The organism is Corynebacterium sp. S5S1 (assembly GCF_001913985.1).
GTDB classification, from domain to species: domain Bacteria; phylum Actinomycetota; class Actinomycetes; order Mycobacteriales; family Mycobacteriaceae; genus Corynebacterium; species Corynebacterium marquesiae.
Genome location: NZ_MKXT01000002.1, coordinates 56,736 through 114,266, shown reverse-complemented (window position 1 = coordinate 114,266; position 57,531 = coordinate 56,736). Strand labels below are relative to the sequence as shown.

General features: G+C 58.9%; 54 protein-coding genes (2 of these 54 running past the window's edge). 39 read left to right on the top strand and 15 right to left on the bottom strand.

The features are described from left to right. The 3 genes from pyrH to BKN05_RS01335 form a co-directional block, all read left to right on the top strand. Positions 1-98 carry the final stretch of a UMP kinase gene (gene pyrH, locus BKN05_RS01345; RefSeq protein WP_023027755.1) on the top strand. 589 nt of this gene lie to the left of the window's left edge, so only the last 98 of its 687 coding nucleotides appear in the window; its start codon lies beyond the left edge, outside the window; the stop codon is at positions 96-98. Positions 99-169: 71 nt separating this feature from the next. After that, positions 170-727: a ribosome recycling factor gene (gene frr, locus BKN05_RS01340; RefSeq protein WP_005325221.1), complete on the top strand. Its 558-nt coding sequence runs from the start codon at positions 170-172 to the stop codon at positions 725-727. A gap of 150 nt (positions 728-877) precedes the next feature. Next, a complete protein-coding gene (locus tag BKN05_RS01335) occupies positions 878-1,756 on the top strand; it encodes a phosphatidate cytidylyltransferase (protein WP_193393087.1) in 879 nt (292 codons plus the stop codon). Positions 1,757-1,839: 83 nt separating this feature from the next. On the opposite strand, the gene BKN05_RS01330 is transcribed toward BKN05_RS01335, so the two are convergent. Beyond that, a complete protein-coding gene (locus BKN05_RS01330) occupies positions 1,840-2,247 on the bottom strand; it encodes a LapA family protein (protein ID WP_225746794.1) in 408 nt (135 codons plus the stop codon). A gap of 94 nt (positions 2,248-2,341) precedes the next feature. Between BKN05_RS01330 and rlmN the strand changes: the two genes are divergently transcribed. From rlmN to BKN05_RS01315, 3 genes are read left to right on the top strand one after another with little or no spacing between them, the layout of a single operon-like run. Beyond that, positions 2,342-3,454, top strand: a complete 1,113-nt coding sequence (rlmN, locus tag BKN05_RS01325; protein WP_408923807.1) for a dual-specificity RNA methyltransferase RlmN — start codon at positions 2,342-2,344, stop codon at positions 3,452-3,454. Positions 3,455-3,472: 18 nt separating this feature from the next. After that, complete coding sequence (locus BKN05_RS01320; protein WP_286687744.1) at positions 3,473-4,303, top strand: ABC transporter ATP-binding protein; 831 nt, start codon at positions 3,473-3,475, stop codon at positions 4,301-4,303. A 44-nt stretch (positions 4,304-4,347) separates the two neighbouring features. After that, complete coding sequence (locus tag BKN05_RS01315) at positions 4,348-5,901, top strand: hypothetical protein (RefSeq protein ID WP_286687743.1); 1,554 nt, start codon at positions 4,348-4,350, stop codon at positions 5,899-5,901. 185 nt (positions 5,902-6,086) lie between these two features. On the opposite strand, the gene BKN05_RS01310 is transcribed toward BKN05_RS01315, so the two are convergent. Then, positions 6,087-6,593 (bottom strand): DUF2631 domain-containing protein, encoded by a 507-nt coding sequence (locus BKN05_RS01310; RefSeq protein ID WP_193393089.1) that lies wholly within the window; start codon positions 6,591-6,593, stop codon positions 6,087-6,089. Between the two features lie 132 nt (positions 6,594-6,725). On the opposite strand from BKN05_RS01310, the gene dxr reads away from it, so the two are divergent. The 5 genes from dxr (at position 6,726) to map (ending at position 13,270) form a co-directional block, all read left to right on the top strand. Continuing rightward, positions 6,726-7,886 (top strand): 1-deoxy-D-xylulose-5-phosphate reductoisomerase, encoded by a 1,161-nt coding sequence (gene dxr / locus BKN05_RS01305; RefSeq protein WP_286687742.1) that lies wholly within the window; start codon positions 6,726-6,728, stop codon positions 7,884-7,886. Between the two features lie 14 nt (positions 7,887-7,900). After that, complete coding sequence (locus tag BKN05_RS01300; RefSeq protein WP_286687741.1) at positions 7,901-9,109, top strand: M50 family metallopeptidase; 1,209 nt, start codon at positions 7,901-7,903, stop codon at positions 9,107-9,109. 108 nt (positions 9,110-9,217) lie between these two features. Beyond that, a complete protein-coding gene (ispG, locus tag BKN05_RS01295; protein WP_023021310.1) occupies positions 9,218-10,381 on the top strand; it encodes a flavodoxin-dependent (E)-4-hydroxy-3-methylbut-2-enyl-diphosphate synthase in 1,164 nt (387 codons plus the stop codon). A gap of 81 nt (positions 10,382-10,462) precedes the next feature. Next, entirely contained in the window at positions 10,463-12,316 is a 1,854-nt protein-coding gene (locus BKN05_RS01290; protein WP_286687740.1) for a penicillin-binding transpeptidase domain-containing protein, read from the top strand. 84 nt (positions 12,317-12,400) lie between these two features. Continuing rightward, positions 12,401-13,270: a type I methionyl aminopeptidase gene (map, locus tag BKN05_RS01285; RefSeq protein WP_286687739.1), complete on the top strand. Its 870-nt coding sequence runs from the start codon at positions 12,401-12,403 to the stop codon at positions 13,268-13,270. Between the two features lie 187 nt (positions 13,271-13,457). On the opposite strand, the gene BKN05_RS01280 is transcribed toward map, so the two are convergent. From BKN05_RS01280 to BKN05_RS01265, 4 genes are all read right to left on the bottom strand, one after another. Continuing rightward, a complete protein-coding gene (locus tag BKN05_RS01280; RefSeq protein ID WP_286687738.1) occupies positions 13,458-13,853 on the bottom strand; it encodes a hypothetical protein in 396 nt (131 codons plus the stop codon). Between the two features lie 48 nt (positions 13,854-13,901). Further along, a complete protein-coding gene (locus BKN05_RS01275; protein ID WP_286687737.1) occupies positions 13,902-14,276 on the bottom strand; it encodes a hypothetical protein in 375 nt (124 codons plus the stop codon). A gap of 322 nt (positions 14,277-14,598) precedes the next feature. Continuing rightward, a complete protein-coding gene (gene mtr, locus BKN05_RS01270; protein ID WP_286687736.1) occupies positions 14,599-15,996 on the bottom strand; it encodes a mycothione reductase in 1,398 nt (465 codons plus the stop codon). A gap of 27 nt (positions 15,997-16,023) precedes the next feature. Next, a complete protein-coding gene (locus BKN05_RS01265) occupies positions 16,024-17,052 on the bottom strand; it encodes an alpha/beta hydrolase (RefSeq protein WP_286687735.1) in 1,029 nt (342 codons plus the stop codon). A gap of 265 nt (positions 17,053-17,317) precedes the next feature. Here BKN05_RS01265 and mqo point away from each other — a divergent pair, with 265 nt between their 5' ends. Beyond that, entirely contained in the window at positions 17,318-18,814 is a 1,497-nt protein-coding gene (mqo, locus tag BKN05_RS01260) for a malate dehydrogenase (quinone) (protein ID WP_286687734.1), read from the top strand. 85 nt (positions 18,815-18,899) lie between these two features. Here mqo and BKN05_RS01255 read toward each other — a convergent pair whose 3' ends face one another. Together BKN05_RS01255 and BKN05_RS01250 are read right to left on the bottom strand one after the other, a co-directional pair. Beyond that, a complete protein-coding gene (locus BKN05_RS01255) occupies positions 18,900-20,255 on the bottom strand; it encodes a protein adenylyltransferase SelO (RefSeq protein ID WP_286687733.1) in 1,356 nt (451 codons plus the stop codon). Beyond that, entirely contained in the window at positions 20,256-21,077 is an 822-nt protein-coding gene (locus BKN05_RS01250; RefSeq protein ID WP_286687732.1) for a PhzF family phenazine biosynthesis protein, read from the bottom strand. A 67-nt stretch (positions 21,078-21,144) separates the two neighbouring features. Between BKN05_RS01250 and BKN05_RS01245 the strand changes: the two genes are divergently transcribed. The 5 genes from BKN05_RS01245 to BKN05_RS01225 all read left to right on the top strand — a co-directional run bounded on the left by BKN05_RS01245 (position 21,145) and on the right by BKN05_RS01225 (position 26,173). After that, positions 21,145-22,332 (top strand): sensor histidine kinase, encoded by a 1,188-nt coding sequence (locus BKN05_RS01245; protein WP_286687731.1) that lies wholly within the window; start codon positions 21,145-21,147, stop codon positions 22,330-22,332. Continuing rightward, positions 22,325-23,068, top strand: coding sequence for a response regulator (locus tag BKN05_RS01240; RefSeq protein ID WP_286687730.1), 744 nt, complete (start codon positions 22,325-22,327; stop codon positions 23,066-23,068). The genes BKN05_RS01245 and BKN05_RS01240 overlap by 8 nt, the downstream gene beginning before the upstream one ends. Before the next feature lie 66 nt (positions 23,069-23,134). Beyond that, complete coding sequence (locus BKN05_RS01235) at positions 23,135-24,034, top strand: ABC transporter ATP-binding protein (protein ID WP_049377493.1); 900 nt, start codon at positions 23,135-23,137, stop codon at positions 24,032-24,034. 45 nt (positions 24,035-24,079) lie between these two features. After that, the gene (locus BKN05_RS01230; protein ID WP_049377456.1) at positions 24,080-24,832 is read left to right on the top strand and encodes an ABC transporter permease; all 753 of its coding nucleotides are present in this window, start codon (positions 24,080-24,082) and stop codon (positions 24,830-24,832) included. A gap of 27 nt (positions 24,833-24,859) precedes the next feature. After that, on the top strand, positions 24,860-26,173 hold the full coding sequence (locus tag BKN05_RS01225; protein ID WP_286687729.1) for a DUF4921 family protein: 1,314 nt from the start codon (positions 24,860-24,862) through the stop codon (positions 26,171-26,173). A 30-nt stretch (positions 26,174-26,203) separates the two neighbouring features. Here the strand turns inward: BKN05_RS01225 and yaaA are convergent, their stop codons facing one another. Continuing rightward, complete coding sequence (yaaA, locus tag BKN05_RS01220; protein WP_286687728.1) at positions 26,204-26,926, bottom strand: peroxide stress protein YaaA; 723 nt, start codon at positions 26,924-26,926, stop codon at positions 26,204-26,206. Between the two features lie 31 nt (positions 26,927-26,957). Between yaaA and BKN05_RS01215 the strand changes: the two genes are divergently transcribed. Next, entirely contained in the window at positions 26,958-28,727 is a 1,770-nt protein-coding gene (locus BKN05_RS01215) for a proline--tRNA ligase (protein WP_286687727.1), read from the top strand. Between the two features lie 39 nt (positions 28,728-28,766). Further along, on the top strand, positions 28,767-29,129 hold the full coding sequence (locus BKN05_RS01210; protein WP_198491610.1) for a DoxX family protein: 363 nt from the start codon (positions 28,767-28,769) through the stop codon (positions 29,127-29,129). A 123-nt stretch (positions 29,130-29,252) separates the two neighbouring features. On the opposite strand, the gene BKN05_RS01205 is transcribed toward BKN05_RS01210, so the two are convergent. After that, positions 29,253-29,582: a transglycosylase family protein gene (locus BKN05_RS01205; protein WP_286687726.1), complete on the bottom strand. Its 330-nt coding sequence runs from the start codon at positions 29,580-29,582 to the stop codon at positions 29,253-29,255. A gap of 181 nt (positions 29,583-29,763) precedes the next feature. Then, on the bottom strand, positions 29,764-30,615 hold the full coding sequence (locus BKN05_RS01200) for a DUF4439 domain-containing protein (RefSeq protein WP_286687725.1): 852 nt from the start codon (positions 30,613-30,615) through the stop codon (positions 29,764-29,766). 38 nt (positions 30,616-30,653) lie between these two features. On the opposite strand from BKN05_RS01200, the gene rimP reads away from it, so the two are divergent. From rimP to BKN05_RS01155, 9 genes are all read left to right on the top strand, one after another. Then, on the top strand, positions 30,654-31,193 hold the full coding sequence (rimP, locus tag BKN05_RS01195) for a ribosome maturation factor RimP (RefSeq protein WP_005325182.1): 540 nt from the start codon (positions 30,654-30,656) through the stop codon (positions 31,191-31,193). A gap of 23 nt (positions 31,194-31,216) precedes the next feature. Further along, complete coding sequence (gene nusA, locus BKN05_RS01190) at positions 31,217-32,233, top strand: transcription termination factor NusA (protein ID WP_005328685.1); 1,017 nt, start codon at positions 31,217-31,219, stop codon at positions 32,231-32,233. Between the two features lie 84 nt (positions 32,234-32,317). Further along, positions 32,318-32,665, top strand: coding sequence for a YlxR family protein (locus tag BKN05_RS01185; RefSeq protein WP_005328683.1), 348 nt, complete (start codon positions 32,318-32,320; stop codon positions 32,663-32,665). Between the two features lie 106 nt (positions 32,666-32,771). Next, on the top strand, positions 32,772-35,603 hold the full coding sequence (gene infB / locus BKN05_RS01180) for a translation initiation factor IF-2 (protein ID WP_286687724.1): 2,832 nt from the start codon (positions 32,772-32,774) through the stop codon (positions 35,601-35,603). A gap of 263 nt (positions 35,604-35,866) precedes the next feature. Further along, positions 35,867-36,310 (top strand): 30S ribosome-binding factor RbfA, encoded by a 444-nt coding sequence (gene rbfA / locus BKN05_RS01175; RefSeq protein ID WP_239194447.1) that lies wholly within the window; start codon positions 35,867-35,869, stop codon positions 36,308-36,310. Next, entirely contained in the window at positions 36,311-37,273 is a 963-nt protein-coding gene (locus BKN05_RS01170) for a DHH family phosphoesterase (protein WP_286687723.1), read from the top strand. It begins immediately after the preceding gene. Positions 37,274-37,293: 20 nt separating this feature from the next. Beyond that, a complete protein-coding gene (locus BKN05_RS01165; protein ID WP_049377446.1) occupies positions 37,294-38,610 on the top strand; it encodes an MATE family efflux transporter in 1,317 nt (438 codons plus the stop codon). Positions 38,611-38,696: 86 nt separating this feature from the next. Further along, positions 38,697-39,509, top strand: coding sequence for a metallophosphoesterase family protein (locus BKN05_RS01160; RefSeq protein WP_286687722.1), 813 nt, complete (start codon positions 38,697-38,699; stop codon positions 39,507-39,509). After that, on the top strand, positions 39,506-40,180 hold the full coding sequence (locus BKN05_RS01155; RefSeq protein WP_286687721.1) for a 4'-phosphopantetheinyl transferase family protein: 675 nt from the start codon (positions 39,506-39,508) through the stop codon (positions 40,178-40,180). The genes BKN05_RS01160 and BKN05_RS01155 overlap by 4 nt, the downstream gene beginning before the upstream one ends. Here the strand turns inward: BKN05_RS01155 and truB are convergent. Then, entirely contained in the window at positions 40,177-41,070 is an 894-nt protein-coding gene (gene truB, locus BKN05_RS01150) for a tRNA pseudouridine(55) synthase TruB (RefSeq protein ID WP_286687720.1), read from the bottom strand. The two genes, BKN05_RS01155 and truB, sit on opposite strands and share 4 nt — an antisense overlap. A 23-nt stretch (positions 41,071-41,093) precedes the next feature. On the opposite strand from truB, the gene BKN05_RS01145 reads away from it, so the two are divergent. From BKN05_RS01145 to BKN05_RS01130, 4 genes are all read left to right on the top strand, one after another. Next, positions 41,094-42,116 (top strand): bifunctional riboflavin kinase/FAD synthetase, encoded by a 1,023-nt coding sequence (locus BKN05_RS01145; protein WP_286687719.1) that lies wholly within the window; start codon positions 41,094-41,096, stop codon positions 42,114-42,116. Then, positions 42,117-43,049, top strand: a complete 933-nt coding sequence (locus tag BKN05_RS01140; RefSeq protein WP_286687718.1) for a nucleoside hydrolase — start codon at positions 42,117-42,119, stop codon at positions 43,047-43,049. 169 nt (positions 43,050-43,218) lie between these two features. After that, the gene (gene rpsO, locus BKN05_RS01135) at positions 43,219-43,488 is read left to right on the top strand and encodes a 30S ribosomal protein S15 (RefSeq protein ID WP_005278802.1); all 270 of its coding nucleotides are present in this window, start codon (positions 43,219-43,221) and stop codon (positions 43,486-43,488) included. A 143-nt stretch (positions 43,489-43,631) separates the two neighbouring features. Beyond that, positions 43,632-45,878 carry a polyribonucleotide nucleotidyltransferase gene (locus BKN05_RS01130; protein ID WP_286687717.1) on the top strand — a complete coding sequence of 749 codons (2,247 nt, stop codon included), beginning with the start codon at positions 43,632-43,634 and terminating at the stop codon, positions 45,876-45,878. A gap of 96 nt (positions 45,879-45,974) precedes the next feature. On the opposite strand, the gene BKN05_RS01125 is transcribed toward BKN05_RS01130, so the two are convergent. Next, the gene (locus tag BKN05_RS01125; RefSeq protein WP_286687716.1) at positions 45,975-46,673 is read right to left on the bottom strand and encodes an AMIN-like domain-containing (lipo)protein; all 699 of its coding nucleotides are present in this window, start codon (positions 46,671-46,673) and stop codon (positions 45,975-45,977) included. A 113-nt stretch (positions 46,674-46,786) separates the two neighbouring features. Continuing rightward, positions 46,787-47,176 (bottom strand): VOC family protein, encoded by a 390-nt coding sequence (locus BKN05_RS01120; RefSeq protein ID WP_286687715.1) that lies wholly within the window; start codon positions 47,174-47,176, stop codon positions 46,787-46,789. Between the two features lie 141 nt (positions 47,177-47,317). Between BKN05_RS01120 and dapB the strand changes: the two genes are divergently transcribed. The 7 genes from dapB (at position 47,318) to BKN05_RS01085 (ending at position 57,461) form a co-directional block, all read left to right on the top strand. Next, on the top strand, positions 47,318-48,064 hold the full coding sequence (gene dapB, locus BKN05_RS01115; RefSeq protein WP_286687714.1) for a 4-hydroxy-tetrahydrodipicolinate reductase: 747 nt from the start codon (positions 47,318-47,320) through the stop codon (positions 48,062-48,064). Positions 48,065-48,067: 3 nt separating this feature from the next. Next, on the top strand, positions 48,068-48,814 hold the full coding sequence (gene thyX / locus BKN05_RS01110) for an FAD-dependent thymidylate synthase (RefSeq protein WP_284843842.1): 747 nt from the start codon (positions 48,068-48,070) through the stop codon (positions 48,812-48,814). 56 nt (positions 48,815-48,870) lie between these two features. Continuing rightward, complete coding sequence (gene dapA / locus BKN05_RS01105) at positions 48,871-49,779, top strand: 4-hydroxy-tetrahydrodipicolinate synthase (protein WP_286687713.1); 909 nt, start codon at positions 48,871-48,873, stop codon at positions 49,777-49,779. A 2-nt stretch (positions 49,780-49,781) separates the two neighbouring features. Further along, positions 49,782-51,932, top strand: coding sequence for a ribonuclease J (locus BKN05_RS01100; protein ID WP_239228341.1), 2,151 nt, complete (start codon positions 49,782-49,784; stop codon positions 51,930-51,932). A 58-nt stretch (positions 51,933-51,990) separates the two neighbouring features. Continuing rightward, entirely contained in the window at positions 51,991-52,626 is a 636-nt protein-coding gene (locus tag BKN05_RS01095) for a TIGR03085 family metal-binding protein (protein ID WP_286687712.1), read from the top strand. Positions 52,627-52,843: 217 nt separating this feature from the next. After that, positions 52,844-56,170, top strand: coding sequence for an FtsK/SpoIIIE family DNA translocase (locus BKN05_RS01090; RefSeq protein WP_396334655.1), 3,327 nt, complete (start codon positions 52,844-52,846; stop codon positions 56,168-56,170). A gap of 169 nt (positions 56,171-56,339) precedes the next feature. After that, a complete protein-coding gene (locus BKN05_RS01085) occupies positions 56,340-57,461 on the top strand; it encodes a TerC family protein (RefSeq protein WP_286687710.1) in 1,122 nt (373 codons plus the stop codon). Here the strand turns inward: BKN05_RS01085 and BKN05_RS01080 are convergent. Continuing rightward, on the bottom strand, positions 57,458-57,531 hold the 3' portion of the coding sequence (locus BKN05_RS01080) for a YciI family protein (protein WP_284820316.1). It continues 214 nt past the right edge of the window; the window shows 74 of its 288 coding nt (coding positions 215-288); its start codon lies off the right edge, out of view; its stop codon occupies positions 57,458-57,460. The two genes, BKN05_RS01085 and BKN05_RS01080, sit on opposite strands and share 4 nt — an antisense overlap.

Below are 57,531 nucleotides of genomic sequence, written 5' to 3'. Positions count from 1 at the left end.
ACAATGATATGCCAATTTTGGTCTTTAACCTGCTGGAAGAAGGTAATATCGCCCGCGCCGCCGGCGGTGAAGTTATCGGCACGCTGGTGCAGTCCTAATACTGTAAGGGCTGCGAACCTGCTACCTTTTTATACAGCCACCCCTATTCGTTTAAGGATGATTTAACCTCATGATCGATGAGATTCAGCTCGAAGCAGAAGAGCACATGACCGCTTCCGTCGAGCACACCCGCGAGCAGCTAGTGACCATTCGTACCGGCCGCGCGAATCCCACTATGTTCAACGGCTTGGTAGCCGAATACTACGGTGTACCTACCCCGATTACCCAGATGGCTACCATTTCCGTACCGGAACCGCGCATGCTGCTCATCAAGCCTTATGAGCAGTCCATGATTCATGAGATTGAAAACTCCATCCGCAACTCGGATTTGGGCGTGAATCCCACCAACGATGGTCAGGTTCTGCGCGTGACCGTTCCACAGCTGACGGAGGAGCGTCGTAAGGAAATGGTGAAGCTGGCCAAGAGCAAGGGCGAGGACGGCAAGATTGCTATCCGTAATATTCGCCGCAAGGCCATGGAGCAGTTGAAGAAGCTGCAGAAGGACGGCGACGCCGGCGAGGACGAGGTCATCGCAGCGGAAAAGGAAATGGAAAAGATTACTTCCGGCTACATCGAGCAGGTGGACAAGCTGGTAGAAAATAAGGAAAACGAGCTGATGGAGGTCTAAGACCTCCCGTCATTGCCGCCGTGCCCGTCCCCGGCCGGCGGCGCTTTTTCTGTTCCGCAGCCTACAGCTCTGAAGTTTGGAGTAGGGGAGGTCGAGCAGTGGAAAGTTAGCGAGGGAGCGCGAAAGAAGCAGCGAAAGGAGCCGGTCATCGTGAGTGACGCCATTAACCGCCGATTGCCTCAGCCGAAGAATGGCGCAGGCCGCGATTTGCCGGCCGCTATCGGCGTCGGCGTAGGTCTCGGCGCACTCGTCGTGCTCGCCGTATGGGCCGGCCCACTCGCGTGGTACGCGTTTGTGGCCCTTGCAGTTGGCGTTGCTATGTGGGAGGTGCTCAGCCGCCTGCGGGAGCATTCCTACTATATCCCGCGCACGTTGCTCATTATTTTGGGCCAAGCTATGGTGTGGGTCTCGTGGCCACTGGGCGCGCCCGGCCTTGTTGCGGTCTATGTCACCGCTGTGCTGGCGCTTATGTTTGGTCGCCTCTTCCATAATGGTCGCCATCGCCCACCAATTAACTACCTGCGGGATATGTCCGTCGGCATTTTTGTGCTGACATGGATTCCGCTTTTTGCCACCTTCGCAGCAATGCTGTCCCTGGTGTCGACCCCATTTGCCAGTGGCGCCGCCTCCATCGTGGTCTTCATGTTGTGCGTGGTGGCCTCCGATACTGGTGGCTATATCGCTGGCGTGATGTTTGGCTCGCATCCCATGGCCCCTGCAGTAAGCCCAAAGAAATCGTGGGAGGGCTTTGCCGGGTCCATCCTCTTTGGCGTGGTCACCGGCGCGCTTACCGTTAAGTTCCTGCTCCATCACGATGCCTGGGTGGGCGGCCTGATGGGGCTTGGCCTTGTCATTTGCGCCACCTTGGGCGACTTAGTGGAATCACAGTTTAAGCGTGAGCTGGGAATCAAAGACATGTCGGCCCTGCTGCCAGGCCATGGGGGCCTGATGGACCGCCTAGATGGCATGCTGCCTTCCGCCATGGTCACCTGGGTGGCCATTAGCTTCCTGGCAACGTTCACGCCATAGAAGCAGCGGGTACGCAAAAGCCGCCTCTCCCCAATAGTCCGTCCTAAGAAGGCAGGACAGGGGGAGAGGCGGCTTTTTAAGACCTATACCTGCTGAGCCTGCTTGCGCAGTTGGCGGCGCAACTCAAACATGCGCCAGCCACCCACTAGCGCCATGATGAGTGCTCCGCCAATGGCGAAGATGAGGAAAGCGATTCCAGCAGGGAACTCACCGGACCAGCCTAGGAAATTCATGGGAACCGCGTGCTGGTTTTGCATGATGAAAACAATGAGAACAATCAGTAGCAGGAAACCTACGATGAGCGCGATCCATGTGCTGGCTGCGAAAGATCCCTTCGCCTTGCCGGAAGGCTGGGTGGAGTGAGAAGTAGAGTCAGAGACCGTCGGCTCTAGGCTAGAACCGGTCTCCGGTGCAGAAGCGTTCATCTCCGTCGAGGAGAGGTCTGCGTCGGAAGAAGAAAAGTCATCTGCGGGGTAATTCGGATTTGTCATGTATCCATTATTTCTTTAAACCTGTCGATTATGCCACTTGGCACGGCTTTCAATTGGAAAAACCCACGCAGACCGTGGAAAGATGGGCAACACTATGGCTCAACCAGTGAAACTTAATTTCTCCGCCCCGCGCCGCGGACTTCCCCCTAAGCACTTCGCCGACCTGACCGAAACCGAGCGCATTGATAAGCTCGCAGAAATTGGCCTACCTAAATTCCGTGCAAAGCAGCTGGCTAAGCACTATTACGAGCACTATACCGACAATGTGGAGGATATGACCGATATCCCTGCCGGCAAGCGCGAAGCAGTTAAGGAAGCCTTCTTCCCTGAGCTCATGAAGCCTATCCGGACTACTTCCACGGATGACGGCGAGACCACTAAGTCCCTGTGGCGTTTGCATGATGGCACGCTGCTGGAGTCGGTTCTGATGCGCTACCCAGGACGCGCTACGTTGTGTATTTCTTCCCAGGCCGGCTGCGGTATGGCCTGCCCGTTCTGCGCTACCGGCCAGGGCGGTCTGGACCGTAACTTGTCTACGGGCGAGATCGTTGAGCAGTTCCGCCATGCTGCAGCCGCAATGGCGGCAGAAGGTGGCCGCCTGTCCAACGTGGTCTTCATGGGGATGGGGGAGCCGCTGGCTAACTATAAGCGTGTGGTGCAGGCCGTGCGGCAGATTACCGGCCAGGATGGTGCCGGCTTTGGTCTTTCCCAGCGCAACGTGACTGTGTCTACCGTGGGCTTGGCTCCGGCAATCCGTAAGCTGGCGGACGAGGATTTGGCCTGCACGCTCGCCGTTTCCTTGCACACTCCGGATGATGAGCTGCGCGATGGCCTCGTGCCGGTCAATAACCGTTGGTCCGTCGATGAGGTGCTCGATGCTGCGCGTTATTACGCGGATAAGTCTGCCCGCCGCGTGTCTATTGAGTATGCCCTGATTCGCGATAAGAATGATCAAGATTTCCGCGCGGATATGCTGGGCCGCAAGCTGCATCAGAAGCTGGGCTCCAAGGTTCACGTCAATGTCATTCCGCTCAATCCCACGCCGGGCTCGGAGTGGGATGCGGCCCCGCAGGACCGCCAAGACGAGTTCGTGCGCCGCGTACAGGCCCAAGGCGTTCCTTGCACGGTGCGCGATACCAAGGGTGATGAGATTGCGGCAGCTTGTGGTCAGCTCGCAGCGGATGAACGGGAAGATAAGTCCGCCTAACTGATAAGATTGGCGGATATGATTACTCCGAATTATCCGCCGCTTGCAGATGACCCCACCTCGCAGGCCTTGGCCGTGCGCGGTCTGAATAAATCTTTCGCTGGACGCCCCGCGGTGTCGAATTTGAGCCTCGACATCCCGCGGGGCTCTATTTATGGCATCGTCGGACCGAATGGCGCTGGCAAGACGACCATGCTCACCATGGCTTGCGGCTTACTGCGGCCAGATAGCGGCGAGGCCTTTATCGCCGGGCACAATACCTGGCAGGACCCGCTCGCAGCGAAGGCGGCAATGGGCCTTCTTATCGATGGTGCTCCAGTTTTCGACCGCTTGTCAGGACCGGAATTCCTTTTCTACCTCGGGGCATTGCGCCGTATGAATCAAATGGAGGCGGAACACCGCAGCGCGCAACTCTTGGATGCCTTGCAGCTTGCCGACGCCGCCGATAAGCCCATCGCAGACTACTCCGCTGGCATGACCAAAAAGATCCTCCTAGCTGGTGCACTATTGCACAACCCAGAAGTTGTGATTCTTGATGAGCCTTTGGAGGCCGTGGATCCTGTATCAGGCAAACTCATTCAGGAACTACTGCGTGCCTACGTTGACCGCGGTGGCACGGTTATCTTGTCCTCCCATGTCATGCAATTGGTGGAGGGGCTGTGCGACCACGTAGCCATTATTGCCGGTGGCCAAGTGCTATCTGCTGGACACGTAGAGGAGGTGCGCCAAGAAGGCAGCCTCACGGATGCCTTTATCCACTTCGCCGGCGGCGGTGAATTTGATGCCGGCTCCTTTGATTGGCTGCGGCGCGATAGCGACGAGCCGCAACGTAGGGGAGGGGAGTTTTAGTCCTTATGACCTCTACGCTGCTAAAACTTCATCGCACATTGTGGGTGCGGAACCTAAAGTCGAATGCCTCAGCGGTCTTGATTCCAATCTGCCTGTTGCTCTACGGACTCATAGGCCTTGCGTCGCTAGGAGCTCTTGCTGCGGCAGATATCTCCATCGGAACTGGAAAAATGCAAGCGCTGGCCGTGGCCCCCGCTGTAGGCACACTTGCCTTTATCGTTATCACCCTCATCATGCCCAGCGGGGAGAATCAGCTTTCTGCCCGTGAACTTTCCGCGTTGCCGGTGCGCTTAAAAGACATCACACCGGCACTGGCTATTGCCTCAATACTCAATCTGCGCGCTCCGGTATCTGTCTTGCTCTCCATCGCCTATGCGGTGGCGGGAAGTGTGATCTTGGCGGCCAATGGCAAGGCATTGTTCATCGTGTCCTTCTGCCTGGGTATGCTCTTTGCCCTAGTGCTGACGCTGGTTTTAGTGGACCTTGCGGTCTATGTCGGGGCTACTGTCGCGGAGCTAAGCTCGACCTCCCTTAAAGTTTTGGGTGCGCTGGCGGTGTTCTTGCTCATCTTTGGTTCTAATCGGCTTGCTTCCCTTGCTGGCTCTGACTTCCCATTGGGAACTGTCGGCGAGGGGCTGGCATGGACGCCCGTAGGCGCACCAGTGGGCTGGGCGCTCGCGCTCGCCCAAGGCCAACTGGCGGTGGCACTTGCACAGGTCCTCATCGCCGCGGCGTCGTTGGGCGCAGCCGTGTGGGCGTGGCACCGGTTGCTGCGCCTGCAATTCGAGCGCCGCACACTCTTCTCTCCGGCGCACCAACGCCGCGAAAAGGTCAAAGGGGTAAGCCGCTTTTCCTTGGGCACCTTTTCCTATCGCGGTCCGGCTGCCATGGAATTTACGCGCTCGTTGCGCTACATCTTCCGTGACTCTCGCCTTATCGGCACCGTCATCATGCAGCCGATTTTGGCAATCGTCTTTATCATTCAGGGCTTTACTACTGATTCCGACTTGCCGTCTATAGGAATGCTATTTCTGGGACTCTTCGGCGGAATGGTAGCCACTAATGATTTTGGCTACGACGGTCCAAGCCTGTGGGTAAAGATGGTCGCCCCAGTCCGTCCGCGCACCTTGCTCTACGCGCGGCACTGGGCGCACTTGGCGCCCACAGCCATAATCTTCGTCCTCTCGGCGGCGGTGCTTTTCACGGTGAGCGCCGACAAAGCGCTCACCGGGTGCTTGATGGTGGTAGCACTGGGAATTTTCATTTCTTCTGCGGGATTGTCATTGCTGCTTTCCACCTTTAATCCCTTTGCCACCGCGCGGCCCGGTGGCAGTATGTGGGCAGATAAATCTGGCTACTCGGCCAGCGCCTTCTTAAGCGCAATCTTGAACCTGTTTATTGGCTGGACGCCGATTATTCCCGGCGTCATTCCAATGGCCATCGGCTACGGATCGAATATGGTTCTGGTTGCGCTGGGGTTTATCCTCGTCATTGCGGTTCCCGTTGCGTGCTATATCGTTGCCCTCCGGGTAAGCGGCAAACGCGTGGACAACTCCTTGCCTGAGATATACGCCAAGGTGGGGCACTGGGTGTCTTAATCCTCTGGTCCCCGAGACAGTGGCCGCATCGCAGCCCTCGCAGGCGCGGTTGGGTTCGTCGGGCTGGGAGTGGGGCCTAAACGACAGAATGTGTTGGTGAGTAGGGGGGCGTCGCCAAGCGGAGGCATAAAGAAACCGCCGGCCTTCGCGGGGAAGGGCGGCGGTAGCTAAAGCGTACTAAAAGCTTAGAGCGCGTGCTTGCCGGAAGTAACCGGGGTGGCGTTGTTGGTGCCTGGCTCAACGCGCAGGTGAGAAACGCGGGAAGGCTCAATGTTGAGCGCGCGCAGCTGGGAATCGGTCAGCTCGGCGTATACGCCGGTGTTGGTCTTCTGGTCGTAGACCCAGTCCGGCTCCTGGTGGCCCACCGGCTGGTTGCGGGCGGTTACGGTGCGAACCTGGTGCAGCTTAGGCTGGAAAGCGTGGATGAGCAGGCCAACGACGAGCAAGATAGCCAAGGCAATGAGCCAGATGGTCTCAACGTGGCCCTTGTGGTTACCAAAGTTGTAGGCAAGCAGGAACAGGACAGAAATCCAACCGGCGATCTGTACGCCAGAGCGGCTGATGCGGGACCAACCGAATCCTGCGGATGGAACGTCCTCAGTAGAAACACCGTCAAATACCTGCGGTACCGGCTTGTGGGAAGACACTTGCTCTCCTTCGCTTCTGCGTGTGTCCGTCTGTGCGATGGGCATGCGGGCACACCAATGCCATTTGTCTGTTACACATTCTAAAACATCGCACCTTAGATGGCGATTAAACACCCCCGTCGCAGTGTGGCGTACCTGCCGCAACCGCCCAATGGTGGTGGGCGCTAGGGTGGAAGCGTGACTACTCAGCGAATACTCATTCTTGGTTCCACCGGTTCAATCGGCACGCAGGCTCTGGAAGTCATTGCGGATAATCCCGATAAATTCGACGTCGTGGGAATCGCTGCGGGTGGCTCCAACCCGCAGCTCATCATCGAACAAGCCCGTAGCCTCAACCTTTCGTTTGACCACGTTGCCGTGGCCAACGAGGGCGCCGCGGCCGAGGTGTCGGCCGCTTTAGGCGGTTCGGTTTTGAGTGGCGCCGACGCTGCAGAGCACCTAGTGCGCTCGACTCCGGCCGATACGGTCCTCAATGCCTTAGTGGGTTCTTTGGGGCTCAAGGCCACCTTGGCCACCTTGGAGATGGGCGAGTACTTAGCCTTGGCCAATAAGGAATCCCTCGTCGCGGGCGGCACGCTGGTTACGCAGAAGGCGCGCCCTGGCCAGATTATCCCTGTTGACTCAGAACACTCCGCCATGGCGCAGTGCCTGCGTGCCGGCGAGGAGGGGGAGTTGGATAAGCTCGTCCTTACCGCCTCTGGTGGCCCCTTCCGTGGTTGGTCGCGCGAAGAGATGTGGGATGTGACCCCTGAGCAGGCAGCGCAGCACCCTACGTGGTCCATGGGGCAGATGAATACCCTCAACTCTGCCACCCTCATTAACAAGGGCTTGGAGCTTATTGAAGCAACGCTGCTCTTTAACATCGCCCCGGAGCGCATCGACGTCACCGTGCACCCGCAGTCCATCATTCACTCCATGGCCACCTTCAAGGACGGCTGCACGATTGCTCAGGTCTCGCCGCCGTCGATGAAGCTGCCCATTTCGCTAGCGCTGAATTGGCCGCACCGCGTACCAGGTGCCCAGCCAGCCTTGGACTTTGCGCAGGCGCATGATTGGCGTTTTGAGCCGCTTGATGATGCCGCCTTTCCCGCCGTCAACCTCGCCCGCAGGGCCGCGGCTGAGGGAACAGGGGTCATCTACAACGCCGCCAATGAGGAGGCAGCGGCCGCGTTCTTGTCCGGGCGCATCCATTTCCCGGAGATCGTGGACGTCGTGGGCAGGATCCTTGATTCCGCATCCGAGTTTGCTGGTGTAGTCTCTAGCCTCGATGAAATCCTCGCGGTGGAAGGCGAGGCGCGCAGGCGCGCGAATGCGCTGATTGATTCGCTGGCTGACTAGAAAGCTTTCACACCATGGCAAACTTGCTGGGCATTATGTTTTTCGCCCTCGGCATCGGGCTTACCGTAGCGCTGCACGAAGCAGGCCATATGCTCACCGCGCGTGCCTTTGGCATGCGCGTGCGCCGCTATTTTATTGGCTTTGGGCCGCGCCTTTTTTCCTTCCGGAAGGGCCACACCGAATATGGACTTGCGGCCTTCCCAGTAGGCGGGTTTTGCGATATCGCTGGCATGACCGCGCAGGATGAATTCCTCACCGAGGAAGAGGAGCCCCATGCGATGTATAAAAAGCCGTGGTGGCAGCGCATAATCGTGATGGCCGGCGGCATCGCTGTCAACCTGATTTTGGGCTTTGTCATCCTCTACTTTGTGGCGATGACGGCTGGCCTGCCCAATCCGGATGCTGATGTGCGCCCGCGTGTGGGCGAGGTGACTTGCTCGGCCAATCAGAAGCCGAACCAAGAGCTAGAAACGTGCACGGGTAAAGGCCCCGCTGGACAGGCCGGCGTGCAGGAGGGCGATATTATTGTGGCCCTCGATGGTCAGAAGCTGGATTCTTTTACCCAGCTGCGAGATGAGGTAATGCAGCGCCCTGGCGAGACCATCACGCTGACGGTCGAGCGCGGTGGGGAAGACAGGGACTTCACAGTCCACCTCGATACGGTCAAGCGGTTGAACCAAGATGGCGAGTTAGTGGATGCTGGCTCAATCGGGCTGAGCAATCAACTTATCGATGTCGTCGAAAAGCACGACGCCGTCGACGCCCTACCGGCAACCTGGCGCTTTAGCACCTATTCGCTGGGAGCAACGGTTGACGGTCTTAAGCAATTCCCCGGCAAAATTCCGGGTGTGGTGGCCTCCATCTTCGGCCACGAACGCGAGGCCGATGGCCCGATGTCCGTCGTCGGCGCTTCTCGCGTGGGCGGCGAATTGGCGGAGCGCTCCCTGTGGTCAATGTTCTTTATGATGCTGGCTACACTGAACTTCTTCCTCGCACTTTTTAACCTGATTCCGCTGCCGCCTTTCGACGGCGGACATATCGCAGTCATCATCTATGAAAAGCTGCGCGATGGCATCCGCAAGCTGGCGGGTAAGCCCGCTCTGGGCCCGGCCGATTACACCAAGTTGATGCCGGTGACCTACGTTATAGCCGCGCTGCTAATGGGCGTTGGTGTCATCGTCATCGTCGCCGATGTGGTCAACCCCATACGGCTATTTGGCTAGCCGCCGTAGCCCCCGCTGCGTGCACTTCAGGCATAAAGCAAGCAGTGCTAGAGTGGGGGCGTTAATCACCCAACGTATGTACTTACTGTGCTTCAACAAGGAGAATTCATGTCGACCCCCATCGGTCTAGGAATCCCAGACGGCCCACCACCAGTCCTGCACCCACGCCGCAAGACTCGTCAGCTGCAGGTGGGCCCGGTCGGTGTCGGCTCTGACTCACCAATTTCGGTGCAGTCGATGACCAATACCAAGACGCACGACATCAATGGCACACTGCAGCAGATCGCGCAGCTGACCGCTTCCGGCTGCGATATCGTGCGCGTGGCTTGCCCTAAGCCCATCGATGCGGAGGCACTTCCGGCCATTGCCAAGAAATCTCCCATCCCGGTGATTGCGGATATCCACTTCCAGCCTAAGTACATCTTCCAGGCCATCGATGCTGGTTGCGCCGCCATCCGCGTGAACCCGGGCAATATCCGCGAGTTTGATGGCCGCGTGAAGGAAGTCGCTAAGGCCGCCGGCGATGCCGGCATTCCAATTCGCATCGGCGTGAATGGTGGCTCCTTGGACAAGCGCTTGCTGGAGAAGTATGGCAAGGCCACCCCGGAGGCACTCGTCGAGTCCGCTATTTGGGAGGCTGGCCTCTTTGAGGAGCACGGTTATGGCGATATCGCTATTTCCGTTAAGCACTCCGATCCGGTTCTGATGGTGGAGGCCTACCGCCAGCTGGCGGAAAAGACTGATTACCCGCTGCACCTCGGCGTGACCGAGGCTGGTCCGAAGTTCATGGGCACCATCAAGTCTTCGGTTGCCTTTGGCGCACTGTTGGCAGAAGGCATTGGCGATACCATTCGCGTGTCCCTGTCCGCTCCGCCGGTAGAGGAAATCAAGGTGGGCGACCAGATTCTGCAGTCGCTCAACCTGCGCCCGCGCAAACTGGAAATCGTCTCCTGCCCGTCCTGTGGCCGCGCCCAGGTGGACGTTTACAAGCTGGCGGAGGAAGTTACCGCAGGATTGGAGGGCATGGAGTTCCCGCTGCGCGTTGCCGTGATGGGCTGCGTTGTCAATGGCCCAGGCGAGGCCCGCGATGCTGACCTCGGCGTTGCCTCCGGCAATGGCAAGGGTCAGATCTTTGTTAAGGGCGAGGTCGTTCGCACCGTGCCGGAGGACAAGATTGTGGAAACCCTTATTGAAGAGGCCATGCGCATTGCCGATGAGCAGGGTATGGAAGCCGTGGAAGGTGCCAAGGCTGAGGTTCGCGTAACCCAGTAATTTACCCACTTTGAGCAGACTGCCCCGCACTTCGGTGTGGGGCAGTCTTTTTTGGCGCTTGCGCTGCTAGAGTGCCAAGACATGAAGAAGTTGGTCGCGCTGGTTGCAACTATCACGCTCGCCTCCACCAGCGTGGTTGCCTGTACACCGAAGCCGGTTTCTGCGGAACCGGTCGCGGAAGAATTCCTCCAGGGGATGGAATCCCGCAATAATGACGGCTTAGCCGCGCTTACCGATGCCCCCTCCGACGCCACCTCCGCCCTCGATGCCACCTACTCCGGCCTGCAGGCCGAGGGGCTCGACATTGAGCTTGAAGGCATGGACCAAGATGAGACCCTCGCCACGGCGAACTACAAGGTCACCTGGGATCTGCCCAAGGATCGTACCTTGAGCTATGACACGCAGATGACGCTGACGAAGACTGAGGATGAGTGGACGGTGCGGTGGAAGCCAAGCCTTATCCACCCCGACCTGGGAGCAAACCAGCACTTAGAGCTGCGCGCGTTGGAAGCAAAGCGTGCCAGCGTAGTTTCTTCCAATGGAGTGGAATTGATGAGCCCGGGCCTGAACTACCGACTGGTGGTAGATACCAGTTCCTTGGAGGATGTGCGCCCTACCGCGTCAAAGATTAGCGGCGCGTTGGCAGCCGCCCATCGCCAGGATGAGTCAATTGCAGACATTGATGCCAAGGATTTGGCCAAGAAATTGGAGGATGCAGACGGTTCTTACTCCGTAACTATGTTCACGGAGGACCAAGCCAAGGCGGTGCGCCCGAAGGTGGAGGGCATGGACGGCGTGCGCCTCAACGAGGAGCCAGCCTTGGTTACCCGCGACCGCGGGTTAGCCCCCGATCTTATGTCGCGCGTGCGCTCTGCGGTCCAAGACGAGGTCGATGGTCAAACTGGCTGGTCCATCTCCGTGGTCAATGAGAATGGTGCGGCGCTTTCGGACGTCGAGAAGCATGCGCCTAATGCTGCACCGTCGATTAAGGTGGGCCTTGATTACGACGTGCAGCGCGCCGCACAAGAAGCGGTAAACGAGCGCTCGGATTCGCAAGCTATGCTCGTAGCCATCCGGCCTTCTAATGGCGATATTTTGGCCGTCGCCCAAACCGAGAAGGCCGATGAAGACGGTGACGTAGCCCTCCAAGGCCAGTACCCACCCGGCTCAGTGTTCAAGATTCTCACTGCCGCGGCGGGTGTAGAAAACCAGGGCCTTACTACCGATTCCATCGTGCCGTGCCCGGGCACCATGGACATCTTTGGCCGCGTGGTGACCAACTATAATGCCTTCGCCCTAGGCAGCGTTCCTCTTAGCCAAGCATTCGCGCAGTCCTGCAACACCACCTTTGCGGATATTTCTACTAAGCTCAAGCCCGGTGAATTGAAGGACATGGGAAAGAAGTTCGGCTTCGGCGTGGAATACGATATTCCGGGCCTCACTACCATTACTGGTTCCATCCCGGAGGGAAAAGAACCACTAGAGCGCACGGAAGCCGGCTATGGACAGGGCTATGACTTGGCGAGCCCTTTCGGCATGGCACTTGTTTCTGCAACGGTTGCTAATGGCAAAACGCCGACGCCTTCGCTGATTGAGGGCCATGAGACTAAAGCGTCCGATAAGCCGCAGCGGATTCCCAAGCACGTGCTGGACAATGTCCGCGCCATGATGCGCCAAGTGGTCACCAGCGGTACTGCCCGCAGTATGGCAGCGGGTGGCACGATTTACGGCAAGACCGGTGAGGCCGAGATTAATGAGGGCTCGCACGCCTGGTTTACCGGCTACCGCGAAGAAGACGATATCGCCTTTGCCACCCTCGTGGTCTTGGGCGGCGGCTCCGATGCTTCGGTCAATATCACCAGCAATTTCTTGCAGAAGGTCGATGACTACCGCTCCGGTCCGCACAAGGGTGCGGCTCCGCCGGCCGAGGGATAGACCTAGACCCAGAGCTGAAGCTACGGCCCTAGCTTATGACCCCGGCTGCTGCATTATGGGCGCAGAGGACTACCATGGGAAACCATGAGTAATCGAGGAAAGCTAAAGCCAGGCAAGCCCACTCCGATCCTCACCGTGCCGGAGAGCATTGAGCGACCGGAGTACGTGTGGAAGGACGAGGTACAAGAGGGCATTGGTGAGCCCTACGTCCAGTCCCCAGAGGTTATTGAGAAGATGCGCGAGGCCTGCAAAATCGCGGCCAACGCCCTCAAGGAGGCTGGAAAGGCCGTGCAGCCGGGCGTAACCACTGATTACGTGGACCGCGTCGCGCACGAGTACATGTGCGACCACGGCGCTTACCCGTCTACGCTAGGCTACCGCGGCTTCCCCAAGTCCAGCTGTGTATCCCTCAATGAGATTGTTTGCCACGGCATCCCGGATACCACCGTGATTGAGGATGGCGACATCGTCAATATCGATATCACCGCTTATAAGAATGGCGTCCACGGCGATAATAACGCCACCTTCCTTGCCGGTAACGTCTCCGAGGAACACCGCCTGCTGGTAGAGCGCACCAAGGAGGCCACCATGCGCGGCATCAAGGCCGCAAAGCCTGGCCGCGAGATCAATGTCATTGGTCGCGTGATTGAGTCTTATGTCAAGCGTTTTGGCTACAACGTCGTGCGCGACTTCACCGGCCATGGCGTCGGCCCAACCTTCCATAACGGCCTTGTTGTCCTGCACCATGACTCGACCGTTTACCGCGACATCCTTGAGCCTGGTATGACCCTGACTGTTGAGCCGATGATTAATCTTGGCTCCTTGGATTACGAGATCTGGGATGATGACTGGACTGTGCAAAACACCGACGGCAAGTTCACCGCCCAGTTTGAGCACACCCTCGTCATTACCGAGGACGGCAACGAAATCCTCACCATTCCCGACGAGGACTAAAGCTTTTTAATAAAGGCCGCCTCCACACGACCCAATGCAGGGAAGTGGGGGCGGCCTTTGTGCATGCTTGCTGACGTCCCGCGCAAGGCATCAGCACTCAGCACGTAGCTGTGCATAGCAAAGGGGCCCCGTTCTTAAAACGGGGCCCGCAATCCCTAGCTATCTAGAGCCAATCTTTGGCTAGCAATTAGCGGAAGATTGGGTCCAGAACGTGAGGGATGAAGCCGTTGTATACGGCGTAGTTGTAAGCACCGATCAGGGCGCCGATTGCGGAGGTGATGCCCAGAGCAACGGTGCCGTCGCGCCAGATCTCGCCCCAGCGAGGGTTGTTTTCGCCCTTCTCCACACCGAGAAGTTCGTGGCCGGTTACCTTCTTATCCTTGTCAGCGTTAGCGCCGATCTTGGAGGACAGGGTCGGGTACTCGCCTTTGTCAGCCTTGGTGTCCTTGATGACGGAGGAGAGGTTCTCGCCCAGGGAAGCACGCTCGTTGGGGGTGTCTTCAGCAGAAGCGACAGCGACGCCGCCGAAAGCGACGGTAGCAGCGGTAGCAGCAGCAACGGCTGCAGTGCGGAAGTTACGCATTGTGAAAATTACCTTTCGGAAGTTTTGATGAAGCCGTATGGCTGTTGCTTAGAAGGAAGGGCCGTGGTTGATGAAGTTGTAGACCGGGCCGATGACGCCGCCCAGAACAGCACCGATGCCGCCCAGGATGGTGAGGGAATACAGAACCTTAGCCCATACCGGCTGCTCGGAGAAGTCCTTGGAAGAACCGAAGATCTTGGTGCCGTCAGCTTCCTTCTCGCCCTCGAGCTTCAAATCCTGGTCTACCTTGTTAGGGAAGCTCTGGCCCTTGGAGGAGGAGCCCTCCTGGGAGGAGCCCTCGTTAGTGGCAGGAGCGGTCTGGGTGGCGTCGGAGGAGCCCTCTGCTGCTACGGCAACGGTGGTGCCGCCGAAGGCAACGGCGAGAGCGGTTGCGCCAGCGATAGCTGCATTGCGGATACGCATATCAAAATTCCTTAAAAGTCGTACTTGCAAGGCTTCCACACTGGGAAACCAAAGTGTTATTGAATGTACAGGGAACATCCAGAAACACGCGGTAGCCGTGTTCGTATCGGCTCTAGCCGGTGTCCCCAGTGAATCTAGTAAAACTCTTGTCCTTTTGCACGTCAAGGGCCGGAATTTCATCCATTAAATTAATGCGTGCCCCTAAATGGCGGTGAATTCCCTGCAGGTGCGAATGAGGCTTCCTTGGCGTGAAATGGGAATATGCTCCGAAAGCTGGGAAGATACTGGGCGTGTGTGAGAAAGATCACGTAACAATTTACTTTTACCACTCCAGTCCCAAAAGGGCATTTTCCACTACTTCTGGCAGTGCGGGATGGATCCAATATTGGTTGCGGATGAACTCCCGCATGTCCAATTTGTAAGCCATCGCGGTAATCAATTGCTGGATCAAGGTAGAAGCCTGTGGACCCATGAGGTGCGCGCCGAGAAGCTGCCCAGTGGAGCGGTCTGCTACCAGCTTGCAGATGCCAGTGCTATCTTCCATAGCCCAGCCGTAGGCAACGTCGCCAAAGTTCTGGACCTTGACGGTGACGTCGAAGCCCTTCTGTCGTGCCTGCTTCTCAGTTAGGCCCACTGTGGCGATTTGTGGGTGGGTAAAGATGGCGGCGGGGACATTGTCGTGGGGCAGTGGGCGGAGATCTTCTGGGTGGAGCAGATTGTGCTGCACGGCGCGGGTCTCCGCATTGGCTACGTGCTTGAGCATATATGGAGAAGAGACATCGCCAAGCGCCCAAACGCCCTCGGCGGTGGTGCGGCCGAACTCATCGGTTTTTAGTCGGCCGTCGGAAAGCATCTCAATGCCTGCCTTATCTACATCCATCTGGTCGCCATTTGGGGTGCGTCCAGTGGCAACCAGAATGGCCTCTGCCTCAATAGAGGTGCCATCATCTAGCTCCAACCGCACTCCCTTGTCAGTCTCCTCGAGTTTGGTGCCATTGGCTATGCGCACGTCGAAGCGATCGCGAGCAATCTGGTTGAAGCGGCTGGACAGGTCATCATCCAAGTGTCGCAGCAAGGTCTCGGAGCGATTGACCACGGTCACCTTGGTGCCGACACCGTCAAAGACATGGGCAAACTCCATGGCGATATAGCCACCGCCTACCACAATGAGGCTTTCTGGCTGGTGGTCCATGCGCATGATGTCTTCATTGGTGTAGTACTTCACGCCCGAGTTGGCATAGACCTCCGGAATCACCGGACGGGAGCCGGCGGCAATGACGATCTGGTCGCCGCTGATGACATGTTCGCCGGTCTGAATGGTCTTCGGGCCAACAAAGCGGGCATGCTCGTCATATACGGTGATATTTGGCGTTTCCTCACCGCGGCGATACTGCTCGCCGCCCTTGGCAATTTGGTCAATGCGGTTGGTAAAGACGCGGTCCACGATGGAATCCCAATCCACGCTATTGACCTGAGCATCTAGGCCTAGACGGCCGGCCTCGCGCGCCGCTAGGGCAATATCGGCGGCATAGACATACATCTTGGTGGGAATGCAGCCTACGTTGAGGCAGGTGCCGCCGAAGGTGCCTTTTTCAATGATGGCGATTTTCTGGTCATCAAAATCCGGGCTAGGGATGGAGTTTCCGGAGCCCGTGCCGATGATAATGAGGTCGAAATGTTCCTCGGCAGCGGTCGTATGGGACTGGTGTGAAGTAGTCACGTTTATTCCTTATATATAGGGGCTAAATTACTGAGTGGATTGTGGAGTATCGAGGACGGTGGGCAGCCACTTGTCACAGGTGTCAAAAGCTTCTTGGAGCGGGTCCGGAAGCGATAGGAACACATCGTGCCTAGCGCCCTTGATGGGATGCAAGGTGTAGTGGGCATTGAGTTCCTTTGCCCAGCGCCGCGTTTGCGCAACGTCGATGATGACATCCGCGTGGTTCACGCTGTCGGAGTACGGCTGACCCAATAGGGTTCGGGTGGACTGCAGCGTCAATATGGGGACGCCGGCATCAACGCGGCCGCTGTGGATAGCATCAAAGCCATGGAACACCGCGGCTATCCAGCCGACATATTTCTTATGGCCGGCCAATGGCTTAAAGCGAAGATCAAAATCCCAGTCGCCGTAGAAATCCTTGTGTACGGACTCGCCATAGGCGGTGAGGTTGCCACCGGGCAGGGGAGTCATGGGGGCCTTGCGGGCCAGCGCATAGAGCAACGGTTTGAGGGGAGTGAGAATCTGGCCAGGCACGCCCATCATGTCGAGCCATGGACTATTAAGGATGAGGCCCGCTAAGCGCTGGTGGCGTTCTCGGTCGGTTCGGCGCAGATGATCCATCCACAGCGGGGCGATCAAGCCACCGGTGGAGTGGGCGATGAAGACGACCTCATCATTGGGGATGGCATCGAGTGCGGCGGTGAGGTCAGCGAAATAGAACGCCAAATCCGATACATAGTGCCACGACTGGCCCGAGCGGCGCGAGCGGCCGCACTTGCGCAGATCGATGGCATAAAAGTCATAACCCTCGGCGGCAAAGTGCTCCGCTACGTGGGTGTGGAAGAAATAATCGGTCATGCCGTGTAGCCACACCAGCGCCGGGCGTGACGGGGTGGCTGACTCACGTGCAGTACCACCCGCGTGCTCCGGCGCGTAGTGCACCAGCGTGGTGACCACGTCGCCCTCGCCATCGGGGTCCGCGCCTAAGTCAATGGTGGCAGCTTCATAGTCAGGGCCAAGTTTGTCTGGGCCCCATACCGGGGAGTGTGTAACCATGCCTCGATTCTAGGTGCAATGAAGAACTTATGGTGCTGCCGGTGGGGTGTAAATACTGGGGGCGGAAATTCCCACATTTTCGCCACTGGTCTGGGGGAGAAATCCCAAATTGGATGAGAAAAAGCGTAGAGTAAGGCCTTAATGCGTGACGCACTGCCAGGTTGTCATAGCGCAACGATGGTGGCGCGGGGCGCTAAGCGCTAAAAATCAAGGCGTAGACCGCGCCGATGGATATCTATTTTCAATTCGAAGAGGTAATAACACAGTGTCCTCCGCTAAGAAGACAGCACAGGTTGTAGACGAGGTCGATGTAGTACTAATCGGTGCTGGCATCATGAGCGCCACCCTGGGTGCTATGCTCCGCGAGTTGGAGCCCAGCTGGACTCAGATGGTCTTTGAGCGCCTCGATGGCCCCGCATTGGAGTCCTCCTCCCCATGGAATAACGCCGGTACCGGTCACTCCGCGCTGTGCGAGCTGAACTACACCCCGGAGAAGAATGGCCGCATTGATATCTCCAAGGCTCTGGGCACCAACGAGAAGTTCCAGAAGTCTCGCCAGTTCTGGTCCCACCAGCTCAACAACGGTATTCTCACCGACCCGAGCGAATTCATTAATCCGGTTCCGCACGTGTCCTTCGCACAGGGCGAAATCCAGGTGGATTACCTCAAGCGCCGCTATGATGTGCTGAGCGAGAAGCACATGTTCCCGGGCATGCAGTTCTCCGCAGACGATTCCGACTTTGCTGAGAAGCTGCCGCTGATGGCGAAGGGCCGTGACTTCTCCAATAAGGTGGCCATTTCCTGGACCGACGCTGGTACCGACGTCAACTTTGGCGCGCTGACCAAGCAGTTCCTGACCGCAGCTAAGGCCTCCGGTACCGAGATCCGCTACGGACATGAAGTCATCGACATCAAGCGTGATGGCTCCGCGTGGAAGGTGTACTCCAAGAACAAGCACACTGGCGACATCACCGTAGTTAAGGCCAAGTTCGTCTTCGTAGGTGCCGGCGGTTACGCCCTGGACCTGCTGCGCAAGGCAAAGGTGAAGGAAGTTGCCGGTTACGCAGGCTTCCCGGTATCCGGTCTGTGGCTGCGCTCCAAGAACCCAGAGCTTATCGAGCAGCACCAGGCAAAGGTCTATGGCAAGGCTGCTGTGGGCGCTCCGCCAATGTCCGTGCCGCACCTGGATACCCGCGTTATCGACGGCGAGAAGGGCCTGCTGTTCGGTCCTTACGGTGGCTGGAGCCCGAAGTTCCTGAAGAAGGGCACCTATCTGGACCTGTTCAAGTCCATCCGCCCAGACAACATCACCTCTTACCTCGGCGTTGCCGTGCAAGAGTTCGGTCTGACCAAGTACCTGGTCGATGAGGTGCGCAAGAGCTTCTCGGACCGCGTGGAAGCCCTGCGCGAGTACGTACCGGAAGCAAAGGAAAGCGACTGGGAGACTGTTATCGCTGGGCAGCGCGTCCAAGTGATTAAGCCTGCTGGTGCGCCGCAGTTCGGCTCCCTCGAGTTCGGCACCACCTTGGTGAACAACCAAGAGGGCAATATCGCCGGCCTGCTCGGCGCTTCCCCGGGTGCATCCATTGCCCCGGCCGTCATGCTGGAGCTGCTGGAGCGTTGCTTCGGCGAGCACATGATTGATTGGGCAGACAAGATCCGCGAGATGGTTCCGTCTTATGGCATCAAGCTGCGCAACGATGAGAAGCTGTACGACGAGATGTGGGAGTACACCCAGAAGACCCTGAAGCTGGACCGCTAAGAGCTAGCTTTCCTCCCTACACACCCCCGCGCCGCCACGTCTGCGGTGCGGGGGTTCCGTGTCTACTAAGTACGTAATGGCAGCCCTAGGTGCCGCAGTAGGTGATGTAGCCCTCGAGGCCGTTTGGATCCGGCGATTCGAACGCTGGGTTGGGCTCCCACGGGTGGGTGACCGCGTGGAGGAGCTCCTGATACAGGCCCAACTCCCCGCGTTCGGCAGCCTCCAGCGCGGATTCTACGGCGAGGTTGCGCGGGATAACCCGCGGCATGGCGCTATCGACGCGGGAAGGATCGGGCGAGGACGCAAGGTACTCAGCCAAGAAGTCTCCCTCGGCAAAAAGCTCGCGGGCGTGGGTGGGGTGGCCCGCGGCGGCGTCGGCAAGAGCGCGGTGGGCCAGCGTGATATCTGGGCCGTTGAGCTGCATGGCATCCGCATAAGAAGAAGCGACCTCTAGAGAGGTATCCAGAGCCTGTGCTAAATCTGCCTTGCGCTGGTTCCCAAAGCGGTCTGTAAAGCCGTTGATGGATTCTTGGGCAAAGCTCATGGCCTTATTCATGTCCATATCAAAAAGCGGCAACAGGGATTCCGCCAAGCGGGCCAGGTTCCAGCCCAGAATGGAGGGCTGATTTCCAAAGGCATAGCGGCCCTGCCTATCGATGCTGGAAAAGACCGTCGCGGACGAATAGGCCTCCATGAAGGCGCAGGGGCCATAGTCAATGGTTTCGCCAGAGATGGTGGTGTTATCCGTATTCATCACGCCGTGGATAAAGCCCAAGCGCATCCAGCGGGACACGGTGCGGATCTGCGCATCCATCACCTGGGTGAAAAATTCCTGGTAGTTCGCGCCAGGGTAGTGGCGCGCAATGGCATAATCGGCCAGCTGGCGGGTGTAATCCGTCTGCGCGGCTAGGTGAAAGGTGCCGACGCGGATATGGCTGGCTGCCACGCGTACCACAATGCCGGCCGGTTGCACGTGCCCGCGCTGAATGGGCCGTCCGGTGGAGATAACCGCCAGCGCCCGAGTGGTGGGAACACCCAAAGCATGCATAGCCTCAGAGACTAGGTACTCGCGCAGCATGGAAGACAGCGTTCCGCGGCCATCGGACCCGAGGCGGGAAAAGGGAGTAAGTCCAGTTCCTTTGGCATGGAGATCCCATAGCCGCCCGTCCTTATCCACCTCGCCCAAAAGCATGGCTCGGCCGTCTCCCATCTGTGGGTTAAACGCACCGAATTGGAAGCCGGAATAGGCCATGGCGTGGCCGCCCGCGCGGCCGGTAAGGAAATCCATGCCCTCGGAGGAGCGCAGCCAGTCCGGGTCGAGTCCTAACTCCATGGCGAGTTCCTCGTTTAGGATGACCATCTCTGGGTTCGGCTGCTCCTCACCCTCGGTGGGGCGAACCAAGTGGGGAAGCTTCTGGGCAAAATCGTGATGGAGCTGCATCTAAACCTCCAGTGTTCCGCGCACGCGAATCTGGGCGCGACCGCCCACCCAAATATCCGTGCCGTCATCGTTGATAAATACTTCGCCCGCCCGGCCAATCTGGCTGCCTTGTGCTGCGGTATAACGCGCCGGCACCACGTTGCGCGAGCGCATAAACTGCGCGGCGCCGCCGTTGAAAGAACCGGTGACTGGGTCTTCGAATTGGGTGGTAAAGGCCCGCACCTCATAGGCCGGCTCGCCCTTTGCGGCATTGGGATTAAGGCCCACAACGCCGACCTTGGGGCGCTCGGCCCGGGGCTTAACCGCGCGCACCGCCGCGGCATCGCGCAATTGAAGCAGGCGCCAGCCCGGGCCATTGTCCACCCAGCCATGGTTCACAATATCCGCGCTATCTAGCCCCAACCCAGCGCAGGCCTCCTTCAGCTCTGCCGGGCTCAGCGGTTCTTCGCGGCGCAGCGGCGGGGTAGCAAAGGAAAAGACTTCGCCCTCTTCGCGGACGGTTACCAAGCCCACGCCGCATTCTTGGACGATGCGTCCCTCTTCCCGTGGCTGATTGCCTAGTGCCCGCCACGTGGCAGCGCTGCCCAAGGTGGGGTGGCCGGCAAAATCAAACTCCTCGTACGGTGTGAAAATGCGCACGCGGTAGTCCGCGCGGGCGTCGTGAGGCTCGAGCAAGAAGGTGGTTTCAGAAAAGTTAGTCCAGTTCGCGATTGCCTGCATCTGCTCGCTACTTAGTCCATCGGCGCCCGTAATCACCGCCAAGGCATTGCCGTTAAAGGCACCCGTGGCAAAAACATCAACCTCAAAGAACTCGTGGTGCATGCCCGCCAGTCTAGTCAGCCCCAGGGATGAGGACTAAGGCTTAGAGCCTGCGCTAGCCTAGAAAGCCATGAAGAAGCTATGGCCCGATGCACTTCGCGCGTGGGTAGGCCCACCGTGGAGAATTCTCATTCCGCTGTTCTTCTGGACTTCTTCGGTGCGGGTGGCAGAAGGTGTTATTGATGGATCCTCGCCTTTCCAAATGTTGGTCCTCGTGCTTTATGCAGTCGGTATTCCACTAGCATTATGGCTGCACCCCAAGCTCAAGGAGTACGCCATTGGCTTCATCGCAGTAATACTAACGGTGTGTATCTTTACCCCGCTGGCTGCCATGGGTAACGCTCACTTCTTCCCAGTGGCATACTGCGTATTTCTTATAGGCGCACATTCACCCAAGCGCTTACAACGGTTCTGGATAGGGTGGATTGCCTTAGGCACCTTGGCGGCCACTGCAGCGGACCTTTATGGGCGGAGACTCATAGATGGCATCGACTTTGGTCTGGAAGATGCCAACAGCATCGGCCCTCTGCCTGCTTTCGGCTCAGTCATTGCCATAGCGTGGCCCGTCATGGGCTTTTTCTTCTTGCTGGGCACCAATGACCGCAAAAAGCGCGAGGACCAGCAGCTGCTGATTGAACGTGCGGAGATGGCCGGCGCGGTAGAGCGCAACCGCATTGCCCGCGAGATGCATGACATTGTGGCGCATAATTTAGCGGGCGTTATCGCACTTGCCGACGGCGCCCGGTTCGCTGCTGCCAAAAATCCCACAGCGGCCACAGAAGCCTTGGAAACCATCGCCTCTACCTCCCGCGATTCCCTCAAGCAGATGCGCGGATTGCTCTCCGTGCTGCGAGATGGCGATTCCCGCGCCGATACCAAGGCGCCTGGCGCGAGCGATATCGCCGGACTCATCTCGGAAGCCCGCCGCAGCGGCTTCGATATCACCGTGCACGGGCTGGAGGACCTGCCGACCGAAAGCGACGAGCTCTACCAATTCACCGTCTACCGCGTGGTGCAAGAAATTTTGACCAATATGCTCAAGCATTCCCGCGATAAAAGGGGAGTGCTGCGCTTCCGCTCTACTGGAAACGGCCTAGTATTGAGCGCCGATAACTCGGCCGCACGCACGCCGGACAATCACAAGCCCGGTTACGGTCTCATCGGAATGATCGAGCGCGTTAAGGCCTATGGCGGCAGCGTTGCTACCCGCACCGAGGACGGACACTTCTTTATCACCGTGGAGGTACCCAATGACTAACCCTGAGCAGCCAACAGGTGCGCCCGCCGGCCCCATCCGCATTGGCCTAGTCGATGACCAGCCCCTCGTACGCGCCGGGTTCGCCATGCTCCTTGGTTCCCAAGAGGATTTGGACGTTGCCTGGCAGGCCTCCGATGGCGATGAAGTCCTTGACCTCGCCCGCGCGCAGCCTGCCGATATTGTGCTCATGGATGTCCAGATGTCCCGCGTCAATGGCATCGCCGCCACCGAAAGGTTGCTGCCGGAATTCCCGGACACCCAGGTCATCATGCTAACCACCTTCGATGACCAGAACTTTGTCCATGGCGCGATTTCCGCCGGGGCTTCCGGGTTCCTGCTCAAAGACGTCGAACCGGAGGAACTCCTCGCCGCTATTCGTACCGTACATTCCGGCGAGGCCGTCCTTTCACCGCGCATTACCGCCCAGGTGCTGCAGCAACTGCGCAGCGAGCAGTCTGCAGCACAGCCCGATTCACCTGCCACCCCCGTCGCGGCAGCAGCTACCGCCCCTCCGGCAGAAGATCTCACACCACGCGAGCTGGACGTCCTCAAGCTGATGGCACTGGGGTATTCGAATACCGAAATTGCGGAGTGCGAGTTCGTCTCCATGGCCACGGTCAAGACCCACGTGCGCCACATCTTGACGAAAACCGGCTCGCGCGACCGCGTGCATGCTGTGCTCTACGCGCTTACTCATGGCGTGGTTTCGGTGGAGGAACTGCTCTCTCATCCCTAGGTATGACCTGCTAAATCACTCCCGAGGATGGTTACTTTGTGCCGGTCAGGCGGCACGATGGGAACCATGCTCAAAGTTTCACACCTTTCCAAGAATTTCCGTTCCTTTAAAGCAGTAGATGACCTCTCCTTTGAGGTCCCAGACGGTCAAGTCACCGGCTTCCTCGGACCGAATGGTTCCGGCAAATCCACCACCATGCGCATGTGCGTGGGGTTGGAGAATCCGACTTCCGGCAACGCGACTTTTGATGGCACGCCCTTCCGTAAACTGTCCAATCCCGCTACCACGGTGGGCACCTTGTTGGACGCCAACTGGTTCCACCCGGGCCGCAGCGCCCGTGCCCACCTGGGCTACATGGCCGCGCTGCAGGGCGTGTCCATGAATCACGTGGATGACACCTTGGACCGCGTCGGCCTTACCCAGGTAGCCACCAAACGAGTGGGCGGCTATTCGCTCGGCATGAAGCAACGCCTAGGCCTTGCCTGTGCGCTCATCGGTGAGCCGAAGCATTTGCTTCTCGACGAACCCGTCAACGGTCTCGATCCCGAAGGCGTGCACTGGATGCGTGCCCGCATCCGCGAATTCGCCGAGGCCGGCTGCTCCGTGTTGGTTTCTTCCCACCTGCTTTCGGAGATGCAGCTCACCGCAGACCGCCTCGTGGTCATTGGCAAGGGCAAGTTGCTGGGCGAGGGCACAGTGGAGGAGTTCGTCAACGGCACGGGAGGCGCAAGCCTCGAAGTGATTGTGGACCAGCCCGATGAACTCCTGCGTCAATTGCACGGCACCGATGCGGAGACCTCCTTTGACGGTGAGGTCTTGCGCGTGCGCGGTCTCGAAGGCTCCGACATCGGCCGCATCTGCCTGGATAACCGCATTCTTATCTCCAGCTTGGAACGCAAGCAGCCCTCCCTGGAAGAGGCCTACCTCGGCGCTACCGCCGACCACGTGGCCTACCGCTCCGCATAGTTTTTCACCTGCACAATACGCTTCATCTGCAAAGGATTGTTTTACATGAACGCTTTGATTTCTGAATCCCGGAAACTATTTTCGCTCCGCTCTACTTGGATATACCTCGCCGTAGTTTCAGCTGGCATGGCTGCCGGCGCTGTCTTGTTGGCTTGGGCGAATGACTTCAATGGTACGGTCGACGGCAAATTCGAGGCTGTCGATGTGTCCATTTCCGGTTCACTCGCCATTGTCGTGATGGTGTTTGCTGCAGCCATGATGGTAGGCGGCGACCAAAGTAAAGGAACAGTTTCATGGTCATACCTCTCATCAAATCGCCGCGTAGGTATAGTGCTGAGCCAATTTTTCATCATCACCTTTTCGTTACTGCTCGCGGCCACACTGGGAATGGTGGTAGCCACGCTGTTGATTACTGCCTTCGGAGGTGATTTCAATCTGGAAAGCTTCATGCATTGGCCGGATAACAAGGGGTTCATCCTTGCCTACGTTGAGTGGACTGTCTTTATCCTGTTAGCTACCAGCTTGGCCTACCTTTTGCGCAGTGGTGCATTCGCAGCGATGATTCTCGTGGCAGAGTATTTCGTCATTGAAACCGCCCTCGATGCCGTTAGCGCTCCTTGGGCGAAGGCTATCCTCCGGGTGCTACCTGATGCCAACGCTTGGGGGCTAGTAATGGGCACCAACCGCAGTGGTGATGAGCAATCTCGAGCCGTTGCCGCTGTCGTTCTAATCGTGATGATCTTGCTCACCGTTGGTGGGGCCTGTGCGGTGGCGCGTCGTCGCTCTGTTGCGAAATAGCTACTAGGAGTTACTACCCTAGTGGGCATGAGTGATGCACTTTTTGCCCGCATAGAACCCATCCAGACCATGCGGGATGGCACGGTCAAGCAGGTCAACCCGTTCTCCGGGACCGAGGTGTGGACCGTGCCGGGCCGGGGCAACCGCCCCTTGTCCACACCGGTGGCTAACCCGCAGCCCTTGCACGAAGAAGACTTCACTCACCGCTGCGCCTTTTGCTCAGGTCGCATGACTGATACCCCGCCGGAAAAGGCCCGCATCCTGCCTTCCGGCGGGATTGTGCGTGGATTACCTTTGAGCGAATATGGCCACACCGTGCCGGCCTTTCGCCGCATCCCCAATCTGTTTGAAATCGTCTCCTATGACTACTGGCACGCCAACTACGGCTTCGACATGGATGCGGAGACCCGACAGCGCATGGACAACTACCTTGCCGATCCTGCCGGCCGAGAACATGTGCTCAGGATCGTGCGCACGAAGCGGAAGGCGGCGCACCTGCCTGAGGCAAGCGAAGAGGAACTTATGGAACAGGCGGCGGGCTTTTTCGCAGGTGGCCACGACGTCATCGTGGCCGGACGCCATTTTGAGCGCGGTGCACAAGATGATTCCCAGCTAGTGTCTTCCGGCACCTTGAGCGCCGAAGAGCACCTGCTCTTTATGCAGCTGACTATCGATGCCATGCGGGACCTCTACGAGCGCAACCGCTACGCACCCTATGTGGTGGCCTTCCAAAACTGGCTGCAGCCAGCCGGCGCCTCCTTTGAGCACTTGCACAAGCAACTCGTTGCCATCGATGACCGCGGCATGGCCTCCCACCGGGAGGTACAGATGCTGCGCAGCAATATGAACATGTACAACGAGTGGGCGGTGGACTATGCCGCTAGCCGCAACCTCATCGTCGCGGAAAATGACCATGCCGTTCTCTTCGCCGGCTTTGGGCACCGCTATCCCACCTTGGAGGTCTACTCCAAGTCCGCGACCTGTGAGCCGTGGCGGCAGTCAGAAGAGGAAATCCGCTCCATGAGCGACCTTGTTCACGCTGCCCACGCCGCAGTAGGCCGCGAGGTGCCCTGCAATGAGGAGTGGCACCACAAGCCTGCCGACGTCGACGTCGCTCAGCCATGGCGCATCCTCATCAAGCTCCGCATTTCCACCCTTGCCGGATTCGAAGGCGGCACCAAAATTTACCTCAACACCATCTCGCCCTGGGATCTGCGCGATAGGGTAGTAAGCCAGCTTTATCCCCTGCGCGAGTCCGGGCATGTTGCCCGCTCGGTCCGCGTGGCTACCGAATGTTCGGTACAGCGCAACAGCCTGCTGTATAACCCACAGCTGCGCTAGGCAAGCTGTGCTGAGTAGTTTGCGGTGGGCTTAGCGCTTGACGACGAGCGTGAGCTCACTCGACCCAGGCCCCGGCTCCTCAACTGTCATACCCGCGGCGTGTGCGATGGCGGCAACGTCGGCGGCGCAATAGGCGTCAGCAGGCGAGAGCGCTAACTCGCGGGCTAAAAGGCCCTTGTAGTGTTTATTGAAGTGGCTGACCACCTTGCGCGATCCATTGTCCTGCACGCTTTCCACCCGTACCGTTACCGCATCCTTTACGCGGCCGAGCTGCTGGTAGGTGCCCGAGCGCAGATCCACAATAAGCTCGTCTACCCCCTCGAGCGCCTGCGTGATCTGTGTGCCCCAGCGTGACTTCATGGTGCGGCCGCCTAGCTTCGAGCCTCCCGAAAGTCGGTAATGCGGAATGGGGTCGCTGGCGCGGAGGACTCCAAAGAGGGCGTCGCCAATAGCAAGGCGATCCCACGTGGGCAGGGAAGGGGCATCCAAGGCATCAAAAAGCACGCCGGTATAGCGCAACACGGCTGGCATGGTGGGGGTGGTGAAAAGCCCCTGGTTGGATTCGGCCTCACCGCGCAGCTTTTCCGAAAGCTTGAGTACCTCCATGGCCTCGTCTACCGGAAGAGACTGCAGTTCAGCAGCAATTTCTTGCCGGGTGGCATGCAATTGCGGAAAGGACAGCTGGCTGAAGTCAAGGGGCTGTCCCGTACCGCCATGAGCTTTAGTTTCTGAAGGAGGGAGGATAATGAGCATATATACAGGGTAGCGGGGTATATTTTGGTGCATGATTACCCGCCTTTCTGAACTATTTCTCCGTACCCTTCGTGAGGACCCCGCCGATGCCGAGGTTCCTAGCCACAAGCTGCTCGTACGCGCCGGTTATGTACGCCGCGTCGCGCCGGGCGTATATACCTGGCTGCCGTTGGGTCTGCGCACCCTGCGCAAGATTGAAGATGTAGTCCGTCAGGAAATGGACGCCATTGGCGGCCAGGAGATGCTCTTTCCTGCTTTGCTGCCGCGCGAGCCTTATGAAAAGACCAACCGCTGGGTTGAATACGGCGATAACCTCTTCCGCCTTAAGGACCGCAAGAACGCAGATATGCTGCTTGGCCCTACCCACGAGGAAATGTTTGCCAGCGCGGTCAAGGATATGTACTCCTCCTATAAGGATTTCCCGGTCACGCTCTATCAGATTCAGACCAAGTACCGCGATGAGGAGCGCCCCCGCGCTGGTGTGCTGCGTGGCCGCGAATTCACGATGAAGGATTCTTACTCCTTCGACATGACCGATGAGGGCTTGGATGAGTCCTACGGCCGCCACCGCAAGGCGTATCAGAATATCTTCAACCGCCTGGAGATCGATTACGCCATCTGTAAGGCCACCTCTGGTGCCATGGGCGGCTCCGCGTCCGAGGAATTCCTCGCCGTCTCTGAGGTGGGCGAGGATACTTTTGTGCGTTCCACCGAGGGCGACTACGCAGCCAACGTCGAGGCCGTGGTGACCCCAGCGCCGGCGGAGAAGGATATTGAGGAACAGCCAGAGGCACAGGAGTATGACACCCCGGGAGCAGAGACCATTGAGAAGCTGGTCGAATGGGCCCAGGGCGCAGGCATTACTGTCGACGGCCGCGAGGCCACCGCTGCAGATACCCTCAAGTGCATGATGGTCAAGCTCTTCCACCCGGCCGCGGAGAGCGAAGAGCGCGAGTCGGAGTTGGCGGCCGTTCTCATCCCTGGCGATCGCGAGCTGGATGAAAAGCGCCTTGAGGCCGCACTCGAGCCGGTGGAGTTTGAGTTGGCAAGTGACAAGGACTTTGCTGACAATGACTTCTTGGTTAAGGGCTATGTGGGCCCGCGCGCTTTAAATGCCAATGGCATCAAGGTCCTGGCCGATCCGCGCGTGGTCAAGGGCACGGCGTGGATTACCGGCGCCGATGCGAGCGAGCGCCACGTGGTTAGCTGCGTAGCCGGCCGCGATTTCACCGTGGATGAGTTCATTGAGGCCGCAGAGGTTAAAGAAGGCGACCTGGCTCCTGATAACCAAGGCACCTTGACCTTAGAGCGCGGCATTGAGCTCGGCCATATCTTCCAGCTGGGCCGCAAGTACACCGAGGCCTTTGACGTGCAAATCTTGGATGAGAACGGCAAGCGCGCCGTTCCTACCATGGGGTCCTATGGCATTGGCATCACCCGCATGTTGGCCGTACTGGCTGAGCAGCGCCATGACGACAAGGGCCTCAATTGGCCGGTTGCCGTCGCTCCTTACCAGGTACACGTAGCCGTGGCCAATAAGGACGCCGCCGCCATGGAAGCTGGCGACAAGCTGGTAGAGGAGCTCTCTGCCAAGGGGCTCGAGGTGCTTTTCGATGACCGTCCAAAGGTCTCCCCAGGTGTGAAGTTCAAGGATGCAGAGCTCCTTGGCATGCCGTTCGTGGCAATTCTGGGCCGCGCCTTCAAGGAAGGCAAGATTGAGCTGCGCATCCGTGGCGGCGAGACCCTCGAGGTTCCGGCCGAGGAGATTGTAGATAAGATCCTCGAGCTCGTGCGTGGCTAAATAAGACCAACCTCTGCGCGGCGGGGTACCGTGGAAGGCATGAACTTTCAAAAGAATGGGCTTTCCACCGTCCTTTCAGCAATGGGCGTACTGCACTTTGTGAAGGCGAAGACTTTCGAATCCATTGTTCCGCCGCAACTGCCAGGCCCTGCGCGCTTCTATAACTTTGCTTCGGGCCTGTGGGAGATTGCCACCGGTGCTTTGCTTCGCCGCCGCGCCACCCGCGGCTTCGGCGGTGCTTCCGCATTCGCACTCTTTGCTGCGGTGTGGCCGGCTAATATGTACCACGCTTGGATTGAGCGTAAGGCAGGGTGGCCAAAGAAGATCTACCACATCATCCGCCAGCCGCTACAAGTGCTGTTGATGATGTATGCCTGGAACATCGCCAAGCACGAGGCCTAAATTCACCATGGCTGCATGTTAGCCATTTAGATGAAGCACAAAAAGCCGGCCTCCTCCCCATCCCGCGAAACCCCGCGGAGTAAGGGAGGAGGCCGGCTTCGTGTTAAAAGCCGAGGCTAGAAACTAGCCGGCGACGGGACCGCCGCAGTTGGGCCAGGCGCCAGCACCCTGGGTGGCTAGGACGCTTTCGGCCACGGCAATCTGCTGCTCGCGGGTTGCCTGGTCAGCGGTTGCGGCGTACTGGGTGCCGCCATTGGCGGCCCAGGTCTGCGGGTTAAACTGTAGGCCGCCCTGGTAACCATTTCCGGTATTGATGTGCCAATCACCGCCGGACTCGCAGGCGGCTACCTGGTCCCAGGCGCTAGCCGGTGCGGCGGTAGCGGCAGGCGCGGCCAAGCCAGCAAGGCCGAGAGCTGCGGCGGAAATGGTCAACATGGTCTTCTTAGAACGCATTGAGAGGAAACTCCTTCTCTTTGTGTCTGTCTAGCTTGCGGAATCTCCTGCAAGCTCATGGTGACCCAACCTACGCACGCTAGAGGAACCGAGGCAATGCATAGCGTCGTAGAGGTAGCTGTCATTTCGCTGGCCCATTGCCAGGGGATGGACAGGTGGGGCTGGGTGGGGCGGCAGTGGTCTAGCGCATACCGTGGGACTCCGCCGCGATGCCAATGAGCCAAGTAACCCATTCCTGATCTGGGGACTCTTCTTGCGCTGCACCCGTAGCGGCCGCGGACCACTTGCGGCCGTCGTGGTCGGCAAGGCTATCGATAAAGGCCAGGGCGGAAGCGGAATCGTGGGGCAGTTCTTGCTCTCCGGAGGTATAAGCCGGCTCCGGCTGCGGCGTGTTGCCGTAGCGGGCTAGTGCGTCCTGGAGGGCGTCGATGCGGCGATGATGAACGGCTAGGCGATGATCCACCTTGTCCTCGTGTTCGGGGCCAACGTAGGCGCGGGCGAAATCTAGGCCGTATACCTGCTCATACTCCCAACTCAAGAGATCAGCAGCGCTCTTTTGCTCCGGTTGGGAAAGCTCGGGAATATCGGGGGCATCGCCAGGCAGCCAAGCATTGAGCGCGATGGCCTGCTCGGTAACTAGGGTGCGCGATTCGACGGTGACTTCATCGGCCGCCTCTGTTGTTGCGGAGGCGGCATTTTCCATAATTTCGCCAGAGTCTGCGGCGTGATTGGCCTCGGTAGGACGCTCTACCTCGCAGGAGCGTGGGGGATTGCCAGCATCATCCGTGCCACATAGCCGTGTAATTTCGGCATAAAGGGCGTCCGCCTGGGAGTTGCGCAGCTCTGCGGCATGGTCATCGACGCCGCTGAGGGACAAGGCGTCGGTGGCGGCGGCGTCGGCAAGCGCCAGCAGCCTGCTTTCTGGCCGCGGGCCAAAGTAGTCGACGACGGAATCAACCGCTTGGCACCCAGCCAAGGTGGGCAGGGTGGCGGTTGTGGCTACGAGGGCTAAAGCTAAACGTCGGCGGTTCACGCAAAAGACTGTACCCCGTAGCACGTAGGCTAGTGCACATGGCTTTCCCAGATGCACAACAATTGACCGATCTCCTACAACCAAAATTGGCTGAGCGGGGATTGGACGTAGAAGACATTAAAACCACCAAAGCGGGAAAGAAATCCCAGGTCATTATCCGTATTGATGGTGATAAGCGCCCTAGCTCCGATGTGCTGGAGGAAGTATCCAACGAGATTTCTGCCTTCTTTGATGACAAGGAAGCGCAGGGAGAGCTGAACTTCGGTGCGGGCTATACCTTGGAGGTCTCCACCCCCGGCGTGGACCTGCCGCTCACCGCCCCGCGCCACTGGCGCCGCAATCGGGGGCGCAAGGTCTCCTTTGACCTTGGCGATGGCAAGACTCAATCGGCGCGCATTGGCGCGCTTAACGACGCCGCCGATGCCGTAATCCTCATCACGGCAAGCAAAAAGGACGTGCAGGCGCGCGCTGAACGATTGGAAAACATTGCCCGGGCAGTGGTAGAAATTGAGTTTGCACAGCCGTCCGAACAGGAGTTAGAGGCAGTGCGCAAGACGTTTGAAGAAGCCGAGAATTAACCGGCAACCGAGAGGAATGACAAGTGAATATTGATCTACAGGCACTTCGTACCATCGAGTCCGAGCGCAACGTCCCCGTAAAGGACTTGCTGGAAGCGATTGCGGGTGCCTTGTTGTATTCCTACCTGGATTACCGCGAGTCTAATGCTGGCGGCAAGGTAGAAGGCGCCAAGTCCCGCGTCGATATCGACGCCACCACCGGTGCGGTCAGCGTCATTGTCTCGGAGCGCGACCCAGAAACTGGGGAAGTAACCACCGAATACGATGACACCCCGGAAAACTTTGGACGCGTGGGCGCACAGGCCGTGCGCGAGGCCATCCTGCGCAAGCTGCGCGAGGCCGAGGCAGAGCGCACCTATGATTCCTACTCGGAGCTCACCGGCCGCGTTGTCAGCGGCATCGTCCAGCGCGATGCGCGCGCTAATGCCCGCGGAATCGTCGTGGTCCAGCTGGGCTCTGAGCTGGAGTCCCAGGACGGCATCTTGCTGCCGGCCGAGCAGATTCCGGGTGAAAAGCTCGAGCACGGTGACCGCATTAAGGCCTATGTCGTAGGCGTTAATCGCAATGGCGCCCAGGTACAGATCAATCTCTCTCGCACTCATCCGGAGCTGGTGCGTGGCCTTTTTGAGCTTGAAGTTCCAGAAGTTGCCGATGGCAGCGTAGAAATGATTGCCATTGCCCGCGAGGCAGGCCACCGTTCCAAGGTGGCCGTTGTGGGCCATGCCAAGGGCCTGAACGCAAAGGGAGCCTGCATTGGCCCGCGCGGTCAGCGCGTCAACAACATCATGCGCCAGCTCGGCGGTGAAAAGATTGACATCATCGACTTCAGCGAGGATCCCACGGTCTACGTAGGCAATGCCTTGGCCCCCTCGAAGGTGGTCAAGGTTACCGTTGTGGACAACGAGGCGCAGATCGCACGCGTGGTGGTGCCGGATTACCAGCTGTCCCTGGCTATTGGTAAAGAGGGCCAGAATGCCCGTCTTGCTGCCCGTTTGACCGGTTGGAAGATCGATATTCACTCGGACGCTGACGCTAATTAAGGATCTGCGCTTTTGTAGCGTAGGCTAGTAAACGGCCCAGTTGCAGATTGGGGCATATTGGCGACGCGAAAAGTAAGGAGATGAATGTCTGAGAGGCAAAGACTCCGGACCTGCATCGCTACTCGCCGCCGCCTGCCAGATACGGACTTGCTACGGGTGGTCATCGACCACGATGATCCGCACGGCCGCCGTCTGGTAGCAGATCCACACCGCCGGCTTCCCGGCCGCGGGGCGTGGATTAGCCCCACACTTTCTGCACTCGAGCTGGCGGAGCGCAAACGCGCCTTCAAGCGCGCGCTTCGCACGTCCGCACCCGTGGACACAGGTCAGGTACGGCAGTACTTGGAAGCGCATAGCGGACAGGTACCTAGCGCGGACAATGCCGCGTTAGATTCGTACGAACCAGAGTTACAAAGGAAGACCGAACACTGATGAGCGCACAACGATGAAGCATCAGCGATGAAAGTCCTACACACCTAACTAGGGGTCAGGCCAGTTTCCGCGGCCTTGACTCCTAGTCGATACCAAGAGGAGACAAGTGCCCGGAAAGCTACGTGTTCACGAGCTCGCAAAGCAGCTCGGAGTAACCAGCAAGGAACTGCTCGCCACCCTGAAGGAACAGGGTGAGTTTGTAAAGACTGCTTCTTCCACCATCGAACCGCCGGTGGTTAAGAAGATGCGAGCACATTATGAAGCACAGTCCGGCGGCGATGACGCCGCCGAGAAGAAGCAAGACAATAAGCCTGCCAAGGGTGCCGCTAAGAGCACCGCAAAGGCGAGCGCCCCTAAGCCGGGCGCGAAGTCTGCTGCCCCGAAGCCGGGCGCAGAGGCGCCAAAGCCAGGCGCGAAAGCCGCTGCCCCGAAGCCCGGCCAGGGCGCACCGAAGCCAGGTCAGGGTGCTGCTAAGCCCGGCGCAAAGCCAGCTGCCCCGAAGCCGGGCGCACAGGCCCCGAAGCCTGGTGCTAAGGCTGCCGCACCGAAGCCCGGCCAGGGCGCACCGAAACCAGGTCAGGCTGGCGGCAAGAAGTCGGGCGAGCGTCCGACCCCAGGCAACTCCATGCCTCGTCCAATGCCGAAGCCAGGCGGTTCCCGTCGCGTAGCTAATAACCCGTTCTCCACGGGTGGCGGCGACAACCGTCCGGGCCCTCGCCCAGGTGGCTCCAAGGGCCAGCGTGGCGGCAATAAGCCAGGCGATAACCGCGGTAAGCGCGGTGGCCAGAACGAGGGCGGTAATAACCGTCAGGGTGGCAATAACCAGGGTGGCGGCGGTCGTCGTCCATCCCCGGCCATGATGCCGTCCCACCCGAACCCTGCGTCGATGCCGTCTAAGGCACCGAGCGGCGGTGGACGCGGCGGCCGCGGTCGCGGCGGTCACGGCGGACCGGGTCACGGTGGCCCAGGTGGCGGCCGTCCAGGCGGTTTCCGCGGCGGCGGACGCGGCGGACGTCGCGGTGGCACCGCAGGTGCATTCGGCCGCCCAGGTGGCGCTCCACGCAAGGGCAAGAAGTCCAAGCGTCAGAAGCGCCATGAGTACGAGGAGCAGCAGAAGCACGTCGTAGGCGGCGTGCGCTTGCCAGACGGCAAGGGCCAGACCGTCCGCCTGCGTCGCGGTGCATCCCTGTCTGACTTCGCCGAGAAGATCGGCGCGGATCCAGCAGCACTGGTGCAGGCACTGTTCAACCTCGGTGAAATGGTGACGGCAACCGCTTCCGTATCGGAAGATACGCTGCAGCTGCTCGGCTCCGAGATCAACTACAACGTCGAGGTTGTCTCCCCTGAGGACGAGGACCGCGAGCTGCTCGAGTCCTTCGACTTGAAGTTCGGCGAGGACGAAGGCGGCGAGGAAGCACTGGAGAATCGTCCTCCAGTCGTCTCCGTTATGGGTCACGTTGACCACGGTAAGACCCGCCTGTTGGACGCCATTCGTAAGACCAACGAGGGCGCCCGCGAGGAAGGCGGCATCACCCAGGGCATTGGTGCCTACCAGACCACGGTGGACGTGGACGGCGAGCGCACCATCACCTTCCTGGATACCCCGGGTCACGAGGCCTTTACCGCCATGCGTGCCCGCGGTGCTAAGTCAACCGACTTGGCCATCCTCGTGGTTGCCGCCGATGACGGCGTTATGCCACAGACCGTGGAGGCCATCAACCACGCCAAGGCTGCCGATATTCCGGTCGTCGTGGCCGTGAACAAGGTGGATAAGCCGGAAGCTCAGCCGGATAAGATCCGTGGCCAGCTCACCGAGTACGGCCTGGTTCCGGAAGAGTACGGCGGCGACACCATGTTCGTGGATATCTCCGCGAAGCAGGGCAAGAACATTGACCAGCTGCTTGAGTCGGTCATCCTCACCGCGGATGCGGCCTTGGAGCTGACCGCTAATCCAGACATGGACGCACAGGGCGTGGCCATTGAGGCTCACCTGGACCGCGGACGCGGTCCGGTGGCAACGGTCATCGTTCAGCGCGGTACCTTGCACGTGGGTGACTCCATCGTCGTTGGCGATGCGCACGGCCGTGTCCGCCGCATGCTCGATGAGTTCGGCGAAGACGTCGAAGAGGCGGGCCCATCCCGTCCGGTGCAGGTCCAGGGTCTGTCCGGTGTGCCGGGTGCAGGCGATAATCTGCTCGTGGTGGAAGATGATCGCGTTGCCCGCCAGATTGCTAACCAGCGTGATGCTCGCAAGCGTTCTGCCCTGCAGGCAAAGCAGCGCAAGCGCGTCTCCCTGGAGGATCTGGACAAGGTATTGCAGGAGACTTCGACCCTCAACCTCATCCTCAAGGGCGACAATGCCGGTTCCGTCGAGGCACTGGAAGATGCCCTGCTGGATATCAAGACCGAGGACGAAGTCGAGCTCAACATCATCGACCGTGGTGTGGGCGCTGTGACCGAGACCAACGTCTCTCTCGCAGCGGCTTCCGACGCCGTCATCATTGCCTTCAACACCCGTGCGGAAGGCAAGGCGACGGAGATGGCCACCCAAGAGGGCGTGGATATTCGTTACTACACGATCATCTACAAGGCCATCGAAGAGGTCGAGGCTGCGCTCAAGGGCATGCTCAAGCCGATTTACGAGGAGCGCGACACCGGTGCGGCCGAAATCCGCGCCCTGTTCAAGTCCTCCGCGGTGGGTACCATCGCCGGCTGCATGGTTACCGAGGGCAAGGTTGTCCGCAACGGCAAGGTTCGCCTGCTGCGCGATAACAACGTCATCACTGCCGACGCCAAGATTGAGTCCCTGCGTCACGAAAAGGACGACGCAACCGAGATCAAGGCCGGCTACGAGTGCGGTATGGTGCTCTCTTACCCGGATATCCAGGTAGGCGACATCATCCAGGCCTACGAAGAGGTCGAGGTTCCGCGCGACTAATCGCCGCCGCCTCAAGGCCCGCTTCCGCTCCCGCCGTCCCCACTGAATGTGCTGCTAGCACTCAGTAGGGAAGGCCCGGGGAGATGGGAAGCGGGCCTTGCGCTTTTTCTGCGTCTGTGAGTTGAGGGCGCCGTGGGTGCCGCTGCCTACTGGCGCTGCCGCGACGGGTTTTCATTGTCCGGGATTCGGCACTAAACTGGTGGTTTCTTGTACCGGTTGGCGGTAATTTTAGAGATAGATTCTTATTGAGCTGGGAGGTTCACATGGTCGATCACGCACGCGCAGCGCGCATGGCCAAGCGCATTCAGGAAATCGTGGCGAGCGCCATCGAACGCCAGATTAAGGATCGCCGCCTCGAGCTGGTGACCATTACGGATACTCGAGTCACGGGCGACCTGCACGATGCCACCGTTTTTTATACCGTGCGCGGAAAGGACATTGATTCAGAGCCGGACTTCGCACAAGCAGAAGAAGCCCTCAAGCGCGCTAAAGGTCAGCTGCGCAAGATTGTGGGCGATCAACTCTCGGTGCGGTTTACCCCGACGCTAACCTTCGAGGTCGATACCGTTCCGGAGGCCTCTGCTCATATGGAAGAACTTCTGGCCCGTGCTCGCGCCCGCGATGAAGAACTGGCAAAGCTGAAGGAAAACGCCCAGCCGGCAGGGGATGCGAACCCGTATAAGACCTCCGATGAAGACGAGGCTTAAGTGACCAAGAAGCAATACGAGCCGGCAGTTGCCGCTTTGCACGATGCTCATAGCATCTGCATTGTGACGCACCTGCGGCCGGATGCCGATGCCATCGGCTCTGCTGCGGCGTTGCTGCTCGCGCTGCGTCAACGGGGCAAAGACGTGTGCGCCGTTGTGGGCCAGGAGCGGGAAATTTCCCGTAACCTTTACACCATTCCTGCCGCCGACGACGTCACCACTAGTCTTAAGCTGCCGGAAGGTTATGACCTCTACGTCACCGTTGATTGTGGTTCTTTGGACCGAACGGGGTTCTTTGCGGATCGGATTGAACAGCTAGCCCAGCAGGGCCGGGTTCTGTGCATTGACCATCATTCTTCTAACCCAGGGTTTGGTGCCATCAATGTGGTGGACACTGCATGTGAATCCACCACCGTGGTCTTGCTGAGAATCCTGGATTCACTGGAGATTCAGATTGACCGTCATATTGCGCACTGCTTATATGCCGGTTTGATGACCGATACTGGCAGCTTCCGCTGGGGTAGGCCGGCTATGCACGATATTGCCACCCGCCTCATGCACTACAATCTTGATACCAAGCAGATCGCAGCTGACCTTTTAGATTCCACCACTCCGGACGATCTTCAGATGATCGGTAGGGTATTGGCCGGTTTGCGCCTCGAAGATGCAGGGGAGCACACCCTAGGCATTCTCGTCGCGCGGCTGGAAGATATCCAGGGACACTCCGATTCGGCTGTCGAATCACTAGTGGAGTTCGTTCGCGCGCTTGAAGGAACCACCGTCGGCGTGGTGTTTAAGGAACAAGCTCCGGAGGTGTGGGCGGTTTCTTTGCGTTCTTCTTGCATTGATTGTTCTTCGGTGGCGCTAACCTTCGGCGGCGGCGGGCATGTACCGGCCGCGGGCTATACTGCCCACGGGGCTCCAGAAGAGATTATTAAGGAATTGGTGGCCGCTATCCAATGAGAAATAGGCAGACGGATGGAATGAACGCTCAGGATCGCTCCACCGCCGGCACGGTAACCGCACGCGAGGTCTTTGGCCTCGCGTTTCCCGCGCTTGGCGTACTTGCAGCCATGCCGCTCTACCTTTTGCTAGATACCGCGGTTGTCGGTCGTCTTGGTGCCCAAGAGCTCGCCTCGCTTGCTGCAGCCACCACAATTCACTCCGTGGTGACGACGCAGTTGACTTTCTTGTCCTACGGCACGACCGCTCGCTCTGCTCGGCTTTTTGGCTCCGGCAAGCGCGAAGCTGCGGTTGCTGAAGGCGTGCAAGCCACCTATGTGGCTCTAGGAGTTGGCGGGCTGCTGGCGGTAATTATGTGGATTTTCGGCGGAGTGTTTGCCCGTGCTCTAACTGGTGATCCCACTACAGCCGCCGGGACGGCCTTGTGGCTGCGTATCGCAGCTCTGGCTATTCCCGTTACTCTGGTGGAGATGGCCGGAAACGGCTGGATGCGCGGTGTCCAAGATACGAAGAAGCCACTGTACTTTACTTTGTCGGGCATGATTCCCGGCGCTATTGCGGTTCCCATCTTCGTTCATTTCTGGGGGCTGGCAGGCTCGGCCTTTGCCACGGTATTAGGCATGAGTATTATTGCTGCGCTATTCGTCCGCGAATTGCACAAGGAACATACCGGCTCCTGGCAATTTCAGTGGAATGTGGTACGCGAACAGCTCATCTTAGGCCGCGATCTTATTTTGCGTTCGGCTAGCTTCCAGGTGGCGTTTCTTACCGCCACGGCTGTGGTTTCCCGCGTTGGTACCGCTTCTTTGGCCGGTCACCAGATCATGATGCAGCTGTGGAACTTCATGTCCCTCATTTTGGATTCGTTGGCCATTGCCGCGCAGTCTTTGACTGGTGCTGCACTAGGTGCTGGCTCTGCGCGGCACGCACGAAGTGTGGGCAGCAAGGTGGCGTTGTACTCTACGATTTTCTCTGGCCTCTTAGCTGTCGTATTTGCTGCTGGTGCAGGGATTATTCCGCGTATCTTCACCTCCGCTCCGGAAGTGCTCGATGCCATTTCCCAGCCGTGGTGGATCCTGGTAGCCATGGTTATCGGCGGTGGCGTGGTTTTCGCCTTCGATGGTGTTTTGCTGGGCGCGGGCGATGCTGCGTTCCTGCGCACGCTGACCATTTCTTCGGTCCTGGTGGGATTTTTGCCGGGCGTTATCTTGGCGCACTTCATGGGTACAGGCTTAACCGGCGTGTGGTGTGGCCTCGCCGCTTTCATTGCTTTCCGCATGGTGGGCGTGGTCTACCGGTTCCGTTCGATGAAATGGGCCGTAGTACAGGAGCGCTAGCTGCGCTAAAGTGGGCGTGTTCATACTCTCGCGCGGTGCCCGGCTCCGTGCAGCGCGCAGATTCTAGGAAGGCGGGTGAGAAACCTATGCCAACAGTGTGGGCGGTTTCTGACCTGCATGGAGCGGTCAAAACCAATAGCGAGCGCATTGATCAGCTCACCCCGCCCGATCCCGCAGATTGGCTCATCGTGGCCGGGGACGTTGCAGAACGCACCGATCTCATTATTCGTATTTTGCGCCAGCTCAATGATCGTTATGCCAGGGTCATCTGGGTGCCGGGCAACCATGAGTTATTCTCCCGCTCCCAAGACCGGTATCAAGGCCGAGAAAAGTATGCGCACCTGGTGGAAAGGTGCAGGGAAATTGGAGTTATTACTCCCGAAGACCCGTATCCGGTATTCCACGGGACCACCATCGTTCCGCTATTTACTTTGTATGATTACAGTTTCCGTCCGCATGGCCTTAGCGTGGACGAAGCTATTGACGCGGCGCGCGCAAAACAACTGATGATGACCGATGAGTTCGCCATCGCCCCCTTCGTAGACGTGCGGGCGTGGTGTTGGGACAGGTTGGCATATTCCATCAAGCGCCTTTCCCGAGTACATGGTCCTACCGTGTTGGTTAACCATTGGCCGTTGGTCCAAGAGCCGACAATGTTATTGCGCTTTCCTGAAATTTCCTTGTGGTGCGGAACCAGGCATACGCGGTCATGGCCGCGGCGCTATAACGCGCAGTCCGTCATCTATGGGCACCTGCATATGCCGTCTCGCATGAATGTGGACGGCGTTGACCACATCGAAACATCATTGGGGTATCCGCGTGAATGGCAGGGGCGTGAGAGCGCCCAGGCGTGGCCCTATCCGGTACTGCGTTCCTTTGTAGAGGAGGGGACACGATGATGTATCCAGAGCTATTTCCTGAAAGTGCGCGCTATTGCTACGTGCGCACGGATTCGGGTTACGCGGATTTGGCCAATTTTGAAGAACTCGCGGCTGAAGAAAAGTCTCTGGTTTCCCAGGCAGTTGATGTGCGCAAGGCCGAGTTCGGTGATGCTCGGTGGTGTGCGCACCGAGCCTTGCAGGAATTAGGTGCCAATCCGGCGACGCCGATTTTGCGCGGCGAGCGCGGCATGCCGCTGTGGCCAGAAGGTTTTGTCGGCTCGATGACGCATACCGAGGGGATGCGGGCTGCGGTGGTTGCCCCTACCTCAGCCTTAAAATCCGTAGGCCTGGATGCAGAACCCGCCGAACCGCTGCCAGATCATGTGCTCACCATGATCGCCCGAGCGGGGGAGATGCCGCAGCTTTTGCGACTTCGTGAGGCAGGGATTACCTGCCCGGACCGATTGCTTTTCTGTGCCAAAGAGGCCACGTATAAGTCATGGTTTCCCATGACCTTCCGGTGGCTCGACTTTGACCAAGCAGAAATCGACCTGCGCGAGGATGGCACGTTAATTTCCTATATTTTGGCTAGGCCCACACCGGTGCCTTTTATCACCGGGCGCTGGGTAATTCGAGACGGCTACGTTATCGTCTCCACCTCGGTTCCAGCCTTAGACTTTAGCCACTAAAGGGTAGAGGGCCGTGCCACAAATACGGTGGCCAGGCGCTTGCCTTTTTCTTTAATGAGCGCCACCGCTTGGCCATTGGGGGCCACAGCAGCGTGGACGCCCTTGAGCCCGCGAGGCTCTAGCCATTTGCCCATGGCGAGGGCGGCTGCCTCCTCATCCGAAACGGAAAGGACGGGGAAGCAGCGAGCCAAGGCCTCGTCCAGGCTGAGGGAAAGGCGCGGGGAATCGGCCAGGGTGTCGAGCGAGAGGGCGTCGGCAAGCGCAAAAGGGCCCACCTCAGTGCGGCGCAAGGCGGTCAGGTGCCCGCCCACCTGCAGGGCCTCGCCCAGATCGCGAGCTAGGGAGCGAATATAGGTACCGGAAGAACAATCCACCGTGACGTCTAGATCGATGTAGTCGCCCTCGCGGCGCTCTGCCAGAACGTCAAACTTATCTACCGTTACTGGGCGGGCGGGAATGTCTACCTCCTGGCCCTCGCGTACTAACTCATGGGCGCGGCGGCCGTTAATTTTGATAGCGGATACCGCCGCGGGCTTTTGCATAATATCGCCGGTGAGCTTGGCAATCTCTGCCTCGATTGCGGTGCGGTCAATGTCCGCAGCGCTAGCACCCCAAGAGTATTCCCCCTCGGCGTCATCGGTTGTGGTGGCGGCGCCGAGGCGAATGGTGGCGTCATAGGACTTAGTGGAGGCAACCATGTGGGCCAAGAACTTGGTGCCACGCTCCACGCCAAGGACCAGCACGCCGGTGGCCATGGGGTCGAGGGTACCGGCGTGGCCTACCTTCTTGGTATGAAAGTACCTGCGTAGGCGGCCGACAACATCGTGGGAGGTCATGCCGGCGGGTTTGTCTACGATGACGAGTCCGGAGTTTGCGAGCGCATCAGTCATAGCCTCTAAGTCTATGCTCTACGATGGTCTGCGTGGATATTTGGTACGGAATCGATGACATCCCCGCGGAATTGGGCCCAACGTCAGTAACCATCGGCGTCTTTGACGGCCTGCACCGCGGCCATCAGCAGCTCATCTCCGCCTGCGTGGAGCATGCACGCGCTCATGGTGAGCGCCCTGTCATGGTGACCTTTGACCCGCACCCGGTGTCGGTATTCCTCCCGGAACGTGCACCGTTGGCGGTGCTGAGCTTTGAACGCCGACTGGAATTGGCCGAAGAGATGGGCATTGCTGCCGTGCTCGTTATTGACTTCACCCGCGACCTTGCTGGGGTGGAGCCACGGCCCTACGTAGAAGATTTATTGGTAGGAAAGCTCGCAGCCCAGCACATCGTGGTGGGCGAGAACTTCACCTTTGGTGCCGGCGCGACCGGAACCGCCCAGGCTATGCAGGATTTTGGTGCCGAGTTTGGCTTTAGCGTGGAAATCGTTCCGCTGCTGGATGATGAGGGCGTGCGCATTTGTTCCACCCACATCCGTGAGTGCCTTGCGCAGGGGGACATCGAGTCCGCAAACTGGGCTCTCGGCCGCCATTTCACCGTGACCGGGCCCGTAGTGCGCGGCGCAGGACGTGGTGGCAAGGAGCTCGGATTCCCCACGGCCAATCAGTATTTCCCGGATACGGTGGCCATCCCGGCCGATGGTGTGTACGCGGGCTGGTTCATCGTGCACTCTGACTCCTCTATCGAGGGGGATATGCGCCCTGGCGTGGCCTATGCGGCCGCTATTTCCGTAGGCACCAACCCCACCTTCGGCGATGAGGAGCGCTCCATTGAGTCCTTTGTGCTCGACCGCGACGCTGACCTTTATGGCTACGAAGCTACGGTGCACTTTGTGGGCCACCTCCGCGATATGGTGAAGTTCAACTCCGTAGACGAGCTGCTTGAGGCCATGGCCAATGACGTAGCCAAGGCCCGCCAGGTGCTCGCTGCCGACGCGAAGGCGCAGGGCTGGACCGCGAAAGACTACTTCCTGCGGGAGAAATAAATGAAGGCGATTCTCGATCTTGATACCGGCATTGATGATGCCCTAGCGCTGGCGTATGCCATCGCCCATCCGGACCTGGACTTAATCGGCGTGACCTGCACGTACGGCAACGTGACCGTGCCCTTGGCCGTGCGCAACACCCTGGCTCTTCTAGAGCTGCTGGGCCAAGACGATATTCCAGTCTTTGCCGGACCTAGCCCGGATGGCTTTCGGCCAAGCGAGATTTCTTCTTTCATCCACGGCCACAACGGCGTGGGGGAGGTCCTGCTTCCGCCGGCAACCACCCAGGCGCAGTCCCAACCAGCGGCCGAGTTTCTCATCGAAGCCGTGCACGAGCACGGCGATGATCTAGTAATCATTCCGACCGGCCCGTCCACCACGATTGCTGCCGCCATGCAGCAGGATCCTTCCTTTGCCGCGGCCGCGCACTTGGTGATGATGGGCGGGGCTCTTACCGTTCCGGGCAACGTCACGCCGTGGTCTGAGGCCAATATCTCCCAGGATCCGGAAGCTACCGATTACCTCTTCCGCCACACGAGCGATACCACCATGGTGGGCTTGGATGTCACCTTGCGCACCCTTTTGACCACAGCGGAGTCCGCTCGTTGGCGCGCTACCGGCACCCACGCTGGCCGCATCTTTGCGGACATGGTGGACTATTACATCCGCGCTTACGCCACCACATCGCCGCACTTGGGCGGGTGCGGTTTGCACGATCCATTGGCCGTTGCGGTGGCAGCAGATGCCTCGCTTGTCGACGTCCTTTCGATAAACCTCAAGACTGACACCACCGGCCCTACCCGTGGACGGACAATCGCGGATGAAAAGCGTTTGGATGCGCCACCCACCGCCCGGGTGGCTGTGGGCGTGGATAGTGATCGTTTTGTGCGAGAGTTTGTCGAACGCCTTGAGACGTTCTTCAGCGAGCTTTAAAAGCACAGCCTAGAAGCCATGTGGTTTTGATTTTTTCTGCCTGGGCGCTGTAAGGTGTTTGTTTGGCTTAGCGACTGCGGTTCACAGCAGTTGCGGCACGCACAAGTACTGCGCCCAGCGCAGGCTTATGCGTCACGATAATGTGGACTGAAATAAAGGAGAAATACTCATGGCATTGACCACTGAGAAGAAGGCCGAAATCCTCAAGGAGTACGGCCTGCACGAAACCGATACCGGTTCCCCTGAGGCACAGGTTGCCCTGCTGACCTCCCGCATCAATACTTTGACCGAGCACCTGAAGTTCCACAAGCACGATCACCACTCCCGTCGTGGTCTGCTGCTGATGGTTGGTCGCCGTCGTGGCCTGCTGAAGTACCTGGCTGAGAACAACGTCGATCGCTACCGTGATCTGATCTCTCGCCTGGGTCTACGCCGTTAATTTCGGCCCAGCTTCGGCCACCTCGCCCCGCCCTTTGGCGGGGCTTTTGTGGTTTTTCTGTTAGAATTTGACACCGTTGTCATAGACAAAATCGACCAGGCGGCATCGACGATCGCCCAAACCACTCAAGGAGACATTTTTTAATGAGCGTTCAGAACTCCGTCGAGTTCAATATTGACGAGGACTTTGGCATTACCGAGGCCATTGCCACGCTAGACAATGGTGACTTTGGCACCCGCACCCTGCGCTTTGAAACCGGCCAGCTGGCCCGGCAGGCAGACGGCTCCGTGACCACCTACTTGGACGATGACACCATGTTGTTGGCCACGACCACCGCGTCCAACCAGCCGCGCGAGGGATTTGATTTCTTCCCGCTGACTGTGGACGTAGAAGAGCGCATGTACGCCGCCGGCAAGATTCCGGGCTCCTTCTTCCGCCGTGAGGGTCGTCCTTCTTCTGAGGCCATCCTGGCATGCCGCCTCATCGACCGCCCGCTGCGCCCAACCTTTGTCAAGGGTCTGCGCAACGAGGTTCAGGTCGTTGTCACCGTGATGTCCCAGGATCCGGAAGAGTATTACGACGTCGTTGCCATCAACGGCGCCTCCGCCGCCACCCAGCTGTCCGGCCTGCCCGTCTCCGGTGCAGTCGGCGGTGTCCGCATGGCACTGATTGCTGACGATAAGCACCCGGAAGGCCAGTGGGTAGCGTTCCCGAATCACGAGCAGCACGAGCGCGCTCTCTTTGAGATGGTCGTTGCCGGACGCATTGTTAAAAAGGGCCGCAAGGACGACGTAGCCATCATGATGGTTGAGGCCGGTGCTGGCACCAACGTTGCTGAGCGCATTGCCGACGGCGCTCCTGCACCGCAGGAAGCAGCCGTCGCTGAAGGCTTGGAGGCAGCAAAGCCTTTCATTAAGACCCTGTGCGAGGCCCAGAACGGTCTGGCGGAGCGTGCCGCCAAGGAAACCCAGGCGTTCCCGCTCTTCCCGGCATACGGCGATGATGTCTTCGCGGCAGTTGAAAAGGCCGCTGCAAAGAAGCTAGAGAAGCTGCTGACCATTCCGGGCAAGCAGGAACGCGACGACGCCACCAATGAATACATGGAGCAGGTCGAAGAAAAGCTCTTGGACCAGCTCGAGGACTTGGAAGAGGCCGATGCGTCTAAGCAGATCCGCGGCGCTTATAACGCTTTGATGAAGCAGATCGTGCGCCAGAAGATCCTCTCCGAGGGCTTCCGTATCGATGGCCGCGGCGTTACCGATATCCGTGACCTCTCCGTTGAGGTGGACTTGGTTCCGCGTGCTCACGGTTCCTCCCTGTTCGAGCGCGGTGAGACCCAGATTCTGGGTGTTACCACTCTGGACATGCTCAAGATGGAGCAGCAGATTGATTCCCTGACCCCGGTGGAATCCAAGCGCTACATGCACCACTACAACTTCCCGCCATTCTCCACTGGCGAGACCGGCCGCGTGGGCTCTCCGAAGCGCCGCGAGATCGGCCACGGTGCTTTGGCCGAGCGCGCTCTGCTTCCGGTCATCCCATCCCGTGAGGACTTCCCATATGCCATCCGCCAGGTCTCTGAAGCCTTGGGCTCCAATGGCTCTACCTCCATGGGCTCTGTATGTGCCTCCACCTTGTCCCTCTACAATGCCGGTGTTCCGCTGAAGGCTCCGGTAGCTGGCATCGCTATGGGCTTGGTCTCTGGCGAGGTAAATGGCAAGGAAAAGTTCGTCGCCCTGACGGATATCCTCGGCGCCGAGGATGCCTTCGGCGATATGGACTTCAAGGTCGCCGGTACTTCCGAGTACATCACTGCTCTGCAGTTGGACACCAAGTTGGATGGCATCCCGTCTAAGGTCCTGGCCCAGGCCCTGGAGCAGGCTCGCGATGCCCGTTCCACCATCCTGGAAACCATGGCTGAGGTCATCGATACCCCAGATGAGATGTCCGGCCTTGCTCCGAAGATCACCTCCGTCAAGATCCCGGTCAATAAGATCGGCGAGCTTATCGGACCAAAGGGCAAGACCATCAACCAGATCACCGAGGAAACTGGCGCCGATGTCTCCATCGAGGATGACGGAACCGTCTACGTTTCCGCTGCCACCGGTGAGGCTGCGGATGCTGCCATCGATAAGGTGAACTCCATTGCCAACCCACAGCTGCCGAAGGTAGGAGAGCGCTTCCTGGGCACCGTGGTAAAGACCGTGCCGTTCGGCGCATTCGTTTCCTTGACGCCGGGTCGCGATGGCTTGATCCACATTTCCAACCTGGGTGGCGACGAGCGCATCGAGAAGGTAGAAGACGTCATCAACGTTGGCGATAAGGTTCAGGTAGAAATCGCGGATATCGATAACCGCGGCAAGATTTCCCTGGTTCCGGTTGAGGACTAATCCCTAAACCCAAAGAAGGCTCTGCCTTCCAGTTTATTCGCTGGAAGACAGAGCCTTTCTTCGTAGGTGTGCACCGTTTAGAGGCGCCGCTAAACCTTAGTTCTGGAAGTCAATGACCACGCGCGACGGGTCCTTCAGATACGTCACGGAGTATGCAGTTTTCTTCTCTAGACCGATAATGAGCTGGGTTTGCGCCTCAAAGGTGGTGGTGTAGTTGACTGCGCTAACCACCCCGGCGCCAGGGGTAGTGCCTGGCTGCATGTACTTTGCTTTCAGCTCTGGGGTAGCAGGCCACGGCGTTCCCTCAATGCCGAGGTTGAGGAAAGTATTTCCTTGGACCTCAACCGGCTTTCCGGATGCCTGTTGGGCAGGACTATCGGTATAGGACGTAAACCAGCCCGGTTCGCCTTCTCCCTCCAGGTCGATGACGACTCTGGTGAAGCCTTCGTGTGCCCCCACTCGCACGCCCGTGGGAATGAGGTTTCCGAGCCCCTCCGGCATGTGCTGTTGGTCCTCGAGCGAGGCCGTACCCATACCGGCGAATGCCAGTGGGGCAGAGTCTTGGGAGAGCTTCTGCCTTTCTGCATCCGCTGCAGAGGTACTGCGCGGGGCAGAACTAGCGGCGGGGGTAGCGGAGCTGGTCGGAGCATCAGCCGTGTCGGTAGTTGACTGAACTTCACTAAATGCCGGTGTACCTGCCTGCGTAGTGTCTTCATCGGAACAAGCGGCAAGTGCTAATGCGCATCCTGCGCTGATGGCCACGGCGATAGTGCGAGAGAAATTTGAGGGAGACATATTCATCACTTCCTTGGTGCTTACCGTGTTGTTACACCCATTCTACTGGGGCAGATGGGACGGGCAGTAGGAAGTGATGCAATTGTTAACCCGTGTGAGAGGGGAGGGTGCGGCTACTTCTTTAGCTCCACCAGCTGAATAAGGTTGCCCACGGTGTCATCAAAAACAGCGATAATAGACGGTCCAACATCGGTGGGCTCCATGGTGAACTTCACGCCCTTGTCACTGAGTTCCTTATATTCAGTTTCCACATCCGCGGACAGGAACTGCGTGACCGGAATACCGTCGGCCTTGAGTGCTGCGGCGTAGTCTTTGGCGGCGGGATGCCCCTTCGGTTCCAAAAGCAGCTCGGTATTTCCCTCACCTTCAGCATTGGTGACGGTGAGCCAACGGAAATCGCCGTGGGTGACGTCATCCTTAACTCGAAAGCCAAGGGTATTGACGTAAAAATCGTGAGCGCGGGCAACGTTGTCTACAGGAACGGAAGCGATATATATCTGCATGCACGCCATCCTAGTGAGAGTGAGGGGCATCGTCGGAGAGCGCAAGTCCGTTCCAAGGAAGGCGAGGAATTGCGCAACCCCCATGCGCGTTAGGATGGGGAGAAAAGTACTACCGATGTGGCTGAAGAAGGAGAACACACCATGGCTATCAAGGTTGGCGTACTAGGCGCGCACGGACGCGTAGGCCAGGCAATCGTTGAAGGTGTCAACGCGGAAGATGACCTAGAGCTGGTGGCAGAAATCGGCCGCGATGATGATCTGCAGCAGCTTATCGACGCCCACGCTGAGGTCATCGTGGACTTTACCCAGCCAGATTCCGTAATGGGAAACCTGGAATTCTGCATTGCCCACGGAATCCACTGCGTGGTGGGAACCACCGGCTTTGATAAGGAGCGCTTGGCTCAGGTAGAGGAGTGGACCAAGCAGGACGGTGCCGGCAATGTTCTCATTGCCCCGAACTTTGCCATTTCTGCAGTTCTCACTATGGTGCTAGCTAAGCAGGCTGCCAAGTTCTTCGAAACGGCAGAGGTAATTGAGTTCCACCACCCAACCAAGTTGGATGCGCCGTCCGGTACTGCGATCCATACCGCTGAGGGAATTGCCGCCGCCCGCAAGGAGGCTGGTCTGGGTGAAATGCCGGATGCTACGGAAAAGCAGCTCGATGGTGCCCGCGGTGCCACCGTCGACGGTATTCCGGTTCACGCGGTTCGCACCCGTGGCATGGTGGCACACGAGGAGGTCATCTTTGGTGCTCAAGGTCAGTCGCTGACCATCCGCCAGGATTCTTATGACCGCGCTTCCTTTACTCCGGGCGTCCTGGTGGGCGTGCGCCAAATTGCGGATCACCCGGGCCTAGTCGTAGGCCTCGATAAGTACCTGGGGCTTTAAGCCATGGCTAAAGCAAGTGAGCTAGACATTCAGCTCATTGCCGCAACACAGTTCCACGCCCCGCAGGGCGTGGAGTGGCACGCGGATGACTCGGCCTCTGATGGGGAAGCGCTTGTCGAGTTCGCTGGACGGGCTTGCTACGAGTCTTTTGATAAGCCAAACCCCCGGACGGCAACCAATGAAGCCTACCTGCACCACATCATGGAGGTAGGCCATACTGCGTTGCTCGAGCATGCCACGGCCACCATGTACATCACGGGGCTGTCGCGGTCGGCGAGCCATGAGCTCGTGCGGCACCGGCACTTTTCTTTCTCGCAGCTTTCCCAACGCTTTGTTCACCCAGAAGAGACCGAGGTGGTCCTGCCTAAATTGGTGGCTGAGGACGAGCAACTAAGCCGATTGGTAATGCAAGCGGTAGATGAGACTCGCTTTGTCTACGATGAACTGCTTAACGCGCTAGAAGAGAAGCTGGATGAGCCCAACGCTCTTCTGCGCAAGAAGCAGGCCCGTCAGGCGGCGCGTGCTGTGTTGCCAAACGCCACAGAAACGCGCATTGTTGTCACTGGCAACTATCGCGCGTGGCGTCACTTTATTGGTGCTCGTGCCGCCGAGCAGGCCGACGAGGAGCTTCGCCACGTTGCGGTGGAGTGCCTGAAACTGCTGCAAAGCAAGGCTCCAGTGCTCTTTGATGATTTCAATATCACCACTCTTGCTGATGGGACCCAGATGGCGGCAAGCCCCTACGCCTAACACGCGCGAGACCCCGATGCGGCTAATTGCAAGCCAAAAGGGTAATCTTGACGGCTATGAGCACAGGTATGACAGCAAAGACTGGCGTCGACACCTTTGGACGCATCGGCATCGCCATGGTCACCCCGTTTGACCGTGACGGTGCGCTGGACGTTGCAGCAGGTCGTCGCCTAGCAGCTCATCTCGTTGACAATGGCGTTGATTCGCTCATCCTTGGTGGAACCACCGGCGAATCACCGACCACTTCAGTTGAAGAGAAGCTGGAGCTGCTCAAAGCCGTAAAGGAAGAAGTAGGAGACCGCGCAAAGCTTTGCGCCGGTGCCGGAACGAATGACACCGCAACCTCCATTAAGCTGGCTCAGGCCACCGCAGATGCGGGGGCAGATAGCCTGCTGGTGGTAACTCCGTACTACTCCAAGCCTTCACAAAAGGGCGTTTACGAGCACTTTGCCGCAGTCGCGCAAGCCACGGATCTACCGATCTGTGTCTATGACATCCCTGGCCGCTCGGGCATCCCAGTGGCGCCGGATACCCTCCGCCGCCTTGCGGATTTGCCGACCATCCAAGCCGTAAAGGACGCCAAGGGCGACCTTCCTGCGGCCGCAGAACTCATCCAAGAAACCGGTTTGGCCTGGTATTCCGGTGATGATCCGATTAACCTGCCGTGGCTTTCCCTCGGCGCTTCTGGTTTCATCTCCGTCATCGGCCATGTTGCACCGCGTGCCTTGGCAGAACTTTATGAAGCTTTCGACGCGGGCGATATGGCCCGCGCCCGAGAAATCAATGTCACTACGCTCCTTCCGCTCACCCATGCACAAGCTCGGTTGGGCGGAGCGACGTTTGCAAAGGAAGCCCTGCGCCTGCAGGGCATCGAAGTTGGCGATACCCGTCTTCCTGTCACCGCTGCGAGCGAGGAGGAACGCGAGGTACTTCGCCGTGATCTGGAACAATCTGGAGTCCTCTAAGAATGAATGAACCCCGTAACCGTTCCCGCAAGGTGACCCGCAAGGCGGGCCCACCGGCGGAAAACGAAACCGCCTCCAACGAGGCGGCTTCGCCAGTTTTCCAAGCCCCAGCAACTGACGCGGGCAATTCCGCGCAGGATAATTCCGCTAAGGGCGACAAGGATAATTCTGGCAAGAAGAATTCTTCCGACAACCACAACGAAGGTGGCGGCAACAACCGTCGCTCCCGTTCCCGTGGCAGCCGCGGCCGTGGCCGTGGTGGAAACGGCAACGGCAATAGCAATAACCACGGTGGAAACAATAACCACGGCGGCAAGAACGGCAACGGCAACGGAAAGAACGGCAACGGTAAGGGCCGCGGCCGCAATAACCGTGGCCGCCGCAACGTGCCCAAGTCTATGCAGGGCGCGGATCTGACCAAGCGCCTGCCGGAGCCACCGAAGCAGCCGAAGGATGCCCTGCGCATTTACGCTCTGGGCGGTATCTCGGAGATCGGCCGCAACATGACCGTCTTCGAGTACGGTGATGACCTCATCATCATCGACTGTGGTGTGCTCTTCCCATCCTCTGGTGAGCCAGGCGTGGACCTCATCCTGCCTGACTTCGGCCCGATTGAGAAGAAGATCCACAAGGTCAAGGCCCTCGTCGTTACCCACGCGCACGAGGACCACATCGGTGCTATCCCGTGGCTGCTTAAGCTGCGTCCGGATATCCCCATCGTTGCTTCCCGCTTCACCATCGCGCTTATTGCTGCAAAGTGTAAGGAGCACCGCCAGAAGCCGAAGTTCGTCGAGGTTAATGAAAAGTCCGACGTAACCTACGGTCCGTTCCGCGTTCGCTTCTGGGCCGTCAACCACTCCGTGCCGGATGCCTTGGGTATCATGCTGGGCACCCCAGCCGGCAATATCATCCACACTGGTGACATCAAGCTGGACCAGACCCCGCTGGATAACCGTCCAACGGACCTCCCAGCCTTGTCCCGCTATGGCGATGAGGGCGTTGACCTCATGCTGTGCGATTCCACCAACGCCACTGTCCCAGGTGTATCGGCATCCGAGGGCGATATTCCTGCCAACTTCAAGCGCCTCGTTGCCGGCGCTAAGCAGCGCGTTATCTTGGCCTCCTTCGCCTCCAACGTCTACCGCGTCCAGGCCGCTATCGACGCTGCCGTGGCAAACGGCCGCAAGGTGGCCTTCAATGGCCGTTCGATGATGCGCAACATGGAAATCGCGGAGAAGATGGGCTTCTTGAAGGTCCCACGCGGCACCATCATCCCCATCGATGAGGCCGCCAAGATGGCTCCGCATAAGACCATGCTGATTACCACCGGTACGCAGGGTGAGCCCATGGCCGCACTGTCGCGTATGGCCCGACGCGAGCACCGTCAGATTACTGTCCGCGATGGCGATACCATTATCTTCTCCTCCTCGCTCATCCCGGGCAATGAGGAGGCCGTCTACGGCGTTATCAACATGCTGTCCCAGATCGGTGCAAACGTCATTACCAACCAGGACGTAAAGGTGCACGCTTCCGGTCACGGTTACGCTGGCGAGCTCCTCTTCCTGTACAACGCAGCGCGCCCGCGCAACGCTATGCCGGTGCACGGCGAGTGGCGCCACCTGCGCGCCAATAAGGAACTGGCTATCTCCACCGGTGTGGATCGTGACCGTACGGTGCTGGCACAAAACGGCGTCGTCGTGGACCTGCGCAAGGGTCGCGCCGAGGTCGTAGGCCAGATGCAGGTGGGTAACCTGTACGTCGACGGCGTATCCATGGGCGATGTGGATGCCGATACCTTGGCTGATCGCACCAACCTGGGTACCGGCGGCGTGGTTTCTATCACCTGCGTGATTGATAACCGCACCTCGCGCCTGCTGGAGCACCCAACGGTATCTACCACAGGCTTCTCCGATGATGACCGCGGCATCGTGCCGGAGGTTGCGGAGATGGTGGAAAACACCATGAACGATCTTGCCGCAGAGGGCGAGAACGATACTTACCGCATGGTGCAGAAGCTGCGCCGTAAGGTATCTAAGCTTATGGATTCCAAGTACAAGCGCGAGCCGGTTATCCTTCCGACCATCGTGCCGACCAACTCCGGCCCTTTGGTTACCGATGAAGAAGACGTTGACGCTTCTCGCGAGTCCCTGTAAATAGCACGGGTTCCTCACGCTAAGTGAAACAAAGCCCCAGCATGCCAGTTAGCTCGGTATGCTGGGGCTTATGTCGTTTTCTTCTGCTGAGCGCGCCAAAATGGTAGCGCTATTTCATAAGCTTGGTCCCGATGCCCCTACCTTGTGCGAGGGCTGGACAACCCGCGACCTAGCCGTGCATTTGTGGGTAAGGGAAAACCGCCCCGATGCCGCCGCCGGCATTTTCATCAACGCGCTGTCCGGCCGTCTGGCAAAGGAATCACGCAAGGTGGCAGAGCGCGACTTTGATGAGCTGGTTGATGACTGGGGGAGGGGACCTGCTGCCTATAACCCAGTTCGGTACGTGGATGCACAGCAAAACTTTGTGGAGCACTTTGTTCACCACGAGGATATTCGCCGCGCAAATGGCATGGGACCACGCGACTTTTCGGCACACATCAAGCAGCAGATGCATAGCTACCTAAAGCCCTTGGCTAAGGTGGCCCTGCGCAAATCTGATCGTCCGGTCATTCTGCAGCCGGAAGGCTTGCCGCGAATCGTTGCCGCAGATACGCATGGCGTGGTGGATAAGGGCTATGCCGTGGTCCGCGTTTCGGGCGAGGTAGGCGAGCTCATCCTCTGGTCCTTCGGCCGTGATGCTGCTGAAGTCAAGATTGAAGGTGATGCCGAAGCCATCGTAAGGTCAACTCTCTAATCTTGATTTAATCGCAGTTTCTTAGCTGTGGGATGCGTGGGAAGCGTTCGCCGTGAGATTGCGGGTCCAGGTGTTAGGGAAACGCGTGTGGCTAATGTGATTTATGGGGTGGCGCGGTTAAGGTAGAGGCATGTCTGTCAAAAATGCCTCTTCGCGCGGAACGCGCCGAAAGTCGAATCGTTCACGGCCGTCGGGCCGCAGCCGGTCCGGTGCTGGCATGCCGGAAACCTTGGCTATGACGTCTTCGCATCGACGCGCGGCGGCGACCTCGCAGGAGCGTACGGGCAGTGCGTTCCGGGCCGTCGGCAAGGGCTTAGGCGTCGCCTTTGGGGCCACGGCCCGCGGCATGGGAAATATGGCGCGGGGCGTAAGCCATGGCGTGGCGGGGCTCAAGCCCAGCGAAGACGTATATGACACCGAGGAGTACGAGACGACGAGGGAGCCGGAAGAAATTTCTGCACGCGGGGAGAAAAAGAAGAAGAGCAAGGTTACTCGGGCGCGCGATGTAGCTGCGGAAGAAGAACTTTCTACCAGGGAAGTTAGCGAGGAAGAATCACGCGGTATTCAGGTGAAAAATCCTGATGCGGTGGCGCTCGTTCTTATTGGTATTGCCATCGTGCTTGCGGCTACCGTCTGGTTTGGGGTTGCCGGCCAGGTAGGCGCCTGGGTGGGCAATATTGTCCGCTACGTCATTGGTGCAGGCGCCTGGGTCCTGCCGGTGGCTCTGGTGGCCTTGGCCATTGCCTTGATGATGGATATCTCCGGCCCAGCGGGGCACTTTAAGCCGCGCATTGTGGGCGGTATCAGCATCATTGTCCTGGCCATGCTCAGCTTGATCCACATCTTTGCTGGTACCCCTGAGCTTGGCTTTACCCCGGACAGCGCCGGTGGCGCCGGCGGTGTAATCGGCTACGCCATCGGCGGCCTTCTGGAAACGGCCTTCACCTCATTCGTTGCCGTACCGTTGCTTTTCCTCGTCATTATCTACGGCGCCTTGCTGGTTACCGGTATTACCATCCGCGAGGCCTATGAGCTGGTGGCCGATGCCATTGCAGGAGCCTTTAACCGCTTTGGCGGCGCGGACGAAGACTTTTACGACGAAGAGGGCGATGACCTCTACGGCCACGTGACTGGCGATATTGATGACATCGCGGAAGGTCGCGAGCGCAGCGAGCGCCCAGCACGACCTGTGGCCAAGCGTCGTTCCTCTGAGCGTGGTGGAAGCCTGCGCGCTTTCCGACGCCCCACTGAAGACCCCGCCCCGCGTGGTTCTTCTTACCCGGTGGATTCCCCTGCTGCAGCAGAGGAGGAACATGTCACCCGCGCCTTTAGTGCACCAACGCGAGGCGGGTTCCAGTCCGTGTCTAACGCGGCCGAGAAGCAGGTCTCTCGTGACATCGGCGATACCGATGAGATTCCGGTGGTAGACGACGCCGCTGCGTCGTCGCCGGAACAACCGGCTTCCGGGGATCCGGAACCGACCCGAGTGCTGGGCACTACTGGTCAACGTCCCGCTTCCCCTTCTACTCGCTCGGCTACGGCAGCGGGTGCCGATGCTGGCACCGCCGCCGGTACCGCCATTGGCTCAGCCGCTGGTGCGGCTGCGGGCGCCGCGGGTGCTGCGGGAGCTGCAAGTGGCGCAGCAAAGACTGCTGCTGCGGGTGCTGCCGGTGCCGCTGGCGCTGCAGCAGCCGGTGCAGCTGCAGGCGCTGCTGGATCTGCGGTGGAAGGAGGCGCTGATGCGGTCTCGTCCGCGCATGAGAAGGCCCGCCAACTCTTCCGCGAGCGCTCCGGACGCGACGCTACGACCGGCGCACAGTTGGACGCCACCGAGCCTGCGGCCGAGGCCGCAGGGGAAACGGGTACCTCTGCTGCTGCTACACCGGCCGCACAGTTTGGCAACGAGAATTACGCGGTTCCCACTACGGACCTGCTGACCCCGGGCACTCCGGCCAAGGAGCGCACGGAGATTAATGACCGCATCATCGAAGCGATTACGGATGTCTTCGAAGAGTTCAAGGTCGATGCCCAGGTAACCGGCTTTAGCCGTGGCCCAACAGTGACCCGTTATGAAATCGAGCTGGGACCAGGCGTCAAGGTATCGAAGATTACGAACCTGCAGTCCAATCTGGCCTACGCCGTGGCCACGGATAATCTACGTTTGCTCACGCCCATCCCCGGCAAGTCGGCCGTCGGCATTGAGGTTCCGAACCCGGACCGCGAGATGGTACACCTGCGCGAGGTGCTTGATGCGCCAAGCATGACCAGCTCACCGGATCCCATGCTCATCGGTTTGGGCAAGGACATTGAAGGCGAATACACCTCGTTCTCGGTGCAAAAGATGCCGCACTTGCTGGTCGCCGGCGCTACCGGTTCCGGTAAGTCCGCTTTTGTGAACTCGATGTTGGTCTCGCTGCTTACCCGAGCCACCCCTGAGCAGGTTCGCCTCATCCTGGTGGACCCGAAGATGGTGGAACTTACCCCGTACGAGGGCATTCCGCACTTGATCACGCCCATCATCACCCAGCCGAAGAAGGCCGCAGCAGCCCTGCAGTGGCTGGTGGAGGAGATGGAGCAGCGCTACATGGATATGAAGGCTGCTCGCGTGCGCAAGATTGAGGACTATAACCGCAAGGTTGTCTCCGGCGAATACCAGGCACCGGCAGGTTCCGAGCGCGAGGTACGCCCCTACCCGTACATCGTCTGTGTCGTCGACGAGCTGGCGGACCTGATGATGACTGCGCCAAAGGAGATTGAGGACTCCATTGTCCGCATCACCCAGAAGGCGCGTGCCGCCGGAATTCACCTGGTCTTGGCAACCCAGCGCCCGTCCGTTGACGTGGTGACCGGTCTGATTAAGACCAACGTGCCTTCACGCTTGGCCTTCGCGACGTCCTCACTGACGGACTCTCGCGTTATCTTGGACCAGGGTGGCGCGGAAAAGCTCATTGGTATGGGCGATGGCCTCTTCATTCCGCAGGGCAAGCGTCCTGTGCGTATGCAGGGCGCATTCGTCTCGGACGATGAAGTCATGGCGGTTGTCGATGCCGCCAAATCGCAGGCCGCGCCGAACTACACCGAGGGCGTGACTGAAGAGAAGCAATCCGAGGCCAAGCAGGAAATCGATGAGGAAATTGGCAAGGACATGGACGACCTCCTCGAGGCCGTCGAGCTGGTGGTCACCGCCCAGTTGGGCTCGACCTCGATGCTGCAGCGCAAGCTGCGCATCGGTTTTGCCAAGGCCGGTCGTCTCATGGACCTGATGGAATCTCGTGGCGTCGTCGGACCGTCCGAGGGCTCCAAGGCTCGCGAGGTCCTAGTGAAGCCGGAAGAGCTCGATACCATCATCTGGATGATCAAGGGCGCCGACCCTGCCGAGGCGCCAAAGGAGATTCAGGAGGAGATGCAGCAGCAGGAGCAGGATGATGCCGCCGCTACTTCCGATGCCGACTCTTCTCCAAGCTCCGATTCTTCTCCGCAGGGCGACGCCGAGGACACACGTACCGTCCAGGCAACGTATAACCCTTCTGCTGGCGCCTTCTAAGATCGTGTAAGGTTGGACGGGTCTTGGAGGGGAGTACCCCATCCTTCGGCATCGATCGTCAGCACGGTAGCATTACGCTCCCGGTCGTGCCGGCCGGGCTGCAGCTATCTAGCCGGGCGGGGGAGACCTCCGGTCACTTTGTTGTATCTTCGACCGGAGGGATGTACCAATGCATGTGCCATTGTGGATCTGGGCGATTTCCATCGTCGTCATTCTTGGATTCTTTGTTTTTGATTTCTACTCCCACGTGCGCACCCCGCACGAGCCGACGCTGAAGGAATCCGGGTTCTGGACCCTATTCTATGTCGGTATCGCTTTACTTTTTGGTGCCGGTGTGTGGGCCGTATGGGACCACGAGCACGGCATCCAATACCTCACGGGTTACGTGACAGAGAAGGCGCTATCCGTAGATAACCTCTTTGTTTTCGCGCTTATCATGGGCGCCTTCAAGATCCCGCGTAAGTACCAGCAAAAGGTATTGCTCATCGGTATCGTTATTGCCTTGGCATGCCGCCTGGTGTTTATCCTTTTGGGTGCTGCGGTCATCGCGGCATGGTCCGATATCTTCTACCTGTTCGCGATATTCCTTATCTACACAGCGATCAAGCTCATCGTCGACGAGATTCGGGACGCCCCCGAAACCGATCCCAATGACATGGGCATCATCAAGCTGATCCGCAAGGTAGTCCACGTCACCCCGCGCTACCACGGCGATAAGCTCACGCACCGCGTGGAAGATTCTTCGGGCAAGCGGAAATTCGCGTTCACCCCGCTTTTTATTGCGTTGGTGTCCATCGGCCTTATCGACGTGATGTTTGCCTTCGACTCCATTCCGGCCATTTACGGTATTACCTCGGAAGCGTTCTTGGTCTTTACCACGAATGCTTTCTCCCTCATGGGATTGCGCCAGATGTACTTCCTGCTGGATGGCCTACTGGATCGCTTGGTGTACCTGCCCTATGGTTTGGGCATCATCTTGGGCTTCATCGGTGTAAAGCTCATGTTCCATGCGCTGCATGAGAATAACTTGCCGTTTGTAAACGGCGGCGAGAACGTGGATTCCATTCCAGAATTTTCCACCATCACCTCACTTATCGTGATCGTGGGCGTACTGGTTATCACGGTTATCGCCTCGATTATTAAAAACAAACGCGATGAGAACCAAGGCGGAGTGCCGGTATCGCACAATCACTTCGACTGGGACGAGGAAGGCAATAAGATCGTCCGCAACAAGAAGGGCGAATTCTTGGGCAAGGCCAAAGACCTGCCCAAGGAAGAGCTACCACACTAGAAGCGGGCGTTTACGGGATTCCACTCGCGGAAGCTGCGGCCGGTGATGCAGCCCGCCTGGTAGAAGGGGT

Bases quoted from the DNA above. Each gene is read 5' to 3' on its own strand.
- frr (WP_005325221.1), top strand. From the start codon at position 170: ATGATCGATGAGATTCAGCTCGAAGCAGAAGAGCACATGACCGCTTCC.
- BKN05_RS01330 (WP_225746794.1), bottom strand. From the start codon at position 2,247: ATGACAAATCCGAATTACCCCGCAGATGACTTTTCTTCTTCCGACGCA.
- rlmN (WP_408923807.1), top strand. From the start codon at position 2,342: ATGGCTCAACCAGTGAAACTTAATTTCTCCGCCCCGCGCCGCGGACTT.
- BKN05_RS01320 (WP_286687744.1), top strand. From the start codon at position 3,473: ATGATTACTCCGAATTATCCGCCGCTTGCAGATGACCCCACCTCGCAG.
- BKN05_RS01310 (WP_193393089.1), bottom strand. From the start codon at position 6,593: ATGCCCATCGCACAGACGGACACACGCAGAAGCGAAGGAGAGCAAGTG.
- BKN05_RS01300 (WP_286687741.1), top strand. From the start codon at position 7,901: ATGGCAAACTTGCTGGGCATTATGTTTTTCGCCCTCGGCATCGGGCTT.
- ispG (WP_023021310.1), top strand. From the start codon at position 9,218: ATGTCGACCCCCATCGGTCTAGGAATCCCAGACGGCCCACCACCAGTC.
- BKN05_RS01290 (WP_286687740.1), top strand. From the start codon at position 10,463: ATGAAGAAGTTGGTCGCGCTGGTTGCAACTATCACGCTCGCCTCCACC.
- map (WP_286687739.1), top strand. From the start codon at position 12,401: ATGAGTAATCGAGGAAAGCTAAAGCCAGGCAAGCCCACTCCGATCCTC.
- BKN05_RS01280 (WP_286687738.1), bottom strand. From the start codon at position 13,853: ATGCGTAACTTCCGCACTGCAGCCGTTGCTGCTGCTACCGCTGCTACC.
- BKN05_RS01275 (WP_286687737.1), bottom strand. From the start codon at position 14,276: ATGCGTATCCGCAATGCAGCTATCGCTGGCGCAACCGCTCTCGCCGTT.
- BKN05_RS01265 (WP_286687735.1), bottom strand. From the start codon at position 17,052: ATGGTTACACACTCCCCGGTATGGGGCCCAGACAAACTTGGCCCTGAC.
- BKN05_RS01255 (WP_286687733.1), bottom strand. From the start codon at position 20,255: ATGCAGCTCCATCACGATTTTGCCCAGAAGCTTCCCCACTTGGTTCGC.
- BKN05_RS01250 (WP_286687732.1), bottom strand. From the start codon at position 21,077: ATGCACCACGAGTTCTTTGAGGTTGATGTTTTTGCCACGGGTGCCTTT.
- BKN05_RS01245 (WP_286687731.1), top strand. From the start codon at position 21,145: ATGAAGAAGCTATGGCCCGATGCACTTCGCGCGTGGGTAGGCCCACCG.
- BKN05_RS01240 (WP_286687730.1), top strand. From the start codon at position 22,325: ATGACTAACCCTGAGCAGCCAACAGGTGCGCCCGCCGGCCCCATCCGC.
- BKN05_RS01235 (WP_049377493.1), top strand. From the start codon at position 23,135: ATGCTCAAAGTTTCACACCTTTCCAAGAATTTCCGTTCCTTTAAAGCA.
- BKN05_RS01230 (WP_049377456.1), top strand. From the start codon at position 24,080: ATGAACGCTTTGATTTCTGAATCCCGGAAACTATTTTCGCTCCGCTCT.
- BKN05_RS01225 (WP_286687729.1), top strand. From the start codon at position 24,860: ATGAGTGATGCACTTTTTGCCCGCATAGAACCCATCCAGACCATGCGG.
- yaaA (WP_286687728.1), bottom strand. From the start codon at position 26,926: ATGCTCATTATCCTCCCTCCTTCAGAAACTAAAGCTCATGGCGGTACG.
- BKN05_RS01215 (WP_286687727.1), top strand. From the start codon at position 26,958: ATGATTACCCGCCTTTCTGAACTATTTCTCCGTACCCTTCGTGAGGAC.
- BKN05_RS01210 (WP_198491610.1), top strand. From the start codon at position 28,767: ATGAACTTTCAAAAGAATGGGCTTTCCACCGTCCTTTCAGCAATGGGC.
- BKN05_RS01205 (WP_286687726.1), bottom strand. From the start codon at position 29,582: ATGCGTTCTAAGAAGACCATGTTGACCATTTCCGCCGCAGCTCTCGGC.
- rimP (WP_005325182.1), top strand. From the start codon at position 30,654: ATGGCTTTCCCAGATGCACAACAATTGACCGATCTCCTACAACCAAAA.
- BKN05_RS01185 (WP_005328683.1), top strand. From the start codon at position 32,318: ATGTCTGAGAGGCAAAGACTCCGGACCTGCATCGCTACTCGCCGCCGC.
- rbfA (WP_239194447.1), top strand. From the start codon at position 35,867: ATGGTCGATCACGCACGCGCAGCGCGCATGGCCAAGCGCATTCAGGAA.
- BKN05_RS01165 (WP_049377446.1), top strand. From the start codon at position 37,294: ATGAACGCTCAGGATCGCTCCACCGCCGGCACGGTAACCGCACGCGAG.
- BKN05_RS01160 (WP_286687722.1), top strand. From the start codon at position 38,697: ATGCCAACAGTGTGGGCGGTTTCTGACCTGCATGGAGCGGTCAAAACC.
- BKN05_RS01155 (WP_286687721.1), top strand. From the start codon at position 39,506: ATGATGTATCCAGAGCTATTTCCTGAAAGTGCGCGCTATTGCTACGTG.
- truB (WP_286687720.1), bottom strand. From the start codon at position 41,070: ATGACTGATGCGCTCGCAAACTCCGGACTCGTCATCGTAGACAAACCC.
- BKN05_RS01145 (WP_286687719.1), top strand. From the start codon at position 41,094: ATGGTCTGCGTGGATATTTGGTACGGAATCGATGACATCCCCGCGGAA.
- BKN05_RS01140 (WP_286687718.1), top strand. From the start codon at position 42,117: ATGAAGGCGATTCTCGATCTTGATACCGGCATTGATGATGCCCTAGCG.
- rpsO (WP_005278802.1), top strand. From the start codon at position 43,219: ATGGCATTGACCACTGAGAAGAAGGCCGAAATCCTCAAGGAGTACGGC.
- BKN05_RS01130 (WP_286687717.1), top strand. From the start codon at position 43,632: ATGAGCGTTCAGAACTCCGTCGAGTTCAATATTGACGAGGACTTTGGC.
- BKN05_RS01125 (WP_286687716.1), bottom strand. From the start codon at position 46,673: ATGTCTCCCTCAAATTTCTCTCGCACTATCGCCGTGGCCATCAGCGCA.
- BKN05_RS01120 (WP_286687715.1), bottom strand. From the start codon at position 47,176: ATGCAGATATATATCGCTTCCGTTCCTGTAGACAACGTTGCCCGCGCT.
- dapB (WP_286687714.1), top strand. From the start codon at position 47,318: ATGGCTATCAAGGTTGGCGTACTAGGCGCGCACGGACGCGTAGGCCAG.
- thyX (WP_284843842.1), top strand. From the start codon at position 48,068: ATGGCTAAAGCAAGTGAGCTAGACATTCAGCTCATTGCCGCAACACAG.
- dapA (WP_286687713.1), top strand. From the start codon at position 48,871: ATGAGCACAGGTATGACAGCAAAGACTGGCGTCGACACCTTTGGACGC.
- BKN05_RS01100 (WP_239228341.1), top strand. From the start codon at position 49,782: ATGAATGAACCCCGTAACCGTTCCCGCAAGGTGACCCGCAAGGCGGGC.
- BKN05_RS01095 (WP_286687712.1), top strand. From the start codon at position 51,991: ATGCTGGGGCTTATGTCGTTTTCTTCTGCTGAGCGCGCCAAAATGGTA.
- BKN05_RS01090 (WP_396334655.1), top strand. From the start codon at position 52,844: ATGCCGGAAACCTTGGCTATGACGTCTTCGCATCGACGCGCGGCGGCG.
- BKN05_RS01085 (WP_286687710.1), top strand. From the start codon at position 56,340: ATGCATGTGCCATTGTGGATCTGGGCGATTTCCATCGTCGTCATTCTT.